Consider the following 56,636-nt stretch of genomic DNA (forward strand, 5'->3'; position numbering starts at 1 on the left):
ACGCCACCACCGCCCCCGCGCCGCACCACACCCACCCGCTGGGGGTGGTGTGGGCACCCCCGCCCGCCCCGGGCACCGCGCAGCTCGACGCCACGGCCTCGCGCTGGCGGGCGGACCTGGCCGCGGACGGCCGCGGCGCCGTCGAGGTGGAGCGCCGGGTGGCCCGGGGCGACCTGCTGCGCACCGCGCCCGTGCTGCTGGCCGTGTTCTGGGCCGCGGACGGCGCCGCCCACGACTACCCCGACCCCGCCCGCACGGCCGCCGAGCACACGATGTTCACCGCGGCCGCGGGCGCGGCCGTCGAGGCGCTGCTGGTGGCCCTGGCCGCGGACGGGCTGGGCTCCTGCTGGGTCGGCTCCACCATCTTCGCCGCGGACGCCGCCCGCTCGGCGCTGGACCTGCCCGCCGACTGGCACCCCGTCGGCGCGGTCGCGGTCGGCGTGCCCGCGGCGCCCGTGCCCGCCCGGGGCGAGCCCGTGGCCGGGGACGCGCTGGTGGTCCGGTGAGCACCGCCGCGCCGGGTGCACCCAGCCCCACCCCGCCCAGCCCCACCGCGGCCGTGCACGCGGACACCGTCGACCGGCTGACCGCCTGGCGGGCTCCCGACGCCGGGCAGTCCGCCGTGCGCCACACCGTGCTCGCCTTCCTCGCCGCCCGGCCGGACGCGTGCTCGCGGTCCTGCGAGCCCGGCCACGTCACCGCCTCCGCGCTCGTCCTTGACCACGACGCCACCCACGTGCTGCTGACCCTGCACCCGCGGGTGGGCCGGTGGGTGCAGCTCGGCGGGCACTGCGAGCCGGAGGACGACGGCCTCGTCGCCGCGGCGCTGCGCGAGGCGCGCGAGGAGTCCGGCACCGACGCGCTGCGCATCGACCCGGACGTGCTGCACCTCGACACCCACCCGCTGACCTGCTCGCTGGGCGTGCCGACCCGCCACCTCGACGTCCGCTTCCTGGTCCGCGCCGCGCCGGGGGCCCGGATCGCGATCAGCGACGAGTCCGACGACCTGGGCTGGTGGCCGGTCGACGCCCTGCCCGACAGCGGCGCGGGCGACACCGTCGGTGAGCTGGTGCGCCTGGCCCTGGCGCGGGCCCGGGGTCAGTAGCGGCGGAAGTCCCGCACGCTCAGCCGCGGGCCGAAGCGGGGCCGGGGCGCGCCGGTGGCCTCCAGCAGCCGCACCGCCCGCTGGCGCTGCGGGGCGTAGGGGGCGAGCACCTCAGCCATGCCCGCGTCGTCGAGCGGGCGTCCCACCAGCGCCCAGCCGACCACGGTGGGGATGTGGAAGTCCCCGAAGCTGACCGCGTCCGGGTCGCCCCAGGCGCGCTGGGCCACCTCGGCGGCGGTCCACACCCCGATGCCCGGCACCTTGCGCAGCCAGGTCCGGCCCGCCTCGCCCCGCAGCTCGACGGCCCGCTCCAGCCGCGGCGCGACCGAGGCGGCGGCCAGCAGAGCGCGGCGCCGGGTGTGGTCGACCCCCGCACGGTGCCACTCCCAGTCGGGGATCGCGAGCAGCTGGGCGGGGGTCGGGGGCAGCCGCAGGCCGTCGGGCACCGGCCCGGGCGCGGGGTCGCCGAACCGCCAGCTCAGCTCGCGCCAGGAGCGGCGGGCCTCGGTCCCGGTGACCTTCTGCTCCAGCACGGCGCCCAGCAGCACGTCCCACACGGTGCCGCTGGCGCCCAGGCGCAGGTGGGGGCGGGCCCGCACCGCCGCAGCGACCCGGTCGTGGTGGGCGACGAAGCCCGACGGGTCGTCGTCGGCGCCGAGCAGGGCGGGCACCCCGTCGAGCGCCTGCTCCGCCCCCGCGCCCCAGGCGTGGGCGTGCACCGACCGGTCGGGCCCCCGGGTGAGCAGCAGCGTCACCGGTCCGGTGGGGGACGTGGCCGCGCGCCACACCCCGGCGGCCGTGGTCCGGGTGGTCGGGTCGCCCCGGCCCCGCGACAGCGGCCGCAGCACCCCGGCGAGCTCGACGGTGAAGCCGGGCCGCCAGTCGCGGTGGCGGCCGCGGACCGCCGTCATGCCGGCGACGTCACACGTCGCTGGAGAAGCGGACCCCGCCGTCGGGCAGGGCCACCCCGGGCCAGAGCCGCGCGCCGCGGAGCAGCTCGCAGCGCGCCCCGACCACGGCGCCGTCGCCGATGACGCCGTCGCGGACCAGCGCCCGCGGTCCGATGCGTGCGCCGAACCCGACGATGGAGCGCTCCACGACCGCCCCCGCCTCGATCACCGCACCGTCGAAGACCACGGCCCCGTCGAGGCGGGCGCCGGCACCGACCTCTGCGCCCCGGCCGAGCACGGTGCCGCCGATGAGCAGCGCACCCGCCCCGACGGAGGCGCTGGGGTGCACCAGGGACTCCCCGCGCGCCCCGGGCAGCGCGGGCGACGGGGCGATGCCGCGGACGAGGTCCGAGGAGCCGCGGACGAAGTCCTCCGGGGTGCCCATGTCGCGCCAGTACGCGGCGTCCACGTGGCCGAACACGCGGGCGTCGCGCGCCAGCAGCGCCGGGAACACCTCGCGCTCCACCGAGACCGGCCGGCCCGCGGGGATCTCGTCGAGCACCTCGCGACGGAAGACGTAGCAGCCGGCGTTGACCTGGTCGGTCGGTGGGTCCTCGGTCTTCTCCAGGAAGTCGGTGACCCGGCCGTCGGCGTCGGTGGGCACGCAGCCGAAGGCGCGGGGGTCGCCCACCCGCACGAGATGCAGCGTCACGTCCGCCTCGCACCGCTCGTGGGTCTCGAGGACCTGCCGCAGGTCGGTGCCGCCCAGGACGTCGCCGTTGAACACCATGACCGTCTCGCCGCGCAGCACGTCGACCACGTTGCGGATGCCGCCCCCGGTGCCCAGCGGCTCGGTCTCGGTGACGTAGACCAGCTCCAGGCCGATGTCGGCGCCGTCGCCGAAGTGCTGCTCGAACACCTCGGCCTTGAACGAGGTGCCCAGCACGACCCGGCGGATGCCGGCCTCGCGGATGCGGGAGAGCAGGTGGGTCAGGAAGGGCACGCCGGCGGTGGGCAGCATCGGCTTGGGTGCCGACATGGTGAGCGGGCGCAGCCGGGTCCCCTTGCCGCCGACCAGGACCACGGCCTCGGTCGTGTCGAGGTTCATCGGTCTCTCCCTGGGTCGTCGGTGCGCCGGGCGGGCCGCCCGGACCCGGCGGGTCGGTCGCGGCGGGTCGGCCTGAGGGACCATACTGGCCGCGTCGGCAGGACCGGGTGGGTCAGGTGACCGGTCCGCCACTGAGCGGGTGACGCCGGGACCGGGGGTGCGACGGCCGTGGCCGCTGACGACCTCCTCGTCCCCGCCGCCCGTGGGCCGCGGCACCGCGCGGACGCCGCACTGCGGCGCGCCAGCCGGCGCGACGGCACGGTCGTGACCCCGGACACCATGGCCTCGCACATGGACCACACCGACACGGTGGTCATCCCGCGGCACGCGGTCACCGCGGCCGACCCCCGCGCCGTCGACCCGGACTCGACGGTCGTGCTCCCCGCCCTGCGCCGCCGCTAGTCCGACCGGCCCGGGCCACCCGACGGTGCCGCCCGGCGGACGGCGAGCCGGGCGCGCAGCCGCAGGCCCCACCGCAGCGGGGCGGCGAGGACGGCAGGCACCCGCTCGCCGGTGAACCGAGCCGCGCTCTCGTGGTGGGCGCGCAGCATCACCGCGGGCGCCCGGTCGGCCGCGTGGCCCTGGTCGTGGTGGACCTCGGCGGCGGGGACGTACACGCACCGCCAGCCGGCGCGCACCAGCCGGTCCCCGAGGTCGACGTCTTCGAAGTACATGAAGTAGCGGGAGTCGAACCCGCCCACCGAGGCGAACGCCGCCCGGCGCAGCAGCAGGCACGAGCCGGACAGCCAGCCCGCGTCCCGCTCCACCGGCTGCTCGCCGCTGCGCCGGTAGGACCGGGAGAACGGGTTGCCGGGCCACACCCGGGAGAGCACGGCGTGCCCGCTGCCGGCCAGGAGCGACGGCTGCTCGCGGGCCGAGGGGTAGACCGCGCCGTCGGGCTCGCGCACCAACGGGCCGAGCGCCCCGGCCCGCGGGGTGCGGCGCGCGGCGTCGAGCAGCACGTCGAGCGAGCCGGGCGCCCACCGCACGTCGGGGTTGGCCACGACCACCAGGTCCACCCCGGGGTCCAGCGCGGCCACGGCCCGGTTGGCGGCGGCGCCGTAGCCGACGTTCTCGCCGAGGCGCAGCAGCTGCACCCGGGGGTGGCCGGCCACCGCCCGCTCCGGCGCGCCGTCGACCGAGCCGGTGTCGGCGAGCACCACCACGGGGTCCTCGGTGGTGGCCGCGGCGAGCGAGGCGAGGAACACCTCGAGGTGCTCGCCCGGGGAGTAGGTGACGGTGACGACGGCCAGGCTCACGGTGCCGCCCCCGGCACGCCCGTCACGGCCGGACCGCGGCGAGCCCGCCGCCGCGGACGAAGCGGTGCAGGGCGTCGCGCCACGGCGGCAGCGGCGCCAGCCCGGCCCCGACCCAGGCGGCGTCGGAGAGCACCGAGTAGGCGGGCCGGGGCGCCGGGCGCGGGAAGTCGGCCGTGGTCACGGGCAGCACCCGCTCCGGGTCGGCGCCGAGCTCGCCGAAGACCGCCCGGGCCAGGTCCCACCAGCTGGCGGTGCCCGCACCGGTCGCGTGCAGCACACCCCCGGGCAGGTCGTCGCGGCCCGCGAGCTCGAGCAGCCCGGCGGCCAGGTCGGCGGTCCAGGTGGGCGAGCCGACCTGGTCGGCCACCACCCCGACGGTGTCGCGCTCCCGCTCGAGGCGCGCCATGGTGGCGACGAAGTTGGGGCCGTGGGCGCCGTACACCCAGGCGGTGCGCACCACGTGGGCGCCGGGCAGCGCGGCGAGCACGGCCCGCTCCCCCGCCAGCTTGGTGCGGCCGTAGACCGTGCGGGGCCCGGTGGGGGCGTCGGGGCCGTAGGGCTCGCGGGCGTCGCCGGCGAAGACGTAGTCGGTGGAGACGTGCACCAGCCGGGCGCCGTGGCGGGCGCACGCCGCGGCGAGCACCCCCGGCGCGGTCGCGTTGAGCGCGGTGGCCCGCTCGACCTCGGTCTCGGCGGCGTCGACCGCGGTGTGGGCCGCGCAGCTCACCACGACGCCGCCGGCCCCGAGCCGGGCCACCGCGGCGTCCACCGCGTCGGCGTCGGTGACGTCGAGCTCGGCCGAGCCGGGCGCGCTGACCTCGACCCCGAGGCCGGTGGCCAGCCCGGCCAGCTCGGTCCCCAGCTGGCCCCGGCCGCCGGTGACCAGCAGCGGGGGGACGCTCACCGGCCCAGCTCGGCGTACGCGGCCTCGGTCGCGTCCTTGGCGGGCGCCCACCAGTCCTCGTGCTCGCGGTACCACGCCACGGTCGCGGCCAGGCCGGCCTCGAGGTCGGCGTAGCGCGGCGCCCAGCCGAGCTCCCGGCGCAGCTTGCCGGCGTCGATGGCGTAGCGCAGGTCGTGCCCCGGGCGGTCGCCGACCAGGTCGTAGGCGTCCTCGGGCTGGTCGAGCAGCCGCAGCAGGGTGCGGACCACGGTGAGGTTGTCGGCCTCGCCGTCGGCGCCGATGAGGTAGGTCTCGCCGAGGCGGCCGCGCTCGAGCACGGCGTGCAGCGCCCGGTTGTGGTCGTCGACGTGGATCCAGTCCCGGACGTTGGCCCCCGCGCCGTACACCTTGGGCCGCACCCCGCGCAGGATGTTGGTGACCTGCCGCGGGATGAGCTTCTCCACGTGCTGGTACGGGCCGTAGTTGTTGCTGCAGTTGGAGATCGTGGCCGCGAGCCCGAAGCTGCGGACCCAGGCGCGGACGAGCAGGTCGGCACCCGCCTTGGTCGAGGAGTACGGGCTCGACGGCCGGTACGGGGTGGTCTCGGTGAAGCGCGCCGGGTCGTCGAGCTCGAGGTCGCCGAAGACCTCGTCGGTCGAGACGTGGTGCAGCCGGGTGCCGTGGGCGCGCACCGCCTCCAGCAGCCGGAAGGTGCCCACGACGTTGGTCTGCAGGAACGGCTCGGGGTTGCTCAACGAGTTGTCGTTGTGGCTCTCCGCGGCGAAGTTGACCACCACGTCGTGCTCGGCGACGAGCCGGTCGACCAGCTCGGGGTCGGCGATGGACCCCTCGACGAAGTCGACGGAGCCGGCCACGGGGTCGAGGCTGGCCCGGTTGCCCGCGTAGGTGAGCGCGTCGAGCACCGTGACCTGGTGCTCGGGGTGCTCGGCCACGGTCAGGTGGACGAAGTTGGCGCCGATGAACCCGGCTCCGCCGGTGACGAGCAGGCGCACTGAGGTCTCCCCTGTGTCGTGGTCGTGGTCCGCCGGCCGAGCCCGGCGCGGCCGACCCGGGGCAGTCTGGCACGCCGGTCGAGGTCCCGGACCGGGCGTGCCCGCGCCCGTAGCCTCCTCGACGCGACGGCCCCGACGGGGGGACGCGACGAGCAGACCGGGGGGACGCGGGGTGGTGGACGGGCACGACGAGTGGCGGCGCGACCCCCGTGACCCCCGTGACCCCCGCCCCACCGACGACCCGCGCCCGGGCCGCAGACGTCGGGACGCCCCGCGCGACGCACGTCCGCGCCCACCGCAGCACCGGGAACGCCGCCCCGGCGACACCCCCACCCGCCCGGCTGGGGGCAGCCCCACCCGCCCGACTGGTGACACCCCCACCCGCCCGCCGGACCGCACCGCGGCCCGTCGCCCCACCCGGCCCGAGCCGCGGCGCCACGGGGTGCTGCGGGGGATCGCGGTGGCGGCGTCGGCGCTCGTCCTGCTGGGCACCGGCGTCGCGTGGCGGACGGTGGACGGCCTGGACGACGGACTGGCCACCACCGCGCTCGGCCTCGGCGGTGACGGCAGCAGCCACGACGACGGCGCCACCGACATCCTGCTGGTGGGCACCGACAGCCGCACCGACGCCCAGGGCAACCCGCTCTCGCAGGCCGAGCTCGACCAGCTGCGCGCCGGCGACGTGGCCACCACGAACACCGACACGATCATCCTGGTGCGGGTGCCGGACGACGGCGGCTCGGCGACGGCCCTGTCGATCCCCCGGGACTCGTTCGTCGCCGTCCCCGACGGCGGCAAGGCGAAGATCAACGGCGTGTACGGCTCGGCCAAGCAGGCGCGGGCCGACGCCATGGTGGCCGCTGGGGACGACCCGGCCGCCACCGAGGGACCGTCCACCGAGGCCGGCCGCCAGGCCCTGGTCTCGACGGTGCAGTCGCTGACCGGCGTCACCGTCGACCACTACGCCGAGATCGGCCTGCTCGGGTTCGTGCTGCTCACCGACGCCGTCGACGGCGTGCCGGTGTGCCTGCGCAACGCGGTCGACGAGCCGCTGTCCGGGGCGAGGCTGCCCGCGGGCGAGCAGACCCTCACCGGGGCGGACGCGCTGAGCTTCGTCCGGCAGCGCCACGACCTGCCCCGCGGCGACCTCGACCGCATCCGGCGCCAGCAGGCGTTCATGGCCTCCCTGGCGGGGAAGGTGCTCTCCACGGGGACGCTCAGCCCGGGACGGGTGGGGGCGCTCAAGGACGCCCTGGCCCGGTCGGTGGTCATCGACGCGGACTGGGACCTGCTCGGCTTCGCCCAGCAGCTGCAGGGCCTCGCCGGGGGGAGCGTCACCTTCCGCACCGTGCCCGTCGTCGACCCCGACGCGACCAGCCCCGACGGCGAGTCCGTCGTGGCCGTCGACCCGGCCCAGGTGGCGGCCGCGGCCGCCGAGGCCGTCGGGCGCACGCCGTCGACCACCAGTGCGGCCCCGACCACCACCACGGCGGCCCCGTCGACCCCGGTCGAGGTGGCCAACGCCTCCGGCGTCGAGGGCCTGGCCGCCTCCGTCGCCACCGCCCTCGGCGGGCTCGGCGTCAGCACCGGCGCGGTGGGCAACAGCCCCGACGGGGACCGGGCCGAGAGCGCGGTGATGACGACGGACCCCTCCGACGCCGGCGCGGCCGCCGTCGCGTCGCTGCTGGGCGGCCTGCCGGTGCAGACCGACGACACGCTGCCCGCGGGCACGGTGCGCGTGGTGCTGGGCACGGACTACGCGGGCCCCGGCAGCGCGGCGTCCCAGTCCGGCGACACCGCCGGGACCGCCCCGGCCCTGCCGACCCCGGCCGGCCCCGCTGCTGCTGCTCCGGCGCCGGCCCCGGACCCCATCGCCGCGGACCCGGACCCGCGCTGCGTCGACTGACCGGGCCGGCGCCTGGGAGGCTGGGGCCATGACGGTCACCGACGCCCTGCTGCGCCCGATCCTGGACGCGGACCCCGCCGGCCCCCGCGTCACCTACTACGACGACGCCACCGGGGAGCGCGTCGAGGTCTCCGGCCTGACCCTGGCGAACTGGGCGGCCAAGACGGCCAACCTGCTGCGCGACGAGCTGGGGGTCTCCCCCGGCGACCGCGTCACCGTGGCGCTGCCCGCGCACTGGCAGACCGTGGCGGTGCTGCTCGGCGCCTGGTGGTGCGGCGCCGTCGTCGACGACCCGGCGGCCCCCGCCCCGGCCGACGCCGCCGTCGCGCTGTGCACCGCCGACCGGCTCGCCGAGGTCGACGACGCCCCCGAGCAGGTGGTGCTCTCCCTCGACGCGTTCGGCCGACCCGCGCCGGACCTGCCCGTCGGGGTCACCGACTACGCCACCGCCGTCCGGGTGCACGGGGACGCGTTCGTCGCGCCGCGGGTGGGTGACGCCGCCCCCGCCCTGGCCGCGCGGTCGGTCGGTGACGTGGTGGCCGCGGCGCGTGCCTCGGCGGCCGCGCAGGGGCTCACCCGCTCCGACCGCGTGCTGTCCGCGGCCGGGTGGGAGTCGGCCGCCGCGCTCACCGACGGCCTGCTGGCCGTGCTCGCCGCGGGCGCGTCGCTGGTGCAGGTGAGCCACCCCGACGAGGCGCGGCTGACCCGCCGGGTCGAGAGCGAGAAGGTCACCCGCACGCTCGGGGCCTGACCGGTGCACGAGCCCGCCGGGCTGGGTAATCTCCGGGCAAACTCCTGGAGGTCCTCGTGCGCCGCACCCCCACCCGCGCCCTGCTGGCCGCCCTCGTGGCGCTCGTGTCCTTCGTCGGCCTCGCGCCGGCCGCCGGCGCGCAGACCACCGGCCCCCTGCAGCCGGTGTCCACCGACCTGACGCAGTACGTCGGCGAGTGGGACCAGCTCGCGGCGATCCCGGCCTTCTTCGACGTGTTCTGCGTGCGGGACACCCGCGCCACGTACACCGCCGACCCCGACGGCACCATCGGGGTGGCCAACGTGTGCAGCGGCCCGTTCGGCATCCCCGTCCCGATCCGCGGCACGGCCCGGGTCACCGACCCGGTGACGACGGGCGCGCTGCAGGTCAGCTTCCTGCGCTTCTTCGGCCGCACGTTCTACCTGGGCGGGACCAACTACGTCGTGGCCGCGCACGACCCCGGCTACACGTGGGCCCTGGTCGGGGACCCGCAGCGCCGGAGCGGGTTCCTGCTCTCCCGCACGCCCGCGTTCACCACGGCGCAGTGGCAGGCGGCGTACACCGCGATCCAGGACGCCGGGTACGACCCGTGCCGGTTCCTGACCACGCCGACCACCGGCGGGCTGAGCACCAAGGGCCCCCTGTGCAGCCCGCCGGTGACGACCGGTCCGGCCTAGCGCCTGCTCGAGCCCCGGCGCGTCGCCGCCGTCAGCAGCACGAGCAGCACCGCGGTCACGGCGACCTGCACGATGAGCACGGTGACGAACCCGACGTCGGTGCCCGCCACCTTGTAGGTGAGGTAGGCGCCGAGGAAGGACCCGACGAGGCCGAGCACGATCGTGAGGATGATCCCGATCGACTGGCGGCCGGGGACCACGAGACGGCCGAGCAGCCCCACGACGAGCCCGATGACGATGGCGCTGACGATCCCACCTGGTTGCACGGTGACCTCCGGTGCGGTTGCGGACCGGGACGGGGTGGCCCCGGTGCTCGGCGGGAGCGTGCCACGGTGATCAGCGCCGGGCCCGACGAAGCCGCCCGCCGGGGTGCTCAGCCCTCGAGGTCACCCTCCGCGGCGAGCAGGGCCTCCTGCAGCGCGGTGATGGTGGCCGGGTCCGGCTCGGCCCACAGCCCGCGCTCCGCGGCCTCGAGCAGCCGCTCGGAGATGCCGTGCAGCGCCCACGGGTTGGACTGGGAGAGGAACTTCGCGTTCTGCTCGTCGAGCACGTAGCTCTCGGCCAGCTTCTCGTACATCCAGTCCGCGACCACGCCGGTGGTGGCGTCGTAGCCGAACAGGTAGTCGACCGTGGCCGCCATCTCGAACGCACCCTTGTACCCGTGGCGCCGCATGGCCTCGAGCCACTTGGGGTTGACGACGCGCGCGCGGAACACCCGGGAGGTCTCCTCGACCAGCGAGCGGGTGCGCACGTGCTCGGGCCGGGTGGAGTCGCCGATGTAGGCCTTGGGTGAGCGGCCGGTCAGCGAGCGCACCGTGGCGACCATGCCGCCGTGGTACTGGAAGTAGTCGTCGGAGTCGGCGATGTCGTGCTCGCGGGTGTCGATGTTCTTCGCCGCCACCGCGATCCGCCGGTACGCGCTCTCCATGTCGGTCCGCGCCGGGACGCCGGCCATGTCCCGGCCGTAGGCGTAGCCGCCCCACACCGCGTAGACCTCGGCGAGGTCGGCGTCGGAGCGCCAGTCCTTCGAGTCGATGAGCGAGAGCAGGCCCGCCCCGTAGGCGCCGGGCTTGGACCCGAACACCCGGGCGGTGGCCCGGCGGCGGTCCCCGTGCTCGGCGACGTCGGCCTCGACGTGGGCGCGGACGTAGTTCTGCTCGGCGGTCTCGTCGAGCCCGGCGACGAGGCTGACGGCGTCGTCCATCATGGTCACGACGTGAGGGAAGGCGTCGCGGAAGAAGCCGGAGATACGGACGGTGACGTCGAGCCGGGGCCGGCCCAGCTCGGCCAGCGGGATCGGCTCCAGGGTCTTCACCCGTCGGGACGCCTCGTCCCACACCGGCTGCACCCCGAGCAGGGCCAGCACCTGGGCGACGTCGTCGCCGGAGGTGCGCATGGCCGAGGTGCCCCACACGCTGAGCCCCACCGAGCGGGGGTGCTCCCCGGTCTCGGCCAGGTAGCGCTCGACGAGGGAGTCGGCCAGGCCCTGCCCGGTCTCCCAGGCCAGCCGGCTCGGCACCGCGCGGGGGTCGACGGAGTAGAAGTTGCGCCCGGTGGGCAGCACGTTGACCAGGCCGCGCAGCGGGGAGCCCGAGGGGCCCGCCGGCACGTAGCCGCCGTCGAGGGCGTGCAGGGCCATCGTCATCTCGTCGGTGGTGGCGGCCAGCCGCGGGACCACCTCGGCGACGGCGAAGTCGAGCACCGCCTCGACCGCGGCGTCCGGGGCGCCGAGCACCTGGGTCACGATCGGGGCCACGGCCTCCCGGGTCCAGCCCGCGGCCTCGCAGGCGGTGACCAGGGCCAGGGCGCGGGCCTCGACGTCGTCGGTCTCGTGCAGCCCGGCCGAGCCGTCCTCGACGAGGCCGAGGGCCTCCCGGAGCCCGGGCAGCGAGGTGGTGCCGCCCCAGATCTGGCGCGCGCGCAGGATGGCCAGGACCAGGCCGATGCGGGCCTCGCCCTGCGGCGCGACCCCGAACACGTGCAGCCCGTCGCGGATCTGGGAGTCCTTGACCGCGCAGAGCCAGCCGTCGACGTTGAGGATCATCTCGTCGAACTCGGCGTCGTGCGGTCGGTCGTCGAGGCCCAGGTCGTGGTCGAGCTTGGCCGCCTCGATGAGCGTCCAGATCTCCTGGCGGATCGCCGGCAGCTTGGGCGGGTCCATCGCGGCGATGTTGGCGTGCTCGTCGAGCAGCTGCTCGAGCCGCGCGATGTCGCCGTAGGTGTCGGCGCGGGCCATGGGCGGGACCATGTGGTCGACGAGGGTGGCGTGGGCGCGGCGCTTGGCCTGGCTGCCCTCGCCGGGGTCGTTGACCAGGAACGGGTAGATCATCGGCAGGTCGCCCAGCGCGGCGTCGGGCGCGCAGGCGGCGGACATGCCCACGGTCTTGCCGGGCATCCACTCGAGGTTGCCGTGCTTGCCGACGTGGACCACCGCGTGCGCGCCGAAGTCGTGGCGCAGCCAGTGGTAGGCGGCGAGGTAGTGGTGGCTGGGCGGCAGGTCCGGGTCGTGGTAGATCGCGATGGGGTTCTCGCCGAACCCGCGCGGCGGCTGCACCATGACCACGGTGTTGCCCTGGCGCAGCGCGGCGAACACGATCTCGCCGTCCGGGTCGTGGCTGCGGTCGACGAACAGCTCGCCCGGCGGCGGGCCCCAGTGCTCGACCATCCGGTCGGTGAGCTCGGCGGGCAGGGTGTCGAAGAACGCGCGGTAGTCGGCCGCCTTGATGCGCACCGGGTTCCCGGCCAGCTGCTCCTCGGTGAGCCAGTCCGGGTCCTGCCCGCCGGCGGCGATGAGCGCGTGGACCAGGGTGTCGCCGTCGAGGGCGTCGACCCCGGGGAACCCGTCGCCCTGCTGGTAGCCCTGCTCGCGCATCGCGGCGAGCAGGCGGACCACCGACGCGGGGGTGTCGAGGCCGACGGCGTTGCCGATGCGGGAGTGCTTCGTCGGGTACGCGCTGAGCATCACCACGACCTTGCGCTCGGCCGGCGGGGTGTGGCGCAGCCGGGCGTGGCCCAGGGCGATGCCGGCCACGCGGTCGGCGCGCTCGGGGTCTGCCACGTAGGACGTCAGGCCCTCGTCGTCGACCTCCTTGAACGAGAAGGGCACGGAGATGATGCGGCCGTCGAACTCGGGGATGGCGACCTGGTTGCCGACGTCGAGCGGGGTGAGGCCGTCGTCGTTCTCGGCCCAGGTGGCCCGCGGGGTGCCCAGCACCATGCCCTGGATGACGGGCAGGTCGAGGCTCGCGAGCTCGCCGACGTCCCAGGCCCCGTCGTCCCCGCCGGCCTGGGCGCTGGCGGGGGTGGAGCCGCCGGCGGCGAGCACGGTGACGACGAGGGCGTCCATGCTGCGCAGCGCGTCGATCATCTCGGGCTCGGTGCTGCGCAGGCTGGCGGTGTGGACGGGGACGGGGTGCCCGCCCTTCCGCTCGACCGCCTGGCAGAGGTCCTCGACGAAGGCCGTGTTCCCGGCCAGGTGGTGGGCGCGGTAGTAGAGGACGGCGACGCGTGGTCCGGTGACCGTGCTGGGTCGCTCCACCAGTCCCCACGACGGGGTCTCCGCGGGCGGCGCGAAGCCCTCGCCGTCGAGCAGGACGGTGTCGGCGAGGAAGCGGTGCAGCTCGACGATGTTGTCGGGTCCGCCCTGGGCCAGGTAGGTGTGCGCCTCGGTGGCCACGCCGAAGGGCACCGTGGAGAGCTCCATGAGCTCGGCGTCGGGCAGCTGCTCCCCGCCGAGGACGACGACGGGCACGCCGAGGTCGAGCAGCGGCGCGACCATGTCCTCGTACTTCCGGCGCGAGCCCAGGATCCGGACGACGACCAGGTCGGTGCCGTCGGCGAACTCGACGAGGTCACCGACGCGGTACGGGTTGCCCAGGCGCCAGCTCGAGGCGCTGGTGCGCGCGGCCAGCAGGTCGGTGTCGGAGGTGGAGAGCAGCGTGAACGTGCGCTCCGTGGTGGGTGCACTCATGGGGGTCCGGCCTTCCGTCGGGGTCGCCCGCCCCGCGTCGTGGGTCGCCGGCAGGGGCGAGTGTCTGGCTCACCCCTGCGCTGCTCCTCGCAGGCCGGGGCTCACAGTGGCGGGACCGCGCCGGGCTCTCACCGGGCTTCCTCGCTGCTCTGCCGTGGATCTGCGGGTGACGTTACCGGGCGGCCCGAGCAGACCGCTCCCGCCCAGCGGTGCTCCGCGCCCTCCTCCGGGCGTTCGTCACCTCGGCCCGACGGGGGTGAGACTGGGCCGTGACCACCTGGGCGATGACGCTGGACTGCCGCGACGCACCCCGCCTGGCGCGGTTCTGGGCCGCCGCGCTCGGCTACGTGCCGGCCCCACCACCGGCCGGGTTCCCCAGCTGGGACGACTGGTACGCCGGCTGCGACATCCCCGTCGACGAGCGCGGGGACGTCGTCGCGCTCGTCGACCCTTCCGGCGCGGGGCCGGGGCTGACCCTGCTCGCCGTCCCGGAGCCGAAGACCGCCAAGAACCGGCTCCACCTGGACCTGCGGGTGGGCGGGGGCAGGCACGTCCCGTGGGAGCAGCGCTGGCCCCGGGTGCTCGCCGAGGTCGAGCGGCTGGTCTCGGTCGGGGCCACGGTGCTCGCGCAGCACGACGTCGCCGGGCGCGGTGACCACGTGGTGCTGGCGGACCCGGAGGGAAACGAGCTCTGCGTCGTCTGACGGCCCGGGCCTTGCGGTCGGTTACTCGAACGAGTAAAAGTGTTACTCGTGCGAGTAACACGTCCGACCGCGGCCGAGCGCCGGGCACAGGTCGTCGAGGCCACGATCGCCGTGGTCGCCGAGGACGGGTACCGCGCCGCGACCTTCGCGAACATCACGCGGCGGGCCGGGCTCTCCTCGACGCGGATGATCTCCTACCACTTCGCGGACAAGGACGAGCTCGTCGCCGAGGTGGTGGCCACGCTGTTCCGCACCATCAGCACCTGGGTCGAGGCGCACGGACCGTCCGACGTGGACGGGCCGCGGGAGGCGCTGCTCGGCTACGTGCGCTCGACCGTCGAGCTGCACGACGCCCACCGCCTGCCCATGCGGGCGCTGAGCCGGATCTTCCTCGACCACCGGCCCTCCGACGGGTCCCGGCCCTACGGCGACCCGGAGGAGGACACGGCGGTGACGCGCGTCGAGCGCATCCTCACCGACGGGTGCCGCACCGGGGTCTTCCGCGCCTTCGACCCCTGGGTGATGGCGGTGACCGTGCAGCGCTCGCTCGACGGCATCGCGTTCCTGCTCGAGACCGCGCCCGACCTCGACCTGGGCCACTACGCCGACGAGCTGGTCACCACCGTCGACCGGGCCACCCGCCCCTGACCGGAACCCCACCGGAGGACACGTCATGCCGGACACCACGAACGGGTCGCCCGCCCTGCGCCGGCTCGTCACGCTCATGCTCGTCAACCTGGCCGTCGGCCTCGTCGTCGCCGGCCTGACCCTCGTGCTGCACCAGCAGGTCCTCGACCACCAGCTCGCGGCGTCCGACCCCGAGGTGCTCGCCGACCCGGCGCAGCGGCGCGCCCTCGAGCAGAGCCTCTCCGCGACGCTCTGGTCGAGGCCCGGACCCGCCGTCGCCGTGGCGCTGCTCTACCCGTTGTTCCTGCGCCGGCTGCGGCGGCACGAGAAGCGGGGCCTCCGGCGCACCGTCGTGGCCGCCGTCGCGCAGCTGCTCGCTCTCGGGTGGTACGCCGTCGGCACCGGTGAGCCGCGGTGGCTGGTCCTCCTGCAGGTCGGCCACGCGGTCGTGGTGGTGGGCGTGCTCGTCGCCGCCACCCGCCCGGGCCTGCGACGCACCTTCGGCTACCCCGCCCCCGGCGACCGCACCCGCGCCGGGCACCGCGCGGCCCTCAGCCTGGTGGTGCTCGCCCCCCTGGTGGCCGAGCTCTCCTGGGGCTCCACACGTCTCAGCCAGCTCGCCGGCCTGCTGCTGTACTGGCCCGCCTACGGTGCCGGCGCGCTGCTGGTCCGGGAGGTGGTGCGACGCCGCGGCGGCGGCCTGCCCGCGGTGCTGGTGCTGGGTGTCGCCTACGGCGTGCTGGAGGAAGGGCTCGCGCTGCAGTCCCTCACCAGCCCGACCCTGTTCCGCAGCATCACCGACCTCGTGCCGCGGGTGGAGGGGGTCAACGTGGGCTACGCGTTGATGGTGCTCACCTACCACGCCGTGATCAGCATCGCGGCGCCGATCGCGCTCGCCGAGCTGGTGCACCCGCGGGTGCGGCGCACGCCCTGGCTGGGTGCGCGGGCGACGGTCGCCACCGCCGTCGTCGCCGCCCTCGGGCTCGCGGTCCTGCGACTCGTCCCCATCACCGCGGACCCCGGCTACACGATGCCGTGGGCCGACGACGTCGTGCTGGCCGTGCTCGTGCTGGCGACCGTGGCCGCCGCGCTGCTGGTCCTGCCCCGGGTGCACCGGCCGGTCGCCCGCAGCAGCGTGGCGCCACCTCCGCCGGCGGTCCTCGCGGTGGCGAGTGGCGTTGCGTCCCTGCTTTTCCTGGGCCTGCTGATGCCCCTGCCCGGCGCCCGGCACGCCGGGTGGGCCCCCACCGCCGGGGGCGCCTGGGTCGCGGTCGCCGCCGCCACGGCCGCCGCCGTGGGGTCCGTGGTCCTGGCGCGGCGCTGGCTCGGCTCCGGCGCCTGGTCACCGCGCCACACGGTGGGCGCGCTGACCGGGATGCTTGTGGCGCACACCGTGATCGGGCTGCTGTCGCTCGTGCACACCCCGCTCGACGTCGCCGGGCTCGCGGCCGTCGGAGTCGTCGAGGTCGGGCTGCTGGGGGTGCTGGCACGACGGACCGGGACGCACCGACCCGTCGTGCCGGCGTGACCGCCGCCGTCAGCGCTCGATGGCGGCCATCTGCTCCTCGCTGTGGTGCCCACCCGACGGCGGCGCCATGTCGGTGAGCGTCTGCAGCTGCTCGGCGGTGAGCACCACCTCGTCGGCCGCGACGTTCTCCTCGAGCCGGGAGACCTTCTTGGTGCCGGGGATGGGCGCGATGTCCTCGCCCTGCGCCAGCACCCAGGCCAGCGCGACCTGGGCGGGGGTGACGCCGATCGAGCGGGCCAGCTCGCCCACCTGGTCCGCCAGCTCGAGGTTGCGGTCGAAGTTCTCGCCCTGGAAGCGGGGGTTGCCCTTGCGCATGTCGTCGTCGTCGAAGTCGTCGGGCGTGCGGATGGTGCCGGTGAGGAAGCCGCGGCCCAGCGGGGAGTAGGGCACCAGGCCGATGCCGAGCTCGCGCAGCACCGGCAGCACCTCCTCCTGCTCCCGGGTCCACAGCGAGAACTCCGACTGCAGCGCGGTGATGGGGTGCACGGCGTGGGCGCGGCGGATGGTGGGGATCCACGCCTCGGACAGTCCCAGGTACCGGACCTTGCCCGCCTCGACGAGCTCTGCGGCGGCCCCGATGGTGTCCTCGATCGGGGTCCGCGGGTCGACGCGGTGCTGGTAGAGCAGGTCGATGTGGTCGGTGCGCAGCCGGCGCAGCGAGCCCTCGACCGCGGTGCGGACGTTGTCGGGGCTGGAGTCGAGGTTGCCGGGCCCGTCGCCGCCGTGGGAGACCATCCCGTACTTCGTGGCCAGGACGACCTCGTCGCGGCGGCCCTCGATGGCCCGCCCGACGAGCTCCTCGTTGGTGTACGGGCCGTAGATCTCGGCGGTGTCGAGCAGCGTCACGCCCAGGTCCAGCGCGCGGTGGATGGTGCGGATCGACTCGGCGTCGTCGCGCTGCGAGGTCGAGTAGGCCATGGACATGCCCATGGCGCCCAGGCCGATCCGGCCGACGGTCAGGGTACCCAGGGTCGCGGTCTGCACGGCTGTCCTCCTCCGGTGGTGGTCGGCCCCGAGCCTGCTCCCCCACCCCACCGCGCGCACGGTCAGCCCCCGGCGCGCTCGGCCTCCCGCGCGGCGACGCCGGCGTCGGTGCAGAAGCCGCGGCCGTCGGCGCGCAGGCAGAGCAGGCCGACGAGCCGTCGCTCAGCGTCCACGACCGCCAGCCGGCGCCGGCCCACCGCGACCATCTCGCGGTGAACGTCGAGCACGGGCGCGGCGGCGTCGACGGTGCGCGCCCCGAGGCGGGCCACGTCGAGCGCCGGGGACCCCGGCGGCACTTCGCGCTCCAGGTCGGCCCGGTCGACGGTGCCGCGCAGCACCCCGTCGCCCACCAGCAGCACGAGGTGGACGTGGCCGTCGCGCAGCGCGTCGCGGGCGTCGGCGACCGTCGCCGAGGCGGGCAGCGTCTTGGGGGCCGTGATCGCGAGGTCGGCCACCGTGCGGCCGGCCGCGTCGGCGGGCAGCTCGGGGCAGGTCCAGGCGGGCGGTACGGGCACGTCCCGATCATCCCGCGCCGGGGCGACGACGCCGGTCGAGCGCCCGGACCGGTGAGGACCGTCACGCCGAGCACCGGTCCCACCGCGGGGTCGGGGTCGTGTCGCGCCGGGTCGCCCCCGGTGCCAGGGTCGGGCGCGACCCCACCGCCTCACGAAGGAGCACCCCGTGCGCACCCGCAAGCTCGGCTCGTCCGACCTGGAGGTCTCCGAGATCTCCCTCGGCTCCTGGCTCACCTACTCCGGCGGCATCGAGGCCGACCAGACCCGCGCCTGCACCGAGGCCGCCTTCGACGCCGGCATCACGTTCTTCGACACCGCCAACGTCTACGGCCGCGGCGCGGCGGAGACCGCCTGGGGCGAGATCCTGGCCGACCACGCCCGCGACTCCTACGTGCTGGCCACGAAGGTCTACTTCCCGATGTCCGACGACGCCGGCGACAGCGGGCTCTCGCCGGAGCAGATCGCGAAGCAGGTCGACGCGTCGCTGCGGCGGCTGCGGGTCGACCACGTCGACCTCTACCAGTGCCACCGGTTCGACTCGTCCGTGCCCGTCGAGGACACCCTGGAGGCCCTCGCCAGGGTCGTCGAGCAGGGCAAGGCCCGCTACCTCGGCTTCAGCGAGTGGACGCCCGAGCAGATCCGCACCGGGGTCGAGATCGCCGGCCCCGAGCTGTTCGTCTCCTCCCAGCCGCAGTACTCGATGCTGTGGCAGGCGCCGGAGGCCGAGGTGTTCGGGGTGTGCGCGGAGAACGGCATCTCGCAGGTGGTGTGGTCGCCGCTGGCGCAGGGCGTGCTGACGGGCAAGTACCACTCGCTCGACGACCTGCCCGAGGGCAGCCGCTTCGCGAGCGAGGAGATGGGCAGCGCGAAGGACCTCGTGCTGACCGCGGGCACGATCGCCGCGGTGGACCGGCTGCGACCCGTCGCCGAGCAGGCCGGGCTCGACCTGCCCACCCTGGCGCTGGCGTGGGTGCTGCGCCGCGGTGAGGTCGCCTCGGCCATCACCGGGGCCTCCCGGCCGGAGCAGGTGCACGCCAACGCCGGTGCGTCCGGCGTCGAGCTGAGCGACGACGTGGTCGCCGCCGTCGACGCGGCGCTCGGTGACGTCCCCGTCCGCGAGCCCCGGCTGGCCCCGGGAGCCACGGCGGAGATCACCCACCGCTAGGCACGGCCCGCGCGCCGGTCAGGCGGGGACGTCTGCCCGGCGCGCGGCCGGGCTGCGCACCAGCAGCGCGGCCCCCACCGTGAGGACGCCGATCGACCCGGCGACGACGAACGCCAGCCGCAGCCCGGCCGGGCCCGGCAGACCCTCGGCGCCGACCGTGGCGGCGGTGGCCACGCTGATGAACACCGCGGTGCCGAACGCGCCCGCCACCTGCTGCAGCGTGGAGAGGATCGCGCTGCCGTGGGAGTAGAGGTTCTCCGGCAGCGCCCCCAGGGAGTCGGTCAGCAGCGGCGTGATCATCAGCCCGAGGCCGATCATGAGCAGCACGTGGATGGCGACCACCTCGGCGATGGGCGAGGTCTCCCCCAGCGTCGCGAACAGCCACAGCGCCACGGCCATCGCGGTCGCCCCGGGCACGACGAGGCGGCGGGCGCCCAGCCGGTCGTACAGCGCGCCGACGGGACGGCCCAGCAGGCCCAGCGTCAGCCCGCCCGGCAGCAGGACGAGCCCGCTGACGAAGGTGCTGGTGCGCAGCACGGTCTGCAGGTAGAGCGGCAGCAGGATCACCGCGGCCCCGAGGAAGCACAGGAACGCGAGCGCGGTCACGAGCACCCCGGCGCTGAAGTCGCGGTGGGCGAAGGTGCGCAGGTCGAGCAGGGCCCGGTCGTCCCGGGCCAGCCGCAGCTGGCGGCGGGTGAAGACGACGAGGACCACCAGGCCCCCCACGATCGCCGCCCACGGGGCGGGCGAGGTGAGCCCGCCGGCCTCCCCGAGCGTCGACAGCCCGTAGAGGACGCCGGCGAAGCCCAGGGCCGAGAGCACCACCGAGGCGACGTCGAGGGGCACGGCGCGGGTCGGCGTGGGCAGCCGCAGGAACGTCGTGCCCAGCACCAGCGCGGCCACCGCGAGGGGCAGCACCAGCCAGAACATCCACCGCCAGTCCAGGGTGGACAGGATCGCGCCGCCGACGGTGGGGCCCACCGCGGGGGCGACCGCGATGACGATGGTGATCGTGCCCATCGTGGCGCCGCGCCGCTCCACGGGCACCAGCCGCATCACCGTGGTCATCAGCAGCGGCAGCATGACCGCGGTGCCGCACGCCTGGAGCACGCGGCCGACGAGCAGCACGCCGAACCCGGGGGCGAGCGCGCCGACGAGGGTGCCGACGACGAAGAACGTCATCGCGGCGGCGAACACCTGCCGCGGGGTGAACCGCTCCAGCAGGTAGCCGGTCAGCGGGATGACCACCGCCATCGTCAGCAGGAACCCGCTGGTCAGCCACTGCACCGTGGTGGCGGTGACGCCGAGGTCGACCGAGAGGTCGCGCAGCGCCACGCTGAGGATGGTCTCGTTGAGGATCATCACGAACGCCGAGAGGACGAGGACCGTCAGCGCGAGGGTGGTGGCGGCCGAGAGCTTCTGCGGGGCGTCCGGCGCGGCGGTGGCGCGATCGGGGACGGCAGCAGCGTCGGTCGTGTCGGGCGTGGTGGTCACACGGGTCTCCAGGTGGGGAGGCGGTGGGCCGGCCCGTCGGGGTGGGTGCGGGAGCGGCGGAACGGGGCTGATCGTCCCCCTCAGCGTCGCCGGGGTCGACCGGTATTCCGCCCGCGTCGCGGGCCTCCCCCGCACCCGGGGAGACCACTACCTTCTGCTGGCATGCCCCGCTTCCTGCGCGACCGGTCCCCGGGCCACCAGCAGCGTGCGACGGCGCTCGAGCTGTTCTACGACCTCGTCTTCGTGTTCGCGGTGACCCAGGTGTCGCACCACCTGCTCGTCCACCTGACCTGGACCGGCGTGCTCCAGTCGGCGATCATGCTCGTCGCCGTCTGGTGGTCCTGGAACTACACGACCTGGGTCACGAACGAGCTCGACCCCGAGTCGTCGGTCGTCCGCGGCCTCGTCGTGACGCTCATGCTGCTGTCGCTGCTCATGGCCGTCGCGATCCCCGACGCGTTCGGCGACCGGGCGCTGCTCTTCGCGGTGCCCTACGTCGTGCTGCAGGTGGGACGGCACCTCTTCCTCGCCCTCGTCACCGCCGACCGCGGCACGCCCGAGCGGGAGCGGGCGCTGCGCATCCTGGTGTGGTTCGGGGCGGCCGGGGCCTTGTGGCTCGCCGGTGCGCTGGTCGACGGTCCGGCACGCACCGTGCTGTGGGTCGTCGCGGTGGTCGTCGACCTGGCCGGGCCGGTCTCGACGTACCGCGTGCCGGGACTGCCGCGGCTCGACCCGAGTCGGTGGGACGTCGTGGCCGAGCACTTCGCCGAGCGGTTCCAGCTGTTCATCATCATCGCGCTCGGCGAGTCGATCGTGATCACGGGGGCGACCACCGCCGAGCTGACGCTGGACCCGGCCCGCTCGACCGCGTTCGTGGTCGCGTTCCTCGGGTCGGCCGCGTTCTGGTGGCTCTACTTCGGCGACGGCGCGGCCCGGGCCGAGCGGCGGCTGGCGGCGGCGGGGACCCGCAGCACGCAGGTCGCCCGGGACGCCTTCACCTACCTGCACGTGCTGCTGGTGGCGGGCATCATCCTCGCCGCGGTCGGCGACGAGATCGTCATCGGGCACCCGGGTGAGCACCTGCACCTGCCCGAGGCGTCGGTCGTCGTCGCGGGCCCCGCGGTGTACCTGCTGGGCCAGACGCTCTTCCGGTGGCGCACCAGCGGTGCCGTGCCCGTGGCGCCGCTGGTCGGCGGGGTGGCGTGCCTCGCGGTCCTCGCCGTGTCCACCGCCCTGCCGGCCCTCGTGCTCGCCCTGCTGCTGCTGGCCGTGGTCGTCGTCGTGGTGGGTGCCGGGGCCCGCCCCGCTGCCCGACGCCCGCGACCGACGGCCGCCTGAGCGCTCCCGCGCCCGTCCGGGCTCGTTACCCTCGGGCCGGTGACCGAGAGCCGGGCCCGCACCAGGGTCGACGCGTGCCCCGGGGCGCTGCAGGTCCACCCGGCCGCCGACGGCGGGCTCGCCCGCGTGCGGCTGCCCGGCGGGATGCTCACGGCCGCCCAGCTCGAGGTGCTGGCCGACGCCGCCGAGGAGCTCTCCGACGGTGCGCTCGAGCTGACCAGCCGCGGCAACCTGCAGCTGCGGGCCCTGCCCGCCGGCGCCGAGGTCGAGCTCGCCGAGCGGCTGGCGGGGGCCGGGCTGCTGCCCTCGGCGACCCACGAGACGGTGCGCAACGTCGTCGCGTCCCCCCTGACCGGGCGCCTCGGCGGGCTGCTCGACGTCCGGCCGCTGGTCACGGGGTTCGACACCGCGCTGCGGGCGGACCCGGTGCTGGCGGCGCTGCCCGGCCGCTTCCTCGCCTCGTTCGACGACGGCCGGGGGGACGTGACGGGCCTGGCGGCCGACGTCGGCGTGCACGCCGTCACCGCCGACGCGCTCGCGGTGGTCCTGGCCGGGGTCGACTCCGGGGTGCGCGTCGCCCCCGGGGACGCCGTGGCGCTGCTGCGGCGGGCCGCGACCGCGTTCCACGAGGTGCGGGGGTCGGCGTGGCGGCTCGCCGAGGTGCCCGACGGCGCGGCCCGGGTGCGCGCGGCCCTCGACGGGGGCGGCGAGCCGGAGCCGCTGGCGACCGCCGCCGGGGCGCCCGTCGGCTGGCTGGCCCAGGACGACGGGCTCGTCTCGCTCGGCGCGGTGGTGCCCCTCGGGCGTCTCGACGCCGGGACGGCCCGCTTCCTGGCCGCGGTCGAGCGTCCGCTGGTCGTCACCCCCTGGCGGGGCGTCGTCGTGACCGACCTCGACGAGGACGTGGCCGACGCGCTGCTGCGGTTCGTCGCGCCCCGCGGGCTGGTGTTCGACGCGGCCTCGGAGTGGTCGCGGGTGACGTCGTGCGCGGGGCGCCCGGGGTGCGCGAAGGCCCTGGCCGACGTGCGGACGGACGCGGCGTCCGCCGTCGCGACGGGCACCCTGCCCGGGGACGGTGCGGTCCACTTCTCCGGCTGCGAGCGCCGCTGCGGCCGGCCCCGCGGCGAGGTCCTCGACGTGGTCGCGACCCCCGACGGGTACGCGGTGGGCTGACGTGGTGGTTAGGTGAGCCTCACCTCATCTAAGGTGTCGTCATGCCCCGCGCCACGACCCGGACCGCACCCCGCAGCCGAGCCGCGCGCAGCGAGCACGTCGCGATGGGGATGCACCGGGCCCGCGTGGCCCGGGTGCAGCGCCTGAGTCGGCACCTCGCGCGGATCACCCTGACGGGGCCCAGCCTGGCGGGCTTCGTCGACGACGGTCCCGACCAGCGGGCGAAGCTGCTGCTGCCCCGGCCCGGCCGCGGGCTGCCGCCCCTCGACGGGTCGGCCCGCTGGTACGAGGCGTGGCAGGCCACGGCCCCCGAGGAGCGGCCCGTCCTGCGGACGTACACCGTCCGGCGGTCCCGGCCCCACGACGCCGAGGTCGACCTGGACGTGGTGCTGCACGGGGACAGCGGCCCGGGCTCGGCGTGGGCCTGCCGGGCAGCCCCGGGCGACGAGGTGGCGCTCTACGGCCCGTACGCCGAGCACGAGTGCCCGCCCGACGCGGCGTGGCAGCTCGTGGTGGCCGACCACACCGCGCTGCCCGCCGCCGCGGCGATCCTCGAGCAGGCCACCCCGGGTCCGCTGGTGGCACTGGTGGAGGTCCCGGGCGCCGACGACGAGCTGGACCTCGTGGTGCCGCCCGGGGCGCGGCTGACGTGGCTGCACACGGGGACCGGCGAGCCCGGCCGGGCGCTGCGCGCGGCGGTCGCGGCCACGACGCTGCCCGGGGGGCCGGGCTACGCGTGGGTGTGCGCGGACACCACGACCGTCCAGCACGTCCGCCGGGACCTCGTCACCGGGCGCGGCATGCCCGCCGACCGGGTCATGTTCATGGGCTACTGGCGCACCGACGGGCCGATCGACCCGGCGTGACGGTCGTCCCCGCCCGGACCCCACCTGCCGCGCACCGGGTGACGAACGTGACATCCGGGCTGCTCGGGCGGCCCGGGGCCCGCTACCGTCGCACCACGCCCCGTCGACGTCGCAGGAGGCCCCGTGCTGAGCAGGTTCGAGATCCGCAAGGACGTGGTCCAGGAGCTCACCGCGTCGGCCGCCACCCGGGCCGGCCGCATCGCCACCATCCTCACCGACGCCGTCCGCGACGTCACCCACGAGGTCGGCGACTGGTTCTCCGACGCGTTCGAGATGCAGGAGGCCGCCCGCCGGGCCGAGGCCGAGCGCGTCGCCGAGCAGCAGGCCGCGGGCCCGGAGGAGCCGGCCGGGACCGACCCCGACGCGGCCGACGGCACGGCCGCCGACGAGGCCACGGCCGCCGACCCCGCCGAGGCCCTGGCCACCGCGGACGGGCAGAACCGCGGCACCACCCACCCCGCGGCACCCTCCGGGGGCCACCCCGTCCCGGCCGCACCCGCGGCCGCCGGGGTCACCGCCCGGCCCGTGGCGTCCGGCGGTGTCACCGGCCGGCCCGCCGCGGCCGGCGAGGACCCGGCCGCCACCGCCTGACCCGGGCCCGGCTCAGGCCAGGCCGCGTCCTGCCAGCCAGTCCAGCGCGGCCTCGACCGTCGACACCTCGGCCGTCGGCACCGCCCCGCTCGCGGAGGGCCGCTGCACCACGACCACCGGCAGCCCGAGCTCGCGGGCGGCGACCAGCTTGGCCGCCGTCATCGCGCCCCCGCTGTTCTTCGTCACCACCACCTCGACCCGCCGGGACCGCATCAGCTCGCGCTCCCCGGCCACGGTGAACGGCCCCCGGTCCAGCAGCACCTCGACGTCGGCGGGCACGGGGCCGTCGGGCGGGTCGACCGAGCGCAGCAGCACCCACCGGCCCGGGACGCCGAGGAACGCGCCGAGGCTGCGCCGGCCGGTGGTGAGCAGCAGCCGGCCCCCCAAGCCTGCCGCCACCTCGGACGCCGCAACGAGCGAGAGCGCGTCGTGCCACCGGTCCCCGGCGACCGGGGCCCACGGTGCCCGGCTCAGCCGCAGCAGCGGCACCCCGACCTGCAGCGCGGCGGCGACGGCGTGCTCGGTCATGGTCGCGGCGAAGGGATGGGTGGCGTCGACCACGGCCCCGACAGGCCGCTCCCGGAGCCAGCGGACCAGCCCGGCCGTCCCCCCGAACCCGCCCACCCGCACCTCCCCCGCCGGCAGCACCGGGTCGGCGACCCGCCCGGCCAGCGACGTCACCACCTCGGCGCGCCCGTCGAGCGCGGCCGCCAGGGTCCGGGCCTCAGCGGTCCCCCCGAGCAGGAGGACGCGGCTCACCGGGCGCGGGCGCTGGAGTAGAGGTGGCTGTCGGGGAAGCCGTCGGCGGCCAGGACCCGTCCCACCACGATGACCGCGGTGCGCCGCACGCCGGCGTCGAGCACCGTCGCCGCGATGTCGGCGAGCGTGCCGCGCAGGACCACCTCGTCGGGCCGGCTGGCGCGGGCCACGACGGCGACGGGGCAGTCGGACCCGTAGTGCGGCAGCAGGTCCGCCACCACCTGCTCGACCGCCTGGACCGCGAGGTGCAGCACCAGGGTCACCCCGGCCCGGGCCAGCGTGGGCAGGTCCTCCCCCGGCGGCATGGCGGTGGCGCGGGCGGAGATGCGGGTGAGCAGCACCGACTGACCCACCTCGGGCACGGTCAGCTCGCGGCCCAGCGCGGCGGCGGCCGCGGCGAAGGCGGGCACCCCGGGGGTGATGTCGTACTCGACCCCGGCGGCCCGCAGCCGGCGCACCTGCTCGGCGACGGCGGAGAACACCGACGGGTCCCCGGAGTGCAGCCGGGCGACGTCGACGTCGCGGTCCCGCGCCGCCAGCACCTCGGCGAGGATCTCGTCGAGCGTCATGCCCGCGGTGTCGACGACCCGGGCGCCGGGCGGGCACCACTGCAGCACCTCCGGGGGCACCAGGCTCCCGGCGTAGAGGCACACGGGGCTCGCCTCGACGACCGCGCGCCCGCGCAACGTCATCAGGTCCGCAGCACCCGGGCCCGCGCCCACGAAGTGCACCTTCACGCCACGTCCCCCGTCACGACACGACCACCCTCCACTGCGTGACCGGCATGGCGGGACGCCACCCGGTGAAGCCGCCGACGGGCACGGCCCGGCTCACCTGCAACCGGGTCAGCGTGCCGCCGAGGCGGGCGTGCGCCGCAGCCAGCACGGCCTCGGACTCGACCGTCACGGCGGTGGCCACCAGGCGCCCGCCCGGTCGCAGCGCCGCCAGGCAGGCCTCGAGCACACCGTCCCCCGTGACCCCGCCCCCGACGAACACCGCGTCCGGTGCGGGCAGGCCCGCCAACGCCTCCGGGGCGGCGCCGTGGACCACGCGCACCCGCGTCGCCCCGAGGGCGGTGGTGTTGCGGGCGACGGCGGCGGCCCGCGCCTCGTGCTGCTCGACGGCGACGGCCCGGCAGTCCGGGTGCGCCCGCGCCCACTCGACGGCGACGCTGCCCGCGCCGGCGCCGACGTCCCACAGCAGCTCGCCCGGCCGCGGCCCCAGCGCTGCCACGGTCACCGCCCGCACCTCGTGCTTGGTCAGCTGCCCGTCGTTGTCGTAGGCCTCGTCGGGCAGCCCGGGGGTGACGGGGTGCACCGGGGTACCGGCCGCGGGGACGCACTCGACGGCGACGACGTTGAGCGGGTCGCCCGGTGGCTGGTCCCAGCCCGCAGCCCGCCCGGTCACGCGCTGCTCGCCCGGCCCGCCGAGCTGGGCGAGCACGGTCACCGCGCTCGGCCCCCACCCGGCGGCGTCGAGCACCGCGGCGACCGCGGCCGGGGTGGTGGCGTCCCGGCTCAGCAGGAGCAGGCGGGCGCCGTCGCCGACGTGGGCCAGCACGTCCGTCACCGGGGCCTCGAGCAGGCTCACCACGGGGGTGCGGTGCAGCGCCCACCCCAGCCGGGCGCAGGCCAGCGAGGCCGACGACGGGTGCGGGTGGACGTCGAGGGCGTCGGGGCCGAGCAGGCCGGCCAGCGTGGCGCCGATGCCGTGGAACATGGGGTCCCCGCTCGCGAGGACGCAGAGCCGGCGCGTCTCCCGTGCTGCCAGCAACCCCGGCAGGGCCGGCAGCAGCGGCACCGGCCAGCGCACCCGCTCCGCGGGGACGTCCTCGGGCACGAGGTCGAGCTGGCGGGGGCTGCCCAGGAGCACGTCGGCGGCGGTGACGGCCGCGCGGGCGGACCCGGCGAGGCCGTCCCAGCCGTCGGCCCCGACCCCCACCACCGACACGCGCACCGGGCCATCGTGCCCCGGGTGCGCGGGTGGGTCAGGGGCGGGTCAGCTGCTTGCCGTGGCCGGCCGCGCCGTCGACGTCGGTGACGTCCGCGGTGTAGCCCCCGGCGCGCAGCGCCTCGGCCTGCTCGCCGGCGACCCCGGCAGGAGCGACGGCCTGGGTGAAGCCGCGTCGACGCGCCTCCGCCTCGAGCTCCCAGAGCACCCGCCGGGCCAGCCCGCGGTGCACGGGCTCGGTGGACCAGGGCCCGACGACCTCGACGGTGGCGTCGTCGCGGACGGTGTAGACCCCGCCGGCCACGGCGCGCCCGCACCCCACGTCGTGCAGCGAGACGAGCACGCCGACCACCGTGGCGTCGCGGTCCAGGACGGGGGCCGGCACGGCGGCACCGCGCGCGGCCAGCTCGGCCAGCACGGCGTTCGCCCGCGGCGAGCCGAGGGGGGAGAGCGAGGCGCGGACGGCCGCGGTGCGGGGCGTGGCGGTGCGGACGGGGGCGCGTCGGGTCCGGGACGCGGTCGGGGCGGGGTCGGGCACGGTGGAGCCTTCCTGGAACGGGGTGCCACGACGGCGGACGTCGGTGGCCGCGCAGCGGGGGGTGGGGCCCAGTGTGGCCCGCGGGGAGGCGTTCGTCACGTGCAGAACGCCGCTGTCACGCAGTGGACGCCGGATCGTCTCCGAGCGTCACCCCGCGGGGTGAACGGGGGTCGGTCAGAGGACGTGCTCGCCGTACATCTCGCCGAGCGGGTCGGCGATGAGCTCGATGCGCGCGCCGTCGGGGTCGCGGAAGTACAGCGACACCCCGCTGTGCTCGACGACCTCCACCCCGGCCTCCTCCAGCGCCGCCCGCAGCGCGCGCCACCGGGTGGGCTCGACGCTGATGGCGACGTGGTGCAGCCCGCCGAGCACCTCGGCGTAGGGGCCCACGTCGAGCCCGGGGAAGTCGAAGAAGGCGAGCAGGTTCTGGTTGCCGATGTCGAAGAAGAAGTGCGAGGAGCCGGGGTAGTCCCGGTTCTCGATGAGCTCGGTCAGCGGGAACCCGAGCACGCCCTGGTAGAAGCGGACGGTCGCCTCGACGTCGCTGGACACCAGGGCCGTGTGGTGCAGGCCCCGCGCGGTCGAGGCCGGCCTGTCCGCGGGCGCCACGAGGTGGCGGTCGCGGATCTCCGCGCGGGTCGCGGCGAGGGTGGCGGGGTCGGGCGTGCGGGCGGCGGGCATGGCATCTCCTGTCGTGCCGCCCGCGGCTGCGGCGGCACCGGTAGTTTACATCTCAACCACCGGCGCCGCCGGGAGGTCAGCCCTTGAGCAGCGCGCGGGACATGACCACCCGCTGCACCTGGTTCGTGCCCTCGTAGATCTGGGTGATCTTGGCGTCGCGCATCATCCGCTCGACCGGGAAGTCGCGGGTGTAGCCGGCGCCGCCGAACAGCTGCACCGCGTCGGTCGTGACCTCCATGGCGACGTCCGCGGCGAAGCACTTCGCGGCCGAGGAGATGAAGCCCAGGTTCTTCTCGCCCCGCTCGGCGCGCGCGGCGGAGACGTAGACCATGTGGCGGGCGGCCTCGATCTTCATGGCCATGTCGGCGAGCATGAACTGCACGCCCTGGAAGTCGCTGGTGGCGCGGCCGAACTGCTTGCGGTCCTTGGTGTAGGCGACGGCCGCGTCGAGCGCGCCCTGCGCGATGCCCACGGCCTGCGCCCCGATGGTGGGGCGGGTGTGGTCGAGGGTCTGCAGCGCGGTCTTGAAGCCGGTGCCGGGCTCGCCGATCATCCGCGACCCGGGGACGCGGCAGTGCTCGAGGTAGACCTCGCGCGTCGGGCTGCCCTTGATGCCGAGCTTGCGCTCCTTGGCGCCGAAGGAGATGCCCTCGTCGTCCTTGTGGACCATGAACGCGGAGATGCCGTTGGCCTTCTTGTCGGGGTCGGTCACGGCCATGACGGTGTACCAGTCGGAGACGCCCGCGTTGGTGATCCACGCCTTGGTGCCGTCGAGCACCCAGTCGTCCCCGTCGGCCTTGGCCCGGGTGCGCATCGAGGCGGCGTCCGAGCCCGCCTCCCGCTCGCTGAGCGCGTAGGAGGCCATCGACGCCCCGCTGGCCACCGACGGCAGCACCTCGGCCTGCAGCTCCTCGCTGCCGGCCAGGATGAGGCCCATCGTGCCGAGCTTGTTCACCGCGGGGATCAGCGAGGACGAGCCGCACACCCGCGCGACCTCCTCGATGACGATGCACGCCGCGACGGAGTCCGCGCCCTCGCCGCCGAACCGCTCGGGCACGTGCACGGCGTGGAAGCCGGCCGCGGTGAGCGACTTCTGCGCCTCCTCGGGGTAGCGCTCCTGCTCGTCGACCTCGGCCGCGAACGGCAGGATCTCCTTCTCGGCGAGGGAGCGGACGGCCTCGCGCAGGCCGTCGTGCTCCTCGGCGAGGCGGTAGAGGTCGAAGTCGGGGTTGCCGGTCTGCGTGGCCACGGTGGTGCCTCCTGGGCGGGTGGGGTCCGGTGCTGCCTCGAGCGCGGTTAGCGCTCGATAACGTCTGACCCCGATACTACGTCCGCCCCGCCGGGGTCACTCCCCCAGCAGGGTGCGGCGCAGCGCCTCGTCCTTGGCCAGCACCGACGCCTCGAGCGCGGCCTGGAAGGCGACCATGCGCTCGAGCAGCGCCGGGTCCGAGGCCGCGAGTATGCGCACGGCCAGCAGCCCCGCGTTGCGCGCCCCGCCGACGGACACCGTGGCCACCGGCACGCCGGCGGGCATCTGCACGATCGACAGCAGCGAGTCCATCCCGTCGAGGTGGCGCAGCGGCACCGGCACCCCGATCACGGGCAGCGGCGTGGCCGCGGCCACCATCCCGGGCAGGTGCGCGGCTCCCCCGGCCCCGGCGACGACGACGCGGATGCCGCGCCCGGCGGCGTCGCGGGCGTGGTCGAGCATGCGCTGCGGCGTGCGGTGCGCGCTGACGACGCCGACCTCGAAGCGCACCTCGAACTCGGCCAGCGCCTCCGCGGCGGCCTGCATGACCGGCCAGTCGGAGTCGCTGCCCATGATCACGCTGACCTGCGGCCCCGTGCCGGCCACCACGTCCTCAGCCATCGTGCTGCCCTCCGCCGTGCGGGTCCCACCCGTCGCTCCACTCGGCGTGCGACATCCACCGCGCCGCCCGCTGCGCCTGCTCGCCCACCGCGGCCACGTCGTCCCCGAGCACGGTCACGTGGCCGATCTTGCGGCCCGGCCGCTCGGACTTGCCGTAGAGGTGCAGCTTGGCCGCCGGCATCCGGGCGAAGAGGTGGTGGGCGCGCTCGTCGAGGCTCATCGCCACCGGGTCGGCCGCCCCCAGCACGTTCGCCATGACGACGACCGGTGCGGTGGGGGTGGTGTCACCCAGCGGGTAGTCCAGGACGGCGCGCAGGTGCTGCTCGAACTGGCTGGTCCGCGCGCCCTCGATCGACCAGTGCCCGGAGTTGTGCGGCCGCATGGCCAGCTCGTTGACCACGAGACCGCCGTCACGGGTCTCGAACAGCTCCACGGCCAGCACGCCGACCACGCCGAGCTCCCCGGCCAGGCGCAGGGCCAGCTGCTCGGCGGTCTCGGCCAGGTCGGGGTCGAGCCCGGGGGCCGGGGCCAGCACCAGCGCGCAGATCCCGTCCTGCTGCACGGTCTGCACCACCGGCCAGGCGGCCCCCTGGCCGAACGGCGAGCGGGCGACCACGGCGGCCAGCTCCCGGGCGAAGTCGACGCGCTGCTCGACCATGAGCGGCGTGCCCGCCTCGAGCTGGGCCGTGACCACCGCGTCGGCGCCGGCCTCGTCGAGCACCCACACCCCGCGGCCGTCGTAGCCCCCGCGCACGGCCTTGAGCACGCAGGGCCAGCCGTGCTCGGCGCCGAAGGCGTGGACGTCGGCGGTCGAGGTCACCTCCGCGAAGTGCGGCACCGGCGCCCCCAGGTCGGCCAGGCGGCGGCGCATCACCAGCTTGTCCTGCGCGTGGTGCAGGGCGGTGGGCGGCGGGTGCACGGTGACGCCCGCGCCGACGAGGGCCGCGAGGTGCTCCTGCGGGACGTGCTCGTGGTCGAAGGTCAGCACCGTGGCGCCCGCGGCCACGCGTCGCAGCGCGTCGAGGTCGGTGTGGCTGCCGACGACGACGTCGGGGGTGACCTGCGCGGCCGGGTCCTGCTCCCCGGCGGCCAGCACCCGCAGCGTCAGGCCCAGGTCGATCGCGGCGCGGTGGGTCATGCGGGCGAGCTGGCCGCCGCCGACCACGGCGACGACGGGGGGCGAGGGGCTCACGGGGGCCCACTCTCCCAGAGCGGGCCCCCGCGGCAGGCACCGGTGCTGCCCGCGGGCTCCCCTACACTCGCGCCGGTGACTGCCGTCGACGCCGTGCTGGCCCGGGTGCCCGAGCCCCTGAGGGACCGGGCGGTGGCCAACCGGGAGGTCATCAAGTTCCTCATGGTCGGCGGCACCACGTTCGTCGTCGACACGGCCGTGTTCTTCGCCCTGAAGTCGTCGGTGCTGTCCTCCAAGCCGGTGACGGCCAAGGTCGTCGCCGTCCTCGTGGCCACGATCCTGAACTACGTCCTCAACCGGGAGTGGTCGTTCCGCAGCCGGGGCGGCCGGGAGACCCACCACGAGGCGTTCCTGTTCTTCCTGGTCAGCGGCATCGGGCTGGCCATCAACTCCGCCCCGCTGTGGGTGTCGAGCTACGTGTTCGACCTGCGGGTGCCCGACGTGTCCCCGCTGACCGAGAACATCGCCGACTTCGTCTCCGCCCAGCTCGTCGGCACGCTGCTGGCGACGGCGTTCCGCTGGTGGGCCTTCCGCCGGTTCGTCTTCCCCCAGGACTTCACCGACGGCGAGGAGCTGGCCGCCGCGGTCAACCCGGCGCCGGCCGACGCCGCCGGCACGGCCGCCACCAGCACCGCCGTCACCGACGACCCGGAGCTCGGGCACAGCTGACCGGGCGCCCTACCGGGGCTCGCGCACCCCGACCGTCCGGGGCACCCCGGCGTCGGCACCGGTCAGGTACAGCGTGAACAGCGGGGGCCGCGCCCGGCGCAGCTCGAGGCGCCCGCCGTCGGTCTCCACCAGCGCCCGGGCCAGCGCCAGCCCCACCCCGGTCGAGCTGCCCCCGGAGAAGCCGCGCTCGAAGACGTGGGGCACCAGCTCGTCGGGGATGCCGGGGCCCTCGTCCTGCACCTCGACGACGACGCGGTCCTCGTGCTCGGCCCGCCCACCGCGGGCGGCGACGCCGCGCACCCGGACGGTGACCGGGCCGCCGCCGTGCTGGGCGGCGTTCTCCACCAGCACCCCCACCGCCTCGCGCAGCCGGGCCGGCGCCACCCGGGCGCGCCGGCCGGGCTCGGCCTCGAGCACCAGCTCACGCCCGACCGCGGCCAGGGTCGGCCGCCAGTCCGCGACGACGGGGGCCAGCTCGGCGGCCACGTCCACCGGGGCCCGCCCGGCCCCCCGCTCCTCCCGCGAGGCGGCCAGCACGTCGCCCACCACCGAGGTCAGCCGGTCCACCTGGTCCAGGGCCGCGGTGGCCTCCTCCACCACGTCGGGGTCGGGGTGGTCGGAGAGCTCGTCGAGCCGCAGCCGCACCGCGGTGAGCCGGCTGCGCAGCTGGTGGGAGACGTCGCCCACCATCTCCCGCTCGCGCTGCACCAGGGCCGCGAGCTCCACGGCGGAGGAGTCGAGCACCTCGGAGACCCGGTCGAGCTCGGCCACCCCGTAGCGGCGCGGCTCCGGGCGGAAGTCCCCGGCCCCGAGCCGGGCGGCGCGGTCGGCCACCTCCTGCAGCGGCACGGCCAGCCGGCGGGCGGTCGCCACGGCCACGGCCGCCCCGCCCAGCACCGAGAGGGCCATGACCAGCCCGACGATGGCGGTGGCCTGCAGCTGGCGGGTGCGCATCGCCTCGTCGGAGACCACCAGTCGCACGGAGCCGCCCTGCCCCAGCGGCAGGCTCTCCTCCAGCGAGGACACGACCTGCGGCCCGACGACGAGCACCCGCTGCCCGCCGCCCTCGGTGGCCAGGGTGACCACCAGCTCCGACCCGGCCGGGATGGCCAGGGCGAGACGACCGGTGTCGAGGGCGCCGGGGAGCCGGCCGTCGGGCAGCTCCTGCAGCTCCACCTCCGAGACCACCCGCTCGAGGCTGCTGACGGCGTCGGCCCGGGTGATGTCCTCCACCAGCCGCCAGGTGGCCAGCACCAGCGGGGCCCCGAGCAGCAGGGCCGTCAGCGCCACGACGAGCAGCACGGAGAGCAGGACGCGACGGCGCACCCCGGGACCTAGGCGGTGTTGAAGCGGAACCCGACGCCGCGGACGGTGGCGATGCGCCGGTCGAGGTCCTCGCCCGCCGCGCCGCCGATCTTGCGGCGCAGCCAGGACATGTGCATGTCGAGGGTCTTCGACCCGCGCAGCGTCCGGTCGCCCCACACCTCGGTGAGGATCTGCTCGCGGGTGACGACCTGGCCGGCGTGCTCGAGCAGCAGCTTGAGCAGCTCGTACTCCTTGTTGGCCAGCCCCACCTCGTGGCCGTCCACCTCGACCCGGCGGGCACCGTGCTCCAGGCGCACCCCGGCGACGTCGAGCACGTCGTCGACGGCCGGGTTGCTGCGGCGCAGCAGCGCCCGCACCCGGGCCATGAGCTCGGCGAGCCGGAAGGGCTTGCCCACGTAGTCGTCCGCGCCCGCGTCGAGCCCGACGACGAAGTCGACCTCGTCGGTGCGCGCGGTGAGCATGAGCACGGCCAGCTCGGCGCGCTCGGCGCGGACGCGCCGGCACACCTCGAGGCCGTCCATGCCGGGCAGGCCCAGGTCGAGCACGAGCAGGTCGAACGAGCCGGCCACGGCACGGCTCAGGGCCGTGGGCCCGTCGTCGACCACCTCGACCTCGTAGCCCTCGCGCTGCAGCGCACGGGACAGGGGTGCGGCGATGGCCTCGTCGTCCTCGGCCAGCAAGACCTGGGTCACGCGGCCACCTTACGGCGGGGGCCGGTCGGCCGAGCCGGAGCGGTGGTAGAGCTCGGCGTGCACGGCCGCCACGCGGGGCACGCGGTCCAGCTCGACCGGGGGTGCGCCCCAGGCCTCGACGACGAGGGTGCCGGTGCCGAGCAGCCGGTCGAGCAGGCCGTGGCGGTAGCGGACCCCGGTGATGCGGTCCACCGGGATCGCCAGCCCGGCGCGGCGCACCAGGCCCTCCCGCACCAGCACCCGGTCCTCGGTGACCACCAGGTGGGTGCTGCCCCAGCGCAGCGCGGGCCAGACGGTGAAGCGCGCGAGCAGGGCCAGCGCGGCCAGCCCGAGCAGCGACCACGCCTCGCGCCGCCAGCTCAGCCCGCGGCAGGCCGCGGCGACGAACCCCACGGCGGCCGCGACGACGAGCAGCACCAGCACCGGGGCGAGCAGCGCGCTCCAGTGCGGGTGCCGGTGGACGAGCACCTGCTCGTCGGCACCCAGCGTGTCCTCGGGGTAGGCCACGGCGACCACGGTAGGGGCTCCGGCGGGGGTGGGCGCTCAGGCGGGCCGCAGGTGGGTGACGTCGCCGGCGAGCACCGGGGTCAGCACCCCCGCCCCGGTCCGCACCAGCAGCCGGCCGTCGGCGTCGACGTCCTCGGCCCGGCCCACCAGCTCCCCGGCGGCGAGCTCCACCCGGACCTCGCGGCCCAGCGTGGTGCAGCGCCCGCGGTAGGCCTGCGCCAGGCCCGTGCCGACGACGTCGCCCCCGGCGCCGCGCCACCGCCGCTCCAGGGTGTCGAGCCGGCCCAGCACGGCCACGGCCACCTCCGCCACGCTGCGCCGCACCCCCAGCAGGGCCAGCGACGTCGCCCACGGCACCGGCAGCTCGTCGTCGACCAGCGAGACGTTGAGCCCCAGCCCGACGACGACGGCCGGACCGGGCACCAGCTCGGCCAGGACCCCGGCGAGCTTGCGGTCGCCGACGAGCACGTCGTTGGGCCACTTGAGGCCGACGTCGAGACCGGTGTCCCCGGCGAGTGCCTCGGCCACGGCCAGCCCGGTCAGCAGCGGCAGCCAGCCCAGGCCCGGGGCGGGCACGCCGGCCGGGCGCAGCAGCACCGAGCAGGCCAGGCCGGCGCCGGGCGGTGAGCTCCAGCTGCGCTCCCGGCGGCCGCGTCCGGCGTCCTGGGCGTGGGCGAGCAGCACGGTGCGGTCGGCGGCACCGCGCTCGGCGGCGACGGCCAGGTCGGCGTTGGTCGACCCGGTGGTGGCGACGACGTCGACCGCGGCCCACCCCCCGGCCGGCGGGCACAGCGCACCCCGCAGCGCGGCCTCGTCGGGCGCGGCCCGGTCCGGGTGGGTCACGCGCCGCAACGCTACCCGTGGGTAGGGCCGAGACGGGGTCACCCCGGGGGTGCGGGCCGTTACCGTGGCGGCCATGACCGACCTCCACACCACCGCGGGCAAGCTCGCGGACCTGCGGGCCCGCCACGAGCAGGCCGTCCACGCCGGCTCGGCCCGGGCGCTGGAGCGCCAGGCGGCGCTGGGCAAGGGCACCGCGCGGGGTCGGCTCGAGCTGCTCCTGGACCCGGGCTCGTTCGTCGAGATCGATGAGTACGCCCGCAGCCGGGAGGCCCTCGGCGGGCCGCGCCCCTACGGCGACGGCCTGGTGTGCGGCTACGGCACGGTCGACGGCCGCACGGTCTACGTCTACTCGCAGGACTTCACCGTGGCGGGCGGCAGCGCGGGCGAGGTGTTCGGCGCGAAGATCGCCAAGGTCATGGAGACGGCCATGCAGGTCGGCTGCCCCGTCATCGGCATCAACGACTCCGGCGGGGCGCGCATCCAGGAGGGCGTCGTCTCCATCGCCGCCTTCGGCGAGGTCATGGTGCGCAACGTCGACGCCTCCGGGGTGATCCCGCAGATCTCCCTCATCATGGGCCCGTGCGCGGGCGGCGCCGCCTACTCCCCGGTGCTCACCGACTTCGTCGTCATGGTCGACGGCACCTCGAACATGTTCGTCACCGGTCCGGAGGTCATCCGCGCGGTCACCGGGGAGGACGTCAACAGCGAGGACCTCGGCGGGGCGCGCACCCACAACACCGTCAGCGGCAACTCCCAGTACCTGGCCCGCGACGAGACCGACGCGATCGACTACGTCAAGGCGCTGCTGAGCTACCTGCCGGCGAACAACCTGGAGAAGCCGCCCGTCGTGGCCGCCGACCCCGTCCCGGCGGAGCCGACCCTGGCCGACGAGGCGCTCGACGCGCTGGTGCCCGACTCGGTGGACACCCCCTACGACATGCACACCGTCATCCGGACGCTCGTCGACGACGACGAGTTCCTCGAGGTGCACGCCCTCTTCGCGCCCAACCTCATCGTCGGGTTCGGCCGCATCGAGGGCGCCACCGTCGGCTTCGTCGCCAACCAGCCCATGCACCTGGCGGGGACCATCGACATCGACGCCAGCGAGAAGGCGTCCCGCTTCGTGCGCACCTGCGACTCCTACAACGTGCCGCTGGTGTTCCTCACCGACACCCCCGGCTACCTGCCGGGCAAGGAGCAGGAGCTCGGCGGCATCCTGCGCCGCGGCGCGAAGCTGCTCTACGCCTACATCGAGGCGCAGGTCCCCAAGGTCACCGTGATCGTCCGCAAGGCCTACGGCGGGGCCTACGGGGTGATGGGCTCCAAGCACGGTCGCGCCGACCTGGTCTTCGCCTGGCCGACCGCCCAGGTCGCGGTGATGGGGGCGGCGAGCTCGGTCACCGTGCTGGAGCGCCGCCGGCTGGCCGCAGCCAAGGAGGCGGGCGAGGACGTCCGCGCCGTGCGGCGCGACCTCGAGGCGCACTACGAGCAGACCCTGGCCAACCCGTGGGTGGCGGCCGAACGGGGCTACGTCGACGCGGTCATCGCACCGTCGCAGACGCGGCACCACCTGGCCCGGGCGCTGCGGCTGCTGGCGGACAAGGAGCCCCTGCGCCCGGCCCGCCGCCACGGCAACATCCCCCTCTGACGCCGTGCAGGTGATGCTGGCGTGCGGCGACCCGCGCCACCCGGAGGCCATCCTGGTGTGGCGCGGCCAGCTCGCGTGGCCGTCCCCGCCGCGGGTGGGTGACCGGGTCCGCGTGCCCGGCCCGCCCGGGGTCCCCTCGCCGGGCAACGACGTGCTGCGGGTCAGCGAGGTCATCTTCGAGCTGGACGGCACGGTCTACCTGGTGCTCGAGCCCGCCGGGCCGGCGCTGACCGAGCGGCTGCGGTTCGCCTACGAGTGGCACCCCGTCGGGGAGTCGCTCTAGGGCTCCACGGGCCCGTGGGAGCGGCCGGATAGGGTGCCGCGCATGACCGCTGCGACAGAGCCGTCCGTGCCGGAGTCCGCCCTGCCCGACGACGTCGGGTCGCTGGACCCGCGCAGCACCGCGGGCAAGCTGGCCGAGCTGCGCCGCCGCAGCGACGAGGCCGTCCACGCCGGGTCCGCCCGCGCCGTGGAGAAGCAGCACGCCAAGGGCAAGATGACCGCCCGCGAGCGGATCGACGCGCTGCTCGACGAGGGCTCCTTCATCGAGCTCGACGAGCTGGCCCGGCACCGCTCCACCGCGTTCGGCCTGGAGAAGAACCGCCCCTTCGGCGACGGGGTGGTCACCGGCTACGGCACGGTCGACGGCCGCGAGGTGTGCGTGTTCAGCCAGGACGCCACCATCTTCGGCGGCAGCCTCGGCGAGGTCTACGGCGAGAAGATCGTCAAGGTCATGGACCTGGCCATCCGCACCGGCCGGCCCCTGGTCGGCATCAACGAGGGCGCCGGGGCCCGCATCCAGGAGGGTGTGGTCTCGCTCGGCCTCTACGGCGAGATCTTCACCCGCAACGTGCACGCCTCGGGCGTCGTCCCGCAGATCTCGCTGATCATGGGCGCCTGCGCGGGCGGGCACGTCTACTCCCCCGCCATCACCGACTTCGTCGTCATGGTCGACCAGACGTCGCAGATGTTCATCACCGGGCCCGACGTGATCAAGACCGTCACCGGCGAGGACGTCACCATGGAGGAGCTCGGCGGCGCCCGCACCCACAACACCCGCTCCGGCAACGCCCACTACATGGGCGCCGACGAGCAGGACGCCCTCGACTACGTCAAGGACCTGCTGTCCTACCTGCCGAGCAACAACCTCTCCACCGCCCCGCGGCTCGAGGCCGAGGCGCTCACCGAGGGCGCCATCGCCGACCACGTGGGCGAGAGCGACCTCGAGCTCGACGCGCTCATCCCCGACTCGGCCAACCAGCCCTACGACATGCACGAGGTCATCTCCCGCGTGCTCGACGACGGCGACTTCCTCGAGGTCCACTCGCTGTTCGCGACCAACATCATCGTCGGGTACGGCCGGGTCGACGGCCGCTCGGTGGGCGTCGTGGCCAACCAGCCCACCCAGTTCGCGGGCTGCCTCGACATCGACGCCAGCGAGAAGGCGGCCCGGTTCGTGCGCACCTGCGACGCGTTCAACGTGCCGGTGCTGACCTTCGTCGACGTCCCCGGCTTCCTGCCCGGCACCGAGCAGGAGTTCAGCGGCATCATCCGCCGCGGCGCCAAGCTCATCTACGCCTACGCCGAGGCGACCGTCCCGCTGGTCACCGTCATCACCCGCAAGGCCTACGGCGGCGCCTACGACGTGATGGGCTCCAAGCACCTCGGGGCCGACATCAACCTGGCCTGGCCGACGGCCCAGATCGCCGTCGTCGGGGCGTCGGGGGCGACGAACATCGTGCACCGCCGGCGGCTCAAGGAGGCGGGCGAGGCCGGGGAGGACGTCGAGGCCCTGCGCGCACAGCTGCAGCAGGAGTACGAGGACACCCTGGCCAACCCCTACGTGGCGGCCGAGCGCGGGTACGTCGACGCGGTCATCCCGCCGTCGCACACCCGCGGGCAGGTGGCGCGGGCGCTGGCGATGCTGGAGTCCAAGCGCCAGACGCTGCCGCCGAAGAAGCACGGGAACATCCCGCTGTGAGCGAGGAGCGAGCCGGTGACGCTGTGAGCGGGGAGCGAGCGAGTGACGCCGTGAGCGAGGAGCAGGACGTGACCGGGACCGAGACCGGGACCGCTCCCGTGCGGCCGTTGCTGCGGGTGGTCCGGGGCAACCCCGACGACCACGAGCTCGCCGCGCTGACGGCCGTCGTCGCCGCGCTGGCCTCCGGCGGCGGTGGCGAGGCCCCGGCCGCGCCGCCCGAGGCGTGGGGCCGGCCGGACTCGCTGGTCCGCGGCCGCTTCGTCGACCGCCCGGGCCCCGGGGCCTGGCTGCGCTCGGGCCTGCCGGTCTGAGCCCCACCGCGCTGGTCCTGGCCTCGGCCTCCCCGGCCCGCCTGGCGGTGCTGCGGGCGGCCGGGGTCGAGCCCACCGTGCACGTCTCCGGGATCGACGAGGACGCGCTGACCGCCGCCCTGGGCGAGGTCACCCCGGCCGCGCTGGTCGCCGCGCTCGCCCGCGCCAAGGCGGTGGACGTCGCCGCGGCCCACCGGCTGGACGACGCCGTGGTCGTCGGGTGCGACTCGATGCTGCACCTCGGCGACGCCGTGCTCGGCAAGCCGCACACCGTCGAGGTGGCCCGGGAGCGCTGGCGCGCCATGGCCGGCCGGTCCGGGGACCTGCTCACCGGGCACTGCGTGCTGCGGGTGCGCGCCGGCGAGGTCGTCGCCGAGGCCGCCGGGACGCAGGCCACGACGGTCCGGTTCGCCTCCCCCACCGACGCCGAGGTCGAGGCGTACCTGGCCACGGGCGAGCCGCTCGAGGTGGCGGGGGCCTTCACCCTCGACGGCCTCGGCGGCTGGTTCGTCGAGGGCATCGACGGCGACCCGTCGAGCGTGGTCGGCATCAGCCTGCCGCTGCTGCGCCGGCTGCTCACCGAGGTGGGCACCAGCGTCATCGACCTCTGGTCGTGACCTCCCACGCAGGGGGAACAGGACGGACCTGACCGGGTGTTGACCCGCCCGTGGGCATCGGAGGAAGCGAGCTGACCCGGCGACGGACCGTCGACCTGGGTCGCACCGGCGCGGTCTGAGCGGTCCCGCCCCGGCCCGCTCGACCCCGCCCGTCCCCTGGAGCTCCCGTGTCCTCCCTGCTCGCCCCTCTCAAGAGGGTCTCCTTCTCCGCCCAGGTGCTGCTCGCCCTGGTCGTCGGCCTCGTCCTCGGGCTCGTCGCCCGGGCCACCGACGCCGCCTGGCTGACCTCGGTGCTCAGCACCGTCGGCTCCACCTTCGTCACCCTGCTGACCCTCGCGGTCACCCCGCTGGTGTTCACCGCCATCGTGGTCAGCATCGCCAACCTCCGCGGCGTCGGCGGGGTGCTGCGGCTGACGGCCAAGACCCTGGGCTGGTTCATGGCCACCTCGCTGGTCGCCGTGCTCATCGGCATCGGCATCGGCCTGCTCACCCACCCCGGGCAGGGCCTCACCCTGACCCCGGACGCGAGCTACCAACCGAAGACCACCGGCGGCTGGACCGACTTCCTCGGCCAGGTCATCCCCACCAACCCGGTCGGCGCCTTCGCCGACGGCAACGTCCTCGGCGTGCTGTTCCTGGCCATCGTCGTCGGGGCCGCGGCGTTCGCCGTCGGCGAGCCCGCCGAGCCGTTCCTGGCGCTGAGCCGCTCCCTGCTGGCCATCGTGCAGAAGGCGCTGTGGTGGGTCATCCGGCTCGCCCCGCTCGGCACCGCCGGGCTGATCGGCCGCGCCGTGGCCACCTACGGCTTCGACCTGCTGCGCCCCCTGGCCACCTTCGCCGCCGCGGTCTACATCGGCTGCCTGCTGGTGCTGCTCGTCGTCTACCCGGTGCTGGTGCGGTTCGTGGCCGGCCTGAGCCCGGTGCAGTTCTTCCGCGGCGCGTGGCCCGCCATCCAGCTCGCCTTCGTCTCCCGCAGCTCCGTGGGCACCATGCCGCTGACCCAGCAGGTGACCATCGAGAACCTCGGCGTCCCGCGCGACTACGCGTCCTTCGCGGTGCCGCTGGGTGCGACCACGAAGATGGACGGCTGCGCCGCCGTCTACCCGGCGCTGGCCGCGATCACGGTGGCCGGGGTGTTCGGGGTGCCGCTGGACTGGACCGACTACGTGCTCATCGCGTTCGTCTCCGTGGTCGGCTCCGCCGCGACCGCCGGGCTGACCGGGGCCATCGTCATGCTGACCCTCACCCTGTCGACCCTGGGCCTGCCGCTGGCCGGCGTCGGCCTGCTCATCGCCATCGACCCGATCCTGGACATGATGCGCACCGCGACCAACGTCGCCGGGCAGATGGTGGTCCCCGTGCTGGTCAGCCGCAGCGAGGGCACGCTGGACACCGACGTCTTCGACGCCCCCGTCCGCGACGGCGTCAGCGCGCCCGTCACCCCGCCGGCCCGGACCGCCGTCCCCGCCTGAGCCCACCCGACCGGCCCCGCCGTGCTGTGGCACGGTGGGGCCGGTCGTCCACCCGAGACGTCCGCCGCTCCGAAGTCTGAGAGGACCGCACCGTGCCCGTCGCGCCCGAGCAGAACCCCGCGTTCGCCGACTACGCCCACCCCGAGCGGCTGGTGTCGACCGACTGGCTCGCCGAGCATCTGCACGACGACGGCCTCGTCGTCGTCGAGTCCGACGAGGACGTGCTGCTCTACGACACCGGCCACGTGCCCGGCTCGGTCAAGGTCGACTGGCACACCGAGCTCAACGACCCCGTCACCCGCGACTACGTCGACGGTGCCGGGTTCGCCCGGCTCATGGCGGCCAAGGGCATCAGCCGTGACGACACCGTGGTCATCTACGGCGACAAGTCGAACTGGTGGGCCGCCTACGCGCTGTGGGTGTTCACCCTGTTCGGCCACGCCGACGTGCGCCTGCTCGACGGCGGCCGCGCCGCGTGGGTCGCCGAGGGCCGCGAGCTCACCCGCGAGGTGCCCACCCCCACCCCGGGGGAGTACCCGACCGTCGAGCGCGACGACGACCCGATCCGCGCCTTCCGCGGCGACGTGGAGGCCGCGATCGGCACCGTCCCGCTGATCGACGTCCGCTCCCCCGCCGAGTACACCGGCGAGCGCACCCACATGCCCGACTACCCGGAGGAGGGCGCGCTGCGCGGCGGGCACATCCCCACCGCCGCGAGCGTGCCGTGGGCCCGGGCGGCGGCCGAGGACGGCCGGTTCAGGTCGCGCACCGAGCTCGCCGCCATCTACCACGACGAGGCCGGCCTGACCGAGGGCGGCGACGTCATCGCCTACTGCCGCATCGGCGAGCGCTCCAGCCACACCTGGTTCGTGCTCACCCACCTGCTCGGGCACACCAGCGTGAAGAACTACGACGGCTCCTGGACCGAGTGGGGCAACGCGGTGCGCGTGCCCATCGCCACCGGCAGTGAGCCCGGGTCGGCGCCGGGGGTGTCGCGGTGAGCGTGCCGCCCCGGCTGGCCGAGATCGTCGACGACTTCGCGTCCGTCGAGGGCCCCGACAAGCTGGCCATGCTGCTCGAGTTCTCCGACGAGCTCCCGCCGCTGCCCGCCGAGCTGGAGGAGGGCGCGATGGAGCCGGTGCCGGAGTGCCAGTCGCCGCTGTTCCTCTCCGTCGACGCCACCGACCGCGACGCCGTGCGGCTGTACTTCTCCGCCCCCGCCGAGGCGCCGACGACCCGTGGGTTCGCCTCGATCCTGGCCCAGGGCCTCGACGGCGAGTCGGCGCAGACCGTGCTCGACGTGCCGGAGGACTTCTACGCCGACCTGGGTCTGGCCGACGCGGTGAGCCCGCTGCGGCTGCGCGGCATGGCCGCCATGCTCACCCGGATCAAGCGTCGGCTGCGCGAGCCCGCCCCCGCCTGACCGCGGCGCTGTGGGCTGCGCCACGATGGACCCATGCGCGCAGTGCGAGTGACCAGCCTGGACGGACCCGAGCACGTCACGGTGGCGGAGGTGGAGGAGCCGACCGCCGAGGACGGCCAGGTGCTCGTCGACGTCCACGCCGCCGGGGTGGCGTTCCCGGACGCGCTGCTCACCCGTGGGCTCTACCAGTACAAGCCCGAGCTGCCCTTCACCCCGGGCAGCGAGGTCGCCGGCGTGGTGCGCAGCGCCCCCGACGGCTCCCGCTTCTCCGCCGGCGACCGCGTCGTCGGGCTGACCGGCCTGGCCGGGGGCATGGCCGAGGTCGTGGCCCTGCCCGAGGACCTCACCTTCCCGCTGCCCGAGGCCGTGTCGATGACGGCCGGGGCCGGCCTGCTGTTCAACGACCTCACGGTGGAGTTCGTGCTCCGCGAGCGCGCCGCGCTGCAGGAGGGCGAGACCGTGCTGGTGCACGGCGCCGCCGGCGGCATCGGGACGTCCGCGCTGCGGCTGGCGCGGCCGATGGGGGCCGGGCGGGTCATCGCCGTGGTCAGCACGCCGGAGAAGGAGGCCACCGCGCGCGCCGCGGGCGCCGACGACGTGGTGCTCACCGAGGCCGAGGACGGCACCGGCTGGCTCGCCCGGGTCAAGGAGCTCACCGGCGGCCGCGGCGTCGACGTCGTGGTCGACCCCGTCGGCGGGGACCGCTTCACCGACTCGCTCCGCTCGCTGTCCCCGTCGGGCCGCGTCATGGTGGTCGGCTTCACCGGCGGCGACATCCCCACCGTCAAGGTCAACCGGCTGCTGCTGGGCAACGTCGACGTCCGCGGCGCCGGCTGGGGCGCGTGGTTCATGACCCACCCCGGCTACGTCGTGGAGCAGTGGGACCGGCTGGCGCCGATGCTGGCCGACGGCCGCGTCACCGCCCCGGAGCCCGTGGTGCACCCCCTCGAGGACGCGGCCGCGGCCATCGCGTCGCTGGAGCAGCGCCGGGCGCTGGGCAAGGTCGTGCTCGGCCTGCGGTAGCCCGTCGCGGGGAGGACGGCGGGTGCTGCGTCACGTCCTGCGACGGGCTGCCTAGACTCCGCCGAGGACAGCGGCCTCGGACCCGAGCGCCCGCACAGGTAGGAGGAGGCCCAGTGTCGAGCGAGGGAACAGCGACCATCACCAAGGTGCTCGTCGCCAACCGCGGCGAGATCGCCGTGCGGGTGGTGCGGGCCTGCGCCGACGCCGGGATCGCCAGCGTCGCCGTCTACGCCGAGCCCGACGCCGACGCGCCCCACGTGCGCCTGGCCGACGAGGCGTTCGCCCTGGGCGGGCAGACCTCGGCCGAGTCCTACCTCGACATCGCCAAGCTCGTCGACGCGGCCCGGCAGTCCGGGGCGGACGCCGTGCACCCCGGCTACGGCTTCCTCTCCGAGAACGCCGACTTCGCCCAGGCCGTCATCGACGCCGACCTGATCTGGATCGGCCCGCCGCCGCAGGCCATCCGCGACCTGGGCGACAAGGTCACCGCGCGCCACATCGCCACCCGCGCGAAGGCGCCCTCGGTGCCCGGCACGTCGGAGCCCGTCAAGGACGCCGACGAGATCCTCGCCTTCGCCGACGAGCACGGCCTGCCCATCGCCATCAAGGCGGCCTTCGGCGGTGGCGGCCGCGGGATGAAGGTCGCCCGCACCCGCGAGGAGATCCCGGAGCTGTTCGACTCCGCGACCCGTGAGGCCGTCGCCGCCTTCGGCCGCGGCGAGTGCTTCGTGGAGCGCTACCTCGACAAGCCCCGCCACGTCGAGGCCCAGGTCATCGCCGACCAGCACGGCAACGTCGTCGTCGCCGGCACCCGGGACTGCTCGCTGCAGCGCCGCTTCCAGAAGCTCGTCGAGGAGGCCCCGGCGCCCTGGCTGACCACCGAGCAGCGCGAGCAGATCCACTCCAGCGCCAAGGCCATCTGCAAGGAGGCCGGCTACTACGGCGCCGGCACCGTGGAGTACCTCGTCGGGCAGGACGGGCTCGTCTCGTTCCTCGAGGTCAACACCCGGCTGCAGGTGGAGCACCCCGTCACCGAGGAGACCTCCGGGATCGACCTGGTGCGGGCGCAGTTCCAGATCGCCGAGGGCAAGCCGCTGGACATCACCGAGGACCCCACGCCGCGCGGGCACTCCTTCGAGTTCCGGCTCAACGGCGAGGACGCGGGCCGCGGCTTCCTGCCCGCCCCCGGCACCGTCACCCGGTTCGTCTCCCCGCAGGGCCCCGGCGTGCGGATGGACTCCGGCGTCGAGTCCGGCAGCGTCATCGGCGGGCAGTTCGACTCGATGCTGGGCAAGCTCATCGTCACCGGTGAGGACCGCACCCAGGCCCTGGAGCGCTCCCGCCGCGCGCTGGCCGAGCTCGTGGTCGAGGGCATGGCCACCGTCGTGCCCTTCCACCGCCTCGTGGTCAGCGACCCGGCGTTCATCGGCGACGAGGACGGCTTCAGCGTCCACACCCGCTGGATCGAGACCGAGTGGGACAACACGGTCGAGCCCTTCGTCGGCGCCGGGGACCCGGAGGCCGAGGAGGACGCGCCGCGGCAGACCGTGGTCGTCGAGGTCGGCGGGCGCCGGCTCGAGGTGTCGCTGCCCGGTGACCTCGCCCTCGGCGGGGGCGGCGGGGCTGCGCCGGCCAAGAAGGCCAAGGCCCGCAAGCGCGCCGGGGGTGGCGCCGCCGCCGCCTCGGGTGACTCGGTGACCGCCCCGATGCAGGGCACCGTGGTCAAGGTGGCCGTCGCGGACGGGGACACCGTCGCCGCGGGCGACCTCGTGGCTGTGCTCGAGGCCATGAAGATGGAGAACCCCGTCACCGCGCACAAGGACGGCACCGTCAGCGGCCTCACCGTGGAGCCGGGGGCCGCCGTCACCCAGTGCACCGTGATCTGCGAGATCAGCTGACCGCGTGCGCGTCCTGCTGGTCGCGCCCTGGAACCGCCCGCTCGCCCGTGCCCTGGCCGGGGCGCTGCGCGCGGCCGGGTGCACCACGCTCGTGGTCAGCACGCCGTTGCACCACGAGCACGCCGACGCCCGCGCCGACGAGGTGGAGCTGACCGGCTCGCCCCGCTCGCCGCGGGCGTGGGCCGACGGGGTGCGGGTGCTGCGCGCCGCGCGGGCGTTCCGGCCCGACGTGGTGCTGGCCGAGGAGTTCACCGACCCCCGGCTGGTGCCGCTGCTGGCGCTGGCCCCGGTGGCCACGCTGGTGCACGACGACGCCCCGCACGACGCGACGGAGCGCCGCGCGCTGCAGCACCGCCTGGTGTTCGGGGTGGCCACCCGGCGGGCCGACCTGCTGGTCACGTTCAGCGAGCACGTGGCCGCGCACGCCCGGGGCCGGTGGTCCGCCCCGGTGGTGACCGTGCCGCTGCCCTCCGAGGCGCCCGCCGCCCTGGTGCCGCCGCTGGTCGGTGCCCGGGACCGTCGCGACGTGGTCGCGCTGGGCCGGATCAACCCCTACAAGGACCTGCCCACCACCCTCGCCGCGTGGCAGCGCCACGTCGACGGGCCGGGCTACCGGGGTGACGAGCTGCTCGTCGTCGGTGACGGCACCGAGGGGTCGCTGACGCTGCCCGCGCGCTGCCGCTGGCGCCGGGAGCGGTTCCAGTTCGCCGAGGCGGTCCCCCTGCTCGCCCGGGCCAAGGCGTCGGTGGTGGCGTACCGGTCGGCGACGCAGAGCGGCGTGCAGGTGACCTCGATGCAGTGCGGGACCACGGCGGTGGTGACGGCGGCGGGCGGCCTGCCCGAGTACCTGCCGCCGGGGCAGGCCACGGTGCCCGTCGGCGACGTCGCCGCGCTGGCTGCCGCGCTCGACGAGCTGGCCGACCCGGCCGTCGCCGCGGCCTCGGGGCAGCGCTCCCGGGAGCACCACGACGCGCACCTGGGCCCCGAGGCGGTCGCGGCCGCCCTCGCCCCGGCGCTGCACGGCGTGGTGCGGGGCTGAGCCGTGGAGCCGGTCGAGATCAACGCGGGCACGTGGTACCTGCGGGCGCTGCGGGCCGACGAGCGGGTCGACGACCGCCCCGCCCTGCTGGCGATGGCGCAGGACCCCGGCACCGGGCCCGCACTCGACGGGGTGGTCGACCTGCCGACCGCCGGTGCGCGGGTGGCCGCGAGCGCCCGGGGCTGGGCGACGGACACCGGGTACGCGTGGGCGGTGTGCGAGCCCAGCACCGGGGAGATGCTCGCCGAGGTGGCGCTGCTCGACGTACGCCCGGCCGAGCACCGCGCCGAGCTCGCCTGCTCGACCACCCCGGCGCACCGGGGCCGGGGCATCGCCACCACCGCGGTGGGAGCCGTGCTGCGCCTGGCCTTCGCGGACGCGGCGATCGGCGGGCTGGGGCTGCACCGCGTCGAGTGGCGCCACGGCCAGGAGGCCCCGGCCTCGGCCGCCCTCGCCGCCCGCCTGGGGTTCCGGCCCAACGGCAGTGACGCGGGCACGGCGACCGACGGGGGCGACCCCGTCGTCCTCGTCCGCCTCGCCACCGACCCTCCCCCGGACCGCATCTAGCGGGCTTCCTGCGCGCACCCGGATGGGCGCGGGCGCAGGAAGCCCGCTAGGTGCGGGGGTCGGGAGCGGTCAGGACGGGGCCGGCACCGGCTCCAGGATCTCCGCGCGGGCCTCGGGGGCGGCCGCGCGCAGGGCGTCGGCGGCACCGTCGGTCAGCTCGGCCTGCGACTCCCGCTCGGCCTGCACGCGGGACTGGTAGAGCTCCACCTCGCGGTCCACCGTGGCCTGGTCCCAGCCGAGCACCGGGGCGACGAGCTCGGCCACCTCGCGGGCGCTGTCCGAGCCGCGGTGGGCGTACTCGATGGAGATCCGGGTCCGGCGGGCCAGGACGTCCTCCAGGTGCATGGCGCCCTCGGCGACCGCGCCGTAGACGACCTCCACCCGCAGGTAGTCCGGGGCCGACTCGATCGGCGCCAGCAGCTCGGGACGACCGTCCGCCAGCGCGAGCACCTCGTGGAGCAGGGAGCCGTACCGGTCGAGCAGGTGGCGCACCCGGTAGGGGTGCAGGCCGTAGCGCTCGGCGACCTGCTCGGCCTGGTTCTCCAGGGCGAAGTAGCCGTCGGCGCCCAGCAGCGGCACCTTCTCGGTGACCGATTCGGCCACCCGCGACGGGATGTCGGCGACGGCCTCGTCGACGGCGTCCGCGCCCATCACCCGGTAGGTCGTGTACTTGCCCCCGGCGATGGCGACGAGGCCGGGCGCGACCCGGGCCACGGCGTGCTCGCGGGAGAGCTTCGAGCTCTCCTCGGACTCGCCGGCGAGCAGCGGGCGCAGGCCGGCGTAGACGCCCTCGATGTCGCTCGCGCTCAGCGGCGAGGCGACGACCTTGTTGACGTGGCCGAGGATGTAGTCGATGTCGGCCTTCGTCGCCGCCGGGTGGGCGAGGTCGAGGTTCCAGTCGGTGTCGGTCGTGCCGATGATCCAGTGCCCGCCCCAGGGGATGATGAACAGCACGGACTTCTCGGTGCGCAGGATCATCGCCGCCTCGGAGACGATCTTGTCCCGCCCCACGACGAGGTGCACGCCCTTGGACGCGCGGACCTTGAACCGGCCGCGGCCGCCCGCGATGTGCTGGACCTCGTCGGTCCACACCCCGCTGCAGTTGATGACGACGTGGGCGCTGACCGTGGTCTCGCGGCCGTCCTCGGAGTCGCGGACGGTGACGCCGGTGACGCGGTCGGACTCGCGGGTGAACCCGACGACCTGGGTCGAGGTGCGCACGACGGCGCCGTACTGGGCCGCGGTGCGGGCCACCATCATGGTGTGGCGGGCGTCGTCGACGAGGGTGTCGTAGTAGCGCACCCCGCCGACGAGGGCGTCGCGCTTGAGCCCGGGCGACATGCGCATGGCGCCGGCGCGGCTCAGGTGCTTCTGCCGCGGCACCGACTTGGCGCCGCCCAGGGTGTCGTAGAGGAAGATCCCGGCCGCGACGTAGGGGCGCTCCCAGACCCGGTGCGTGAGCGGGTAGAGGAACTTCAGCGGCTTGACCAGGTGCGGGGCGAGGGTCGACATCGACAGCTCGCGCTCGTGCAGGGCCTCGCGGACGAGGCCGAACTCGAGCTGCTCGAGGTAGCGCAGGCCGCCGTGGAACATCTTCGACGAGCGGCTCGACGTGCCGGAGGCGAGGTCGCGCGCCTCGACCAGGGCGACCTTGAGGCCGCGGGTCGCGGCGTCGAGCGCCGCACCGGCGCCCACCACGCCGCCCCCGATGACGACGACGTCGAAGTGCTCGCGGCCGAGCTGCTCCCACGCCTCCTCGCGCTGCTGCGGGCCCAGGACCGCGGTCCTCGGCTGGCTGGCTGACTGCTGGTCGGTCACGTGCTGCTCCTCACACCTCGGTCGTCGCGACGGTGCCACCACCGGTGCGTCGTCGCCTGCCCAGAACGGTACTAGCACTTCTGCTCACACAACCTGCACACATGTGCACGCTGGTCACCCCTCCCCGACGAGGCCCGCCGCGGTCACGTCGTCGAGCACGAGGTCGGTCACCAGGCCCCCCGCGAGCGCCCCGCGCAGGCCGGCGAGCTTGGCCTCCCCGGAGAGCACGCACAGCCGCCGCGGCACCCGGCGCAGCCGGTCGAGCGACGGGCCGCTCGCCCGGTCGTTCAGCGCGATGCCGTCCCAGCTGCCGTCGCCGCGGAAGAACACCGTCGCGATGTCGCCGACCACCCCGTCGGCCCGCAGCTCGGCCATGTCGTCGTCCTCGAGGTAGCCCGCGCTGTAGACGTGGCTCGGCACCCGGCCGTCGACGGCGCCGATGCTGAACACCGCCACGTCCATCCGGTCGGCCAGCGCGACCACCCGGGAGATGCTGCGCTCGCGCCACAGGTGGGTGCGCGTCTCGGGGTGGTCGAAGAAGGCGGGCACCGGGAACTCCTGCGGGCGCGCCCGGAACGCGGTGGCGAAGCTCCGCACGATGTCCGAGGCGTAGGAGATGCCCGTGGTCCGGGTGTTGGCCGCCCCGTTGAGCTGGACCACGTGGGCGTTGTGGGTCCGCTTCGGCGCGAGGTGGCGGCTGACCGCGCTCAGCGTGGTGCCCCACGCCAGGCCGAGCACCATGTCGGAGTCGAAGAACGTGCCCAGCAGCCGCGCGGCGAAGGTGGCCACCGCGTCGAGGCGCTCGAGGTCGCTCGCCGTGCCCTCGACGGGGACCACGTGCGCGCGCACCCCGTGGGCGTCGGCGATGGCCTGCTCGAGCCGGGGCGCCGGGCCCTGCGGGGTGGTGATCCGGATCTCGACCAGGCCCTCGGAGCGGGCGTGGCTGATCAGCCGCGACACCGTCGAGCGCGAGACGCCGAGCTCCCGGCCGATGGCGGCCATGGTCAGGTCCTGGAAGTAGTACATCCGGGCCGCCTGCAGGGCCTCGGTGGTCCGGGGCGCCTGCCCGTCCTGCCCCGTCCCCTCCTCGACGACCGCCACCCCGCACCTCCGCACCGCACGTTCGTGCAGGCCCTCGTGGTCACCTGCTCGCCCCTGCACCCTCCCCGAGCAGGTCGCGCGCGGCAAGGGCCCCCGGGAGAGGCCCGGCCGGGGGCTGCACGTACGTGCAGATGGCTTGTGCACATGTTCCGCGTCCTTAGCATCGTCAGTGATCATTATGACCCTCGTCACACACGAGCGTGACAGGGTCGGGCAACGGAGCTGAGGAGAGATCGATGGCGGACCTGAACAAGAAGCTGGGCCTGGGAGGGGAGCTGGCCGCGGAGTTCGCGGGGACCATGATCCTCATCCTCTTCGGGGTGGGCGTGGTCGCGCAGGTGACCGCGGGTGGGGAGAAGGCCAGCCTCGGCGGGCACGACGCCATCGCCTGGTGCTGGGGGCTGGGCGTCACCTTCGGCATCTACGTGGCGGGCCGGCTCACCGGCGCGCACCTCAACCCCGCGGTGACGTTCGCGCTCGCGATCTTCCGCGGGTTCTCGTGGGCGAAGGTGCTCCCGTACTCGCTGGCGCAGACGGCCGGGGCGTTCGTCGCCGCGCTCATCGTGCGGGCCAACTACAACGACGTGCTGAACTCCGTCGACCCGGGCCACACCATCGACACGCAGGGCATCTTCTCCACGCTGCCCGGCAACGGCACGCTCCCGGTCAGCACGACCTCCGCGCTGATCGACCAGATCATCGGCACCGCGATCCTGCTGTTCCTCATCTTCGCCGTGACCGACCCGCGCAACTCCGCGCCGCTGGCCAACCTGACCCCGCTCATCGTCGGGTTCATCGTCGTCGCCATCGGCTTCGCCTACGGCACCAACGCCGGGTACGCGATCAACCCCGCCCGCGACTTCGGGCCGCGGCTGGCCTCGTTCATCACCGGCTACGGCACGGCCTGGCGCGACCAGGGCGGCGGGCTCTACTTCTGGGTGCCCATCGTCGGCCCGCTGATCGGTGGCCCGATCGGCGCGCTGCTCTACGACCAGCTGGTCCGCCGCCACCTCCCGGCGGAGGACGCCGTCGAGGAGACCACCGAGGAGCCGGGCCGCGTGCGCTCCTGAGCGCCCCCGCCCGAGCCCCGAGACACCGACACAGCCACGAGGAGACACCCATGACCCAGTACATCGCCGCCATCGACCAGGGCACCACGTCCACCCGCTGCATGGTCTTCGACCACTCCGGCCAGGTCGTCGCCGTCGACCAGAAGGAGCACGAGCAGATCTTCCCGCGCTCCGGGTGGGTGGAGCACGACGCGAAGGAGATCTGGTCCAACACCCGCACCGTCGTCGCGGGCGCGCTGGCCAAGGCCGACCTGAGCCCGTCGGACTTCGCCGCCGTCGGCATCACCAACCAGCGCGAGACGGCGCTGGTGTGGGACCGCACCACCGGTGAGCCCGTCTACAACGCCATCGTCTGGCAGGACACCCGCACCGACCGCATCGTGACCGCCCTGGGCGGGGACGAGGGGGCCGAGAAGTACAAGGCCACCACGGGTCTGCCGCTGGCCACGTACTTCTCGGGGCCCAAGGTGAAGTGGGTGCTCGACAACGTCGAGGGCGCGCGGGACCGCGCCGAGGCGGGCGAGCTGATGTTCGGCAACATGGACACCTGGGTGCTGTGGAACATGACCGGGGGGCTCGACGGCGGCCTGCACGTCACCGACCCCACCAACGCCAGCCGCACCATGCTCATGGACCTCGACACCCTGAGCTGGGACGAGTCCATCTGCGCCGACATGGGTATCCCCGTCTCCATGCTCCCCGAGATCAGGAGCTCCTCGGAGGTCTACGGCCACGTCCGCGAGCGCGGCGTGCTCGCCGGCGTGCCCATCGCGGGCATCCTCGGCGACCAGCAGGCGGCCACCTTCGGCCAGGCCTGCCTGAGCCCCGGCGAGGCCAAGAACACCTACGGCACCGGCAACTTCGTGCTCCTCAACACCGGCACCGAGAAGGTGATGAGCGACAACGGCCTGCTCACCACCGTCTGCTACAAGATCGGGGACAACGACACGATCTACGCCCTCGAGGGGTCGATCGCGGTCACCGGCTCGCTCGTGCAGTGGGTGCGCGACAACCTCGGGCTCATCTCCGACGCCTCGCAGATCGAGGACATGGCCCGCTCGGTGGACGACAACGGCGACACCTACTTCGTGCCCGCGTTCTCCGGGCTGTTCGCCCCGCACTGGCGCGCCGACGCCCGCGGCGCGATCGTCGGGCTCACCCGGTTCAACAACAAGGGCCACCTCGCGCGGGCCGTGCTGGAGGCCACCGCCTTCCAGACCCGCGAGGTCATCGACGCGATGGACGCCGACTCCGGCGTGCCGCTGACCGCGCTCAAGGTCGACGGCGGCATGGTCGTCAACGAGCTGCTCATGCAGTTCCAGGCCGACATCCTCGGCGTCGAGGTCATCCGGCCGCAGGTCGCCGAGACCACCGCGCTCGGGGCCGCCTACGCCGCGGGGCTCGCGGTCGGGTTCTGGGAGACCGAGGACGACATCCGCACCAACTGGGCCGAGGACAAGCGCTGGACGCCGCAGATGGACGACGCCGAGCGCGACCGGCTCCTCGCCGGCTGGAAGAAGGCCGTCACCCGCACGCTCGACTGGGTCGACGCCGAGGACTGAGCACCGGACCTCGACCGACCCCCGGGCCCGTCCCGGGGGTCAGTCGAGGTCGTCGTGGCGCATGAGCTGGCGGCCGGACTCGGTGATGGAGCCCGACATGGACGGGTACACCGAGAACGTCTGCGCCAGGTCGTTGACCGTGAGGTTGTTCTGCACCGCCATGGCGATCGGCAGGATGAGCTCCGAGGCCACCGGGGCGACGACGACCCCGCCGATGACCACGCCGGTCGTCTGCCGGCAGAACAGCTTCACGAAGCCCCGCCGCAGCCCCATCATCTTGGCCCGCGGGTTGCCGGCCAGCGGCAGCATCACGGTGCGGGCGCTGACGTCGCCGCTGTCGATCGCGGCCTGGCTCAGCCCCACCGTGGCCAGCTCGGGCCGGGTGAACACCGCCGCCGCCACGGTCTTGAGCTTGATCGGCGAGACCCCCTCGCCCAGGGCGTGCCACATCGCGATCCGGCCCTGCATGGCCGCGACCGAGGCCAGCGGCAGCAGCCCCGTGCAGTCCCCCGCCGCGTAGATGCCGGGCACCGAGGTCCGCGAGACCCGGTCCACCGGGACGTGCCCGCCGGCCGTGAGCTCGATGCCGACCCGCTCCAGGCCGAGCGAGCCGGTGTTGGGCACCGAGCCCACGGTCATCAGCGCGTGGCTGCCGGTCACGGTCCGGCCGTCGGCGAGGGTCACCAGGACGCCGTCGTCGGTGCGGGTCACCGACTCCGCCCGCGCGTGCTTGACCAGCGTCACGCCGCGCTCGGCGAGCACGTCCTCGAGCACCGCGGCGGCGTCGGCGTCCTCGTGCGGCAGCACCCGGTCGCGGCTGGAGACCATGGTGACGTGCACGCCCAGCTCGGTGTAGGCGGAGACGAACTCGGCCCCGGTCACCCCGGACCCGACCACCACGAGCTCGGTGGGCAGCTCGGCGAGGTCGTAGATCTGGCGCCAGTCGAGGATGCGCTCGCCGTCGGGCTCGGAGCCGGGCAGCACGCGCGGGCGGGCGCCGGTGGCGATGAGGACCACGTCGGCGTCGAGGGTGCTCTCGCTGCCGTCGGGGGCGCGGACCGCGACGCGGTGGTGGGCCATGCCGGGCTCGGCGTCGGCCAGCCGCCCCTCCCCGGGCACCAGGGTGACGCCCTCGCGCTGCAGCCGGGCCCGGATGTCCGCCGACTGGGCCAGGGCCAGGCCCTTGACGCGGCCGTGCACCACCGGCAGCTCGACGTGGGCCTGCTCCGGGTCGACGTCGACCCCCAGGTCGGAGGCCCGGCGCAGCTCGGTGCGCACCCCCGCCGAGGCGATGAACGTCTTCGACGGCACGCAGTCGTAGAGCACGCACGCCCCGCCGACGCCGTCGGTCTCGACCACGCTGACCTCGCCGCCGTGCTGGGCGGCGACGAGGGCCGCCTCGTAGCCGGCGGGTCCGCCGCCGATGATGACGATGCGGGTCACTGGGGGTTCCTCCACGGGTCGACGCAGGTGGGTCCGGGTGCGCGGGAGGGGCTCGTGGCCCGCCGCGGCCCTGCTCACGCTAGCGGGGACGGCCCGGGCCCCGCGTGTCGATGGGCCGGGCCCCGGTGCCGCTAGGGTTGCGCCGTGCCGATCTACGCCGCCTACGGCTCCAACATGGACCCGGCGCAGATGGCCGAGCGCACCCCCCACTCCCCCATGGCCGGCACCGGGTGGCTGCAGGGCTGGCGGCTCACCTTCGGCGGGGAGGACCTCGGCTGGGAGGGCGCGCTGGCCACGGTCGTGGAAGACCCGGCCGAGCAGGTGTTCGTCGTGCTCTACGACGTCACCCCCGAGGACGAGGAGAGCCTCGACCGCTGGGAGGGCGCGGAGCTCGACATCCACGCCAAGATCCGGCTACGGGTGCAGACGCTGGAGGGCTCGGTGCTGGCCTGGCTGTACTGCGTCGACGCCTACGAGGGCGGGCTGCCCTCCGCGCGCTACGTCGGGGTGATGGCCGACGCCGCCGAGGCCGCGGGTGCCCCCGAGGACTACGTGCACGCGCTGCGCACCCGGCCCTCGCGCAACGTCGGCCCCTGACGCCAGTCCCTCACGCCTGAGACCTGCCCCGACCGGCGGGTGGGTGCGGTCCGGCACGGGCACACTGGGACCGTGAGCGCGGACACCCGGGTGCGGGCGGGCGCCAGGGCGGGTCGTCGCTGGTGGCGCTCCAGCCTGCCCGCGCAGGGGGTGCGCCGGGTCCGCGACCTGAACCTGCCGACCCACGTGCTGGCGCTGTCCGCCCAGCAGGTGCTGTGCACCGCGCCGCTGGTGGTGGCGCTGTCCGCCGTGCTGCAGCGCGAGACCGGACGCGGCGCCGGGTCGGTCATCGCCCGGTTCTTCGGCCTGCGGGCCGACGCCGAGGCCGACCTCGACGCGCTGTTCGCCGGGTCCGGGACCGTCAGCGAGACCGCCCTGGTGGTCGGCCTGCTGGTGGCGGTGGCGTTCACCACCAGCCTGGCCGCCACCCAGCAGCGCGGCTTCGAGCTGATGTGGGAGCTGCCGCGGGCCCGGCTGCTGCCCTCGGCCGCCCGCCAGCTGCTGTGGGCGGTGGTGCTGCCCGGCTACGTCGTGGCCGTCACCGGGGCGGGCCGGGTCGGCCGCGTCGTCGGGCACCTCGTCGGCCTGGGCCCCGCCGCGGAGGCGCTGCTGCAGGCCGTGGCCACGTTCGCGTTCTACTGGTGGAGCCAGCGCCTGCTGCTCGCGAGCCGGGTGCCCTGGCGGGCGCTGTGGCCCGGCGCCGCCGCCGTGGCGGTCGGCACCGTGCTGCTGGTCAAGGTCTCCGCGCTGGTGCTGCCCGGGCAGATCACCGAGGAGGTCACCGACTACGGCCTCATCGGCGCGGTGTTCGTCCTCTCGATCTGGCTGATGGTGCTCAGCGGCGTGCTGCTCGGCGGCACGCTGCTCGGCGCGGTGATCGCCGAGCGGCGCGCCGGCGCTCAGCCGGAGTAGGGCCGCTCCCGGGCCAGCTCCTCGCGGGCGATGGACCGGCGGTGCACCGCGTCGGGCCCGTCGACGATCCGCAGCACCCGCGCCCAGGCGTAGAAGTACGCCAGCGGGGTGTCGTCGCTGACCCCGGCGCCGCCGAACACCTCGATGGCCCGGTCGATCACCGCGCACGCCACCTTCGGCGCGGCCACCTTGATGCCGGCGATCTCGCTGCGGGCCCCGCCCGCGCCGTGGGCGTCGATGAGCCACGCCGTCTTCTGCACGTAGAGCCGCACCTGGTCGATCTCGACGCGGGAGTCGGCGATCATCGCCTGCACCACGCCCTGCTCGGCCAGCGGCTTGCCGAAGGCGACGCGGTCCTTGCTGCGCTCGACCATGAGCGCCAGGGCCCGCTCGGCCATCCCGATGGCGCGCATCGCGTGGTGCACGCGCCCGGGTCCCAGCCGGGCCTGCGCGATGCGGAAGCCGTCGCCCTCCTCGGCGAGCCGGTTGGTCACCGGCACCCGGACGTCGGTGAAGACCAGCTCGGAGTGCCCGTGCTGGTCCTGGTAGCCGAAGATCGGCAGGTGCCGCACCACCTCCA

At 75.3% G+C, this 56,636-nt stretch carries 57 protein-coding genes and 1 riboswitch (1 of these 58 only partly in view); of the genes, 31 read left to right on the top strand and 26 right to left on the bottom strand.

The window, feature by feature from the left end; translation table 11 throughout:
* Positions 1-506 (top strand): nitroreductase family protein (locus ACYVOF_RS03790; protein WP_460864180.1); only part of this gene is annotated, 506 nt, incomplete at its 5' end.
* 53 nt (positions 507-559) lie between these two features.
* A complete protein-coding gene (locus tag ACYVOF_RS03795; protein WP_460864297.1) occupies positions 560-1,105 on the top strand; it encodes an NUDIX hydrolase in 546 nt (181 codons plus the stop codon).
* Here the strand turns inward: ACYVOF_RS03795 and ACYVOF_RS03800 are convergent.
* Positions 1,099-2,016 (bottom strand): DNA-3-methyladenine glycosylase family protein, encoded by a 918-nt coding sequence (locus ACYVOF_RS03800; protein WP_460864181.1) that lies wholly within the window; start codon positions 2,014-2,016, stop codon positions 1,099-1,101. The two genes, ACYVOF_RS03795 and ACYVOF_RS03800, sit on opposite strands and share 7 nt — an antisense overlap.
* 10 nt (positions 2,017-2,026) lie before the next feature.
* Complete coding sequence (gene manB, locus ACYVOF_RS03805; RefSeq protein ID WP_460864182.1) at positions 2,027-3,103, bottom strand: mannose-1-phosphate guanylyltransferase; 1,077 nt, start codon at positions 3,101-3,103, stop codon at positions 2,027-2,029.
* 168 nt (positions 3,104-3,271) lie between these two features.
* Here manB and ACYVOF_RS03810 point away from each other — a divergent pair, with 168 nt between their 5' ends.
* On the top strand, positions 3,272-3,505 hold the full coding sequence (locus ACYVOF_RS03810; RefSeq protein WP_460864183.1) for a hypothetical protein: 234 nt from the start codon (positions 3,272-3,274) through the stop codon (positions 3,503-3,505).
* On the opposite strand, the gene ACYVOF_RS03815 is transcribed toward ACYVOF_RS03810, so the two are convergent.
* The 3 genes from ACYVOF_RS03815 to rfbB are packed head-to-tail and all read right to left on the bottom strand — an operon-like array spanning position 3,502 to position 6,258.
* Positions 3,502-4,362 (bottom strand): glycosyltransferase family 2 protein, encoded by an 861-nt coding sequence (locus ACYVOF_RS03815; RefSeq protein ID WP_460864184.1) that lies wholly within the window; start codon positions 4,360-4,362, stop codon positions 3,502-3,504. The two genes, ACYVOF_RS03810 and ACYVOF_RS03815, sit on opposite strands and share 4 nt — an antisense overlap.
* A 22-nt stretch (positions 4,363-4,384) precedes the next feature.
* Entirely contained in the window at positions 4,385-5,266 is an 882-nt protein-coding gene (gene rfbD / locus ACYVOF_RS03820) for a dTDP-4-dehydrorhamnose reductase (protein WP_460864185.1), read from the bottom strand.
* On the bottom strand, positions 5,263-6,258 hold the full coding sequence (gene rfbB, locus ACYVOF_RS03825; RefSeq protein ID WP_460864186.1) for a dTDP-glucose 4,6-dehydratase: 996 nt from the start codon (positions 6,256-6,258) through the stop codon (positions 5,263-5,265). The genes rfbD and rfbB overlap by 4 nt, the downstream gene beginning before the upstream one ends.
* A 442-nt stretch (positions 6,259-6,700) precedes the next feature.
* Between rfbB and ACYVOF_RS03830 the strand changes: the two genes are divergently transcribed.
* The 3 genes from ACYVOF_RS03830 to ACYVOF_RS03840 are packed head-to-tail and all read left to right on the top strand — an operon-like array spanning position 6,701 to position 9,592.
* Positions 6,701-8,164, top strand: a complete 1,464-nt coding sequence (locus tag ACYVOF_RS03830; protein ID WP_460864187.1) for an LCP family protein — start codon at positions 6,701-6,703, stop codon at positions 8,162-8,164.
* A 28-nt stretch (positions 8,165-8,192) separates the two neighbouring features.
* Positions 8,193-8,915: a TIGR03089 family protein gene (locus ACYVOF_RS03835; protein WP_460864188.1), complete on the top strand. Its 723-nt coding sequence runs from the start codon at positions 8,193-8,195 to the stop codon at positions 8,913-8,915.
* A gap of 56 nt (positions 8,916-8,971) precedes the next feature.
* Positions 8,972-9,592 (top strand): lipocalin family protein, encoded by a 621-nt coding sequence (locus ACYVOF_RS03840; RefSeq protein WP_460864189.1) that lies wholly within the window; start codon positions 8,972-8,974, stop codon positions 9,590-9,592.
* Here the strand turns inward: ACYVOF_RS03840 and ACYVOF_RS03845 are convergent.
* The gene (locus ACYVOF_RS03845) at positions 9,589-9,858 is read right to left on the bottom strand and encodes a GlsB/YeaQ/YmgE family stress response membrane protein (RefSeq protein ID WP_460864190.1); all 270 of its coding nucleotides are present in this window, start codon (positions 9,856-9,858) and stop codon (positions 9,589-9,591) included. The two genes, ACYVOF_RS03840 and ACYVOF_RS03845, sit on opposite strands and share 4 nt — an antisense overlap.
* 107 nt (positions 9,859-9,965) lie before the next feature.
* On the bottom strand, positions 9,966-13,562 hold the full coding sequence (gene cobN / locus ACYVOF_RS03850) for a cobaltochelatase subunit CobN (protein ID WP_460864191.1): 3,597 nt from the start codon (positions 13,560-13,562) through the stop codon (positions 9,966-9,968).
* A 58-nt stretch (positions 13,563-13,620) separates the two neighbouring features.
* Positions 13,621-13,705: riboswitch (cobalamin riboswitch) on the bottom strand.
* 126 nt (positions 13,706-13,831) lie between these two features.
* Here cobN and ACYVOF_RS03855 point away from each other — a divergent pair.
* From ACYVOF_RS03855 to ACYVOF_RS03865, 3 genes are read left to right on the top strand one after another with little or no spacing between them, the layout of a single operon-like run.
* Positions 13,832-14,266: a VOC family protein gene (locus ACYVOF_RS03855; RefSeq protein WP_460864192.1), complete on the top strand. Its 435-nt coding sequence runs from the start codon at positions 13,832-13,834 to the stop codon at positions 14,264-14,266.
* Positions 14,267-14,314: 48 nt separating this feature from the next.
* Positions 14,315-14,914, top strand: a complete 600-nt coding sequence (locus ACYVOF_RS03860; RefSeq protein WP_460864193.1) for a TetR/AcrR family transcriptional regulator — start codon at positions 14,315-14,317, stop codon at positions 14,912-14,914.
* A 25-nt stretch (positions 14,915-14,939) separates the two neighbouring features.
* Positions 14,940-16,421, top strand: a complete 1,482-nt coding sequence (locus tag ACYVOF_RS03865) for a hypothetical protein (RefSeq protein ID WP_460864194.1) — start codon at positions 14,940-14,942, stop codon at positions 16,419-16,421.
* A gap of 9 nt (positions 16,422-16,430) precedes the next feature.
* Here ACYVOF_RS03865 and ACYVOF_RS03870 read toward each other — a convergent pair whose 3' ends face one another.
* Both ACYVOF_RS03870 and ACYVOF_RS03875 read right to left on the bottom strand, forming a co-directional pair.
* Positions 16,431-17,405: an aldo/keto reductase gene (locus tag ACYVOF_RS03870; RefSeq protein WP_460864195.1), complete on the bottom strand. Its 975-nt coding sequence runs from the start codon at positions 17,403-17,405 to the stop codon at positions 16,431-16,433.
* Between the two features lie 62 nt (positions 17,406-17,467).
* The gene (locus ACYVOF_RS03875) at positions 17,468-17,920 is read right to left on the bottom strand and encodes a CBS domain-containing protein (protein ID WP_460864196.1); all 453 of its coding nucleotides are present in this window, start codon (positions 17,918-17,920) and stop codon (positions 17,468-17,470) included.
* Between the two features lie 166 nt (positions 17,921-18,086).
* Between ACYVOF_RS03875 and ACYVOF_RS03880 the strand changes: the two genes are divergently transcribed.
* Positions 18,087-19,085: an aldo/keto reductase gene (locus ACYVOF_RS03880; protein WP_460864197.1), complete on the top strand. Its 999-nt coding sequence runs from the start codon at positions 18,087-18,089 to the stop codon at positions 19,083-19,085.
* Positions 19,086-19,103: 18 nt separating this feature from the next.
* Here the strand turns inward: ACYVOF_RS03880 and ACYVOF_RS03885 are convergent, their stop codons facing one another.
* Positions 19,104-20,579, bottom strand: a complete 1,476-nt coding sequence (locus tag ACYVOF_RS03885; RefSeq protein WP_460864198.1) for a DHA2 family efflux MFS transporter permease subunit — start codon at positions 20,577-20,579, stop codon at positions 19,104-19,106.
* Positions 20,580-20,741: 162 nt separating this feature from the next.
* On the opposite strand from ACYVOF_RS03885, the gene ACYVOF_RS03890 reads away from it, so the two are divergent.
* The 4 genes from ACYVOF_RS03890 (at position 20,742) to ACYVOF_RS03905 (ending at position 24,547) form a co-directional block, all read left to right on the top strand.
* On the top strand, positions 20,742-21,917 hold the full coding sequence (locus ACYVOF_RS03890; RefSeq protein WP_460864199.1) for a low temperature requirement protein A: 1,176 nt from the start codon (positions 20,742-20,744) through the stop codon (positions 21,915-21,917).
* A gap of 39 nt (positions 21,918-21,956) precedes the next feature.
* Positions 21,957-23,090 carry a precorrin-3B synthase gene (gene cobG / locus ACYVOF_RS03895; RefSeq protein ID WP_460864200.1) on the top strand — a complete coding sequence of 378 codons (1,134 nt, stop codon included), beginning with the start codon at positions 21,957-21,959 and terminating at the stop codon, positions 23,088-23,090.
* 41 nt (positions 23,091-23,131) lie between these two features.
* A complete protein-coding gene (locus ACYVOF_RS03900; protein WP_460864201.1) occupies positions 23,132-23,956 on the top strand; it encodes a siderophore-interacting protein in 825 nt (274 codons plus the stop codon).
* Between the two features lie 123 nt (positions 23,957-24,079).
* Positions 24,080-24,547, top strand: coding sequence for a hypothetical protein (locus tag ACYVOF_RS03905; protein ID WP_460864202.1), 468 nt, complete (start codon positions 24,080-24,082; stop codon positions 24,545-24,547).
* Between the two features lie 12 nt (positions 24,548-24,559).
* Here the strand turns inward: ACYVOF_RS03905 and ACYVOF_RS03910 are convergent, their stop codons facing one another.
* From ACYVOF_RS03910 to ACYVOF_RS03945, 8 genes are all read right to left on the bottom strand, one after another.
* Positions 24,560-25,306 carry a cobalt-precorrin-6A reductase gene (locus ACYVOF_RS03910; RefSeq protein ID WP_460864203.1) on the bottom strand — a complete coding sequence of 249 codons (747 nt, stop codon included), beginning with the start codon at positions 25,304-25,306 and terminating at the stop codon, positions 24,560-24,562.
* Positions 25,303-26,043 carry a precorrin-4 C(11)-methyltransferase gene (gene cobM / locus ACYVOF_RS03915; protein ID WP_460864204.1) on the bottom strand — a complete coding sequence of 247 codons (741 nt, stop codon included), beginning with the start codon at positions 26,041-26,043 and terminating at the stop codon, positions 25,303-25,305. Before cobM ends, ACYVOF_RS03910 begins: the two co-directional genes overlap by 4 nt.
* Before the next feature lie 13 nt (positions 26,044-26,056).
* Complete coding sequence (gene cbiE / locus ACYVOF_RS03920) at positions 26,057-27,262, bottom strand: precorrin-6y C5,15-methyltransferase (decarboxylating) subunit CbiE (RefSeq protein ID WP_460864205.1); 1,206 nt, start codon at positions 27,260-27,262, stop codon at positions 26,057-26,059.
* A gap of 31 nt (positions 27,263-27,293) precedes the next feature.
* Positions 27,294-27,893, bottom strand: coding sequence for a hypothetical protein (locus ACYVOF_RS03925; RefSeq protein ID WP_460864206.1), 600 nt, complete (start codon positions 27,891-27,893; stop codon positions 27,294-27,296).
* Between the two features lie 75 nt (positions 27,894-27,968).
* Positions 27,969-28,475 carry a VOC family protein gene (locus tag ACYVOF_RS03930; protein WP_460864207.1) on the bottom strand — a complete coding sequence of 169 codons (507 nt, stop codon included), beginning with the start codon at positions 28,473-28,475 and terminating at the stop codon, positions 27,969-27,971.
* A 76-nt stretch (positions 28,476-28,551) separates the two neighbouring features.
* Positions 28,552-29,724 (bottom strand): acyl-CoA dehydrogenase family protein, encoded by a 1,173-nt coding sequence (locus ACYVOF_RS03935; protein ID WP_460864208.1) that lies wholly within the window; start codon positions 29,722-29,724, stop codon positions 28,552-28,554.
* A gap of 96 nt (positions 29,725-29,820) precedes the next feature.
* Complete coding sequence (purE, locus tag ACYVOF_RS03940) at positions 29,821-30,345, bottom strand: 5-(carboxyamino)imidazole ribonucleotide mutase (protein WP_460864209.1); 525 nt, start codon at positions 30,343-30,345, stop codon at positions 29,821-29,823.
* Positions 30,338-31,483, bottom strand: coding sequence for a 5-(carboxyamino)imidazole ribonucleotide synthase (locus ACYVOF_RS03945; RefSeq protein WP_460864298.1), 1,146 nt, complete (start codon positions 31,481-31,483; stop codon positions 30,338-30,340). The genes purE and ACYVOF_RS03945 overlap by 8 nt, the downstream gene beginning before the upstream one ends.
* A gap of 129 nt (positions 31,484-31,612) precedes the next feature.
* Between ACYVOF_RS03945 and ACYVOF_RS03950 the strand changes: the two genes are divergently transcribed.
* Positions 31,613-32,206: a GtrA family protein gene (locus tag ACYVOF_RS03950; RefSeq protein ID WP_460864210.1), complete on the top strand. Its 594-nt coding sequence runs from the start codon at positions 31,613-31,615 to the stop codon at positions 32,204-32,206.
* Positions 32,207-32,215: 9 nt separating this feature from the next.
* Here ACYVOF_RS03950 and ACYVOF_RS03955 read toward each other — a convergent pair whose 3' ends face one another.
* From ACYVOF_RS03955 to ACYVOF_RS03970, 4 genes are read right to left on the bottom strand one after another with little or no spacing between them, the layout of a single operon-like run.
* Positions 32,216-33,532, bottom strand: coding sequence for a sensor histidine kinase (locus ACYVOF_RS03955; RefSeq protein ID WP_460864211.1), 1,317 nt, complete (start codon positions 33,530-33,532; stop codon positions 32,216-32,218).
* 8 nt (positions 33,533-33,540) lie between these two features.
* The gene (locus ACYVOF_RS03960) at positions 33,541-34,224 is read right to left on the bottom strand and encodes a response regulator transcription factor (RefSeq protein WP_460864212.1); all 684 of its coding nucleotides are present in this window, start codon (positions 34,222-34,224) and stop codon (positions 33,541-33,543) included.
* Positions 34,225-34,233: 9 nt separating this feature from the next.
* Positions 34,234-34,731 (bottom strand): PH domain-containing protein, encoded by a 498-nt coding sequence (locus tag ACYVOF_RS03965; protein WP_460864213.1) that lies wholly within the window; start codon positions 34,729-34,731, stop codon positions 34,234-34,236.
* Between the two features lie 36 nt (positions 34,732-34,767).
* Complete coding sequence (locus ACYVOF_RS03970; RefSeq protein ID WP_460864214.1) at positions 34,768-35,574, bottom strand: biotin--[acetyl-CoA-carboxylase] ligase; 807 nt, start codon at positions 35,572-35,574, stop codon at positions 34,768-34,770.
* Between the two features lie 73 nt (positions 35,575-35,647).
* Between ACYVOF_RS03970 and ACYVOF_RS03975 the strand changes: the two genes are divergently transcribed.
* From ACYVOF_RS03975 to ACYVOF_RS04030, 12 genes are all read left to right on the top strand, one after another.
* Entirely contained in the window at positions 35,648-37,222 is a 1,575-nt protein-coding gene (locus tag ACYVOF_RS03975; RefSeq protein WP_460864215.1) for an acyl-CoA carboxylase subunit beta, read from the top strand.
* A 4-nt stretch (positions 37,223-37,226) separates the two neighbouring features.
* Positions 37,227-37,505: a hypothetical protein gene (locus ACYVOF_RS03980; RefSeq protein ID WP_460864216.1), complete on the top strand. Its 279-nt coding sequence runs from the start codon at positions 37,227-37,229 to the stop codon at positions 37,503-37,505.
* A gap of 42 nt (positions 37,506-37,547) precedes the next feature.
* A complete protein-coding gene (locus ACYVOF_RS03985) occupies positions 37,548-39,203 on the top strand; it encodes an acyl-CoA carboxylase subunit beta (protein WP_460864217.1) in 1,656 nt (551 codons plus the stop codon).
* Positions 39,204-39,271: 68 nt separating this feature from the next.
* Positions 39,272-39,514, top strand: a complete 243-nt coding sequence (locus tag ACYVOF_RS03990; RefSeq protein WP_460864218.1) for an acyl-CoA carboxylase subunit epsilon — start codon at positions 39,272-39,274, stop codon at positions 39,512-39,514.
* Entirely contained in the window at positions 39,511-40,131 is a 621-nt protein-coding gene (locus ACYVOF_RS03995; RefSeq protein WP_460864299.1) for a Maf family protein, read from the top strand. Before ACYVOF_RS03990 ends, ACYVOF_RS03995 begins: the two co-directional genes overlap by 4 nt.
* A 167-nt stretch (positions 40,132-40,298) precedes the next feature.
* Entirely contained in the window at positions 40,299-41,603 is a 1,305-nt protein-coding gene (locus ACYVOF_RS04000; protein ID WP_460864219.1) for a dicarboxylate/amino acid:cation symporter, read from the top strand.
* Positions 41,604-41,695: 92 nt separating this feature from the next.
* Positions 41,696-42,604, top strand: coding sequence for a sulfurtransferase (locus ACYVOF_RS04005; RefSeq protein WP_460864220.1), 909 nt, complete (start codon positions 41,696-41,698; stop codon positions 42,602-42,604).
* The gene (locus ACYVOF_RS04010; protein ID WP_460864221.1) at positions 42,601-43,026 is read left to right on the top strand and encodes a SufE family protein; all 426 of its coding nucleotides are present in this window, start codon (positions 42,601-42,603) and stop codon (positions 43,024-43,026) included. The genes ACYVOF_RS04005 and ACYVOF_RS04010 overlap by 4 nt, the downstream gene beginning before the upstream one ends.
* Before the next feature lie 33 nt (positions 43,027-43,059).
* A complete protein-coding gene (locus tag ACYVOF_RS04015; RefSeq protein WP_460864222.1) occupies positions 43,060-44,049 on the top strand; it encodes an NADPH:quinone oxidoreductase family protein in 990 nt (329 codons plus the stop codon).
* A 113-nt stretch (positions 44,050-44,162) separates the two neighbouring features.
* A complete protein-coding gene (locus ACYVOF_RS04020; protein ID WP_460864223.1) occupies positions 44,163-45,947 on the top strand; it encodes an acetyl/propionyl/methylcrotonyl-CoA carboxylase subunit alpha in 1,785 nt (594 codons plus the stop codon).
* 4 nt (positions 45,948-45,951) lie between these two features.
* A complete protein-coding gene (locus tag ACYVOF_RS04025) occupies positions 45,952-46,986 on the top strand; it encodes a glycosyltransferase (protein ID WP_460864224.1) in 1,035 nt (344 codons plus the stop codon).
* A 3-nt stretch (positions 46,987-46,989) separates the two neighbouring features.
* Positions 46,990-47,553, top strand: coding sequence for a GNAT family N-acetyltransferase (locus tag ACYVOF_RS04030; RefSeq protein ID WP_460864225.1), 564 nt, complete (start codon positions 46,990-46,992; stop codon positions 47,551-47,553).
* 69 nt (positions 47,554-47,622) lie between these two features.
* Here the strand turns inward: ACYVOF_RS04030 and ACYVOF_RS04035 are convergent, their stop codons facing one another.
* Positions 47,623-49,371, bottom strand: a complete 1,749-nt coding sequence (locus ACYVOF_RS04035; RefSeq protein WP_460864226.1) for a glycerol-3-phosphate dehydrogenase/oxidase — start codon at positions 49,369-49,371, stop codon at positions 47,623-47,625.
* A 114-nt stretch (positions 49,372-49,485) separates the two neighbouring features.
* The gene (locus tag ACYVOF_RS04040; protein WP_460864227.1) at positions 49,486-50,472 is read right to left on the bottom strand and encodes a sugar-binding transcriptional regulator; all 987 of its coding nucleotides are present in this window, start codon (positions 50,470-50,472) and stop codon (positions 49,486-49,488) included.
* 236 nt (positions 50,473-50,708) lie between these two features.
* On the opposite strand from ACYVOF_RS04040, the gene ACYVOF_RS04045 reads away from it, so the two are divergent.
* Both ACYVOF_RS04045 and glpK read left to right on the top strand, forming a co-directional pair.
* A complete protein-coding gene (locus tag ACYVOF_RS04045) occupies positions 50,709-51,542 on the top strand; it encodes an MIP/aquaporin family protein (protein ID WP_460864228.1) in 834 nt (277 codons plus the stop codon).
* A 50-nt stretch (positions 51,543-51,592) separates the two neighbouring features.
* On the top strand, positions 51,593-53,104 hold the full coding sequence (gene glpK, locus ACYVOF_RS04050) for a glycerol kinase GlpK (protein WP_460864229.1): 1,512 nt from the start codon (positions 51,593-51,595) through the stop codon (positions 53,102-53,104).
* A 39-nt stretch (positions 53,105-53,143) separates the two neighbouring features.
* Here the strand turns inward: glpK and ACYVOF_RS04055 are convergent, their stop codons facing one another.
* Complete coding sequence (locus ACYVOF_RS04055) at positions 53,144-54,547, bottom strand: NAD(P)H-quinone dehydrogenase (RefSeq protein WP_460864230.1); 1,404 nt, start codon at positions 54,545-54,547, stop codon at positions 53,144-53,146.
* 144 nt (positions 54,548-54,691) lie between these two features.
* Between ACYVOF_RS04055 and ACYVOF_RS04060 the strand changes: the two genes are divergently transcribed.
* Together ACYVOF_RS04060 and ACYVOF_RS04065 are read left to right on the top strand one after the other, a co-directional pair.
* On the top strand, positions 54,692-55,144 hold the full coding sequence (locus ACYVOF_RS04060) for a gamma-glutamylcyclotransferase family protein (RefSeq protein ID WP_460864231.1): 453 nt from the start codon (positions 54,692-54,694) through the stop codon (positions 55,142-55,144).
* Between the two features lie 72 nt (positions 55,145-55,216).
* On the top strand, positions 55,217-56,056 hold the full coding sequence (locus tag ACYVOF_RS04065; protein WP_460864232.1) for a YhjD/YihY/BrkB family envelope integrity protein: 840 nt from the start codon (positions 55,217-55,219) through the stop codon (positions 56,054-56,056).
* Here the strand turns inward: ACYVOF_RS04065 and ACYVOF_RS04070 are convergent.
* Positions 56,044-56,636, bottom strand: the final stretch of a protein-coding gene (locus ACYVOF_RS04070) for an acyl-CoA dehydrogenase family protein (RefSeq protein WP_460864233.1). It continues 619 nt past the right edge of the window; 593 of the gene's 1,212 nt are visible here — the last part of the coding sequence; its start codon lies beyond the right edge, outside the window; it ends in the stop codon at positions 56,044-56,046. The genes ACYVOF_RS04065 and ACYVOF_RS04070 overlap by 13 nt on opposite strands.

The organism is Rhodococcus aerolatus, assembly GCF_054783215.1.

What these genes read in the sequence shown, in the direction of transcription:
- ACYVOF_RS03985 (WP_460864217.1), top strand. Translation starts at nt 37,548, where the DNA reads ATGACCGCTGCGACAGAGCCGTCCGTGCCGGAGTCCGCCCTGCCCGAC.
- manB (WP_460864182.1), bottom strand. Translation starts at nt 3,103, where the DNA reads ATGAACCTCGACACGACCGAGGCCGTGGTCCTGGTCGGCGGCAAGGGG.
- ACYVOF_RS03930 (WP_460864207.1), bottom strand. Translation starts at nt 28,475, where the DNA reads ATGCCCGCCGCCCGCACGCCCGACCCCGCCACCCTCGCCGCGACCCGC.
- ACYVOF_RS03800 (WP_460864181.1), bottom strand. Translation starts at nt 2,016, where the DNA reads ATGACGGCGGTCCGCGGCCGCCACCGCGACTGGCGGCCCGGCTTCACC.
- ACYVOF_RS04015 (WP_460864222.1), top strand. Translation starts at nt 43,060, where the DNA reads ATGCGCGCAGTGCGAGTGACCAGCCTGGACGGACCCGAGCACGTCACG.
- ACYVOF_RS03865 (WP_460864194.1), top strand. Translation starts at nt 14,940, where the DNA reads ATGCCGGACACCACGAACGGGTCGCCCGCCCTGCGCCGGCTCGTCACG.
- ACYVOF_RS03975 (WP_460864215.1), top strand. Translation starts at nt 35,648, where the DNA reads ATGACCGACCTCCACACCACCGCGGGCAAGCTCGCGGACCTGCGGGCC.
- ACYVOF_RS03900 (WP_460864201.1), top strand. Translation starts at nt 23,132, where the DNA reads ATGCCCCGCGCCACGACCCGGACCGCACCCCGCAGCCGAGCCGCGCGC.
- cobN (WP_460864191.1), bottom strand. Translation starts at nt 13,562, where the DNA reads ATGAGTGCACCCACCACGGAGCGCACGTTCACGCTGCTCTCCACCTCC.
- purE (WP_460864209.1), bottom strand. Translation starts at nt 30,345, where the DNA reads ATGGCTGAGGACGTGGTGGCCGGCACGGGGCCGCAGGTCAGCGTGATC.
- ACYVOF_RS03835 (WP_460864188.1), top strand. Translation starts at nt 8,193, where the DNA reads ATGACGGTCACCGACGCCCTGCTGCGCCCGATCCTGGACGCGGACCCC.
- ACYVOF_RS03890 (WP_460864199.1), top strand. Translation starts at nt 20,742, where the DNA reads ATGCCCCGCTTCCTGCGCGACCGGTCCCCGGGCCACCAGCAGCGTGCG.
- ACYVOF_RS03945 (WP_460864298.1), bottom strand. Translation starts at nt 31,483, where the DNA reads ATGACCCACCGCGCCGCGATCGACCTGGGCCTGACGCTGCGGGTGCTG.
- ACYVOF_RS04045 (WP_460864228.1), top strand. Translation starts at nt 50,709, where the DNA reads ATGGCGGACCTGAACAAGAAGCTGGGCCTGGGAGGGGAGCTGGCCGCG.
- glpK (WP_460864229.1), top strand. Translation starts at nt 51,593, where the DNA reads ATGACCCAGTACATCGCCGCCATCGACCAGGGCACCACGTCCACCCGC.